Source organism: Rhodoblastus acidophilus (genome assembly GCF_009720655.1).
Taxonomy (GTDB): domain Bacteria; phylum Pseudomonadota; class Alphaproteobacteria; order Rhizobiales; family Beijerinckiaceae; genus Rhodoblastus; species Rhodoblastus acidophilus_A.
On sequence record NZ_WNKS01000005.1, the window covers coordinates 54580 to 111140 of the forward strand.

General features: G+C 65.4%; 53 protein-coding genes (2 of these 53 only partly in view). 36 read left to right on the plus strand and 17 right to left on the minus strand.

Going from position 1 to position 56561, the window contains the following annotated elements:
* The 3 genes from katG to alr all read left to right on the plus strand — a co-directional run.
* On the plus strand, window positions 1-412 hold the 3' portion of the coding sequence (gene katG / locus GJ654_RS07840; protein ID WP_155445596.1) for a catalase/peroxidase HPI. It extends 1766 nt beyond the left edge of the window; the window shows 412 of its 2178 coding nt (coding positions 1767-2178); the start codon falls outside the window, past its left edge; it ends in the stop codon at window positions 410-412.
* Window positions 413-859: 447 nt separating this feature from the next.
* The gene (locus GJ654_RS07845) at window positions 860-2356 is read left to right on the plus strand and encodes a replicative DNA helicase (RefSeq protein WP_155445597.1); all 1497 of its coding nucleotides are present in this window, start codon (window positions 860-862) and stop codon (window positions 2354-2356) included.
* A gap of 12 nt (window positions 2357-2368) precedes the next feature.
* Window positions 2369-3496 (plus strand): alanine racemase, encoded by a 1128-nt coding sequence (gene alr, locus GJ654_RS07850; protein ID WP_155445598.1) that lies wholly within the window; start codon window positions 2369-2371, stop codon window positions 3494-3496.
* Window positions 3497-3785: 289 nt separating this feature from the next.
* Here alr and GJ654_RS07855 read toward each other — a convergent pair whose 3' ends face one another.
* Entirely contained in the window at window positions 3786-4037 is a 252-nt protein-coding gene (locus GJ654_RS07855; RefSeq protein WP_155445599.1) for a hypothetical protein, read from the minus strand.
* Between the two features lie 209 nt (window positions 4038-4246).
* Between GJ654_RS07855 and radA the strand changes: the two genes are divergently transcribed.
* The 8 genes from radA to GJ654_RS07895 all read left to right on the plus strand — a co-directional run bounded on the left by radA (window position 4247) and on the right by GJ654_RS07895 (window position 14490).
* Window positions 4247-5653 (plus strand): DNA repair protein RadA, encoded by a 1407-nt coding sequence (gene radA, locus GJ654_RS07860; protein ID WP_155445600.1) that lies wholly within the window; start codon window positions 4247-4249, stop codon window positions 5651-5653.
* Between the two features lie 185 nt (window positions 5654-5838).
* On the plus strand, window positions 5839-7047 hold the full coding sequence (locus GJ654_RS07865; protein WP_155445601.1) for a TadE/TadG family type IV pilus assembly protein: 1209 nt from the start codon (window positions 5839-5841) through the stop codon (window positions 7045-7047).
* A 157-nt stretch (window positions 7048-7204) separates the two neighbouring features.
* Window positions 7205-7900, plus strand: a complete 696-nt coding sequence (locus GJ654_RS07870) for a CvpA family protein (RefSeq protein WP_155445602.1) — start codon at window positions 7205-7207, stop codon at window positions 7898-7900.
* 274 nt (window positions 7901-8174) lie between these two features.
* Window positions 8175-9716, plus strand: coding sequence for an amidophosphoribosyltransferase (gene purF, locus GJ654_RS07875; protein ID WP_155445603.1), 1542 nt, complete (start codon window positions 8175-8177; stop codon window positions 9714-9716).
* 20 nt (window positions 9717-9736) lie between these two features.
* The gene (locus GJ654_RS07880; protein ID WP_155445604.1) at window positions 9737-10486 is read left to right on the plus strand and encodes an SDR family NAD(P)-dependent oxidoreductase; all 750 of its coding nucleotides are present in this window, start codon (window positions 9737-9739) and stop codon (window positions 10484-10486) included.
* 418 nt (window positions 10487-10904) lie between these two features.
* On the plus strand, window positions 10905-13526 hold the full coding sequence (locus GJ654_RS07885; RefSeq protein ID WP_196305469.1) for a CHASE domain-containing protein: 2622 nt from the start codon (window positions 10905-10907) through the stop codon (window positions 13524-13526).
* A gap of 14 nt (window positions 13527-13540) precedes the next feature.
* On the plus strand, window positions 13541-13978 hold the full coding sequence (locus GJ654_RS07890) for a response regulator (protein ID WP_155445606.1): 438 nt from the start codon (window positions 13541-13543) through the stop codon (window positions 13976-13978).
* 167 nt (window positions 13979-14145) lie between these two features.
* Entirely contained in the window at window positions 14146-14490 is a 345-nt protein-coding gene (locus tag GJ654_RS07895) for a hypothetical protein (RefSeq protein ID WP_155445607.1), read from the plus strand.
* Window positions 14491-14518: 28 nt separating this feature from the next.
* Here the strand turns inward: GJ654_RS07895 and GJ654_RS07900 are convergent, their stop codons facing one another.
* Together GJ654_RS07900 and GJ654_RS07905 are read right to left on the minus strand one after the other, a co-directional pair.
* Window positions 14519-15814, minus strand: a complete 1296-nt coding sequence (locus GJ654_RS07900) for a homoserine dehydrogenase (protein WP_155445608.1) — start codon at window positions 15812-15814, stop codon at window positions 14519-14521.
* A gap of 63 nt (window positions 15815-15877) precedes the next feature.
* Complete coding sequence (locus GJ654_RS07905; protein WP_155445609.1) at window positions 15878-17083, minus strand: deoxyguanosinetriphosphate triphosphohydrolase; 1206 nt, start codon at window positions 17081-17083, stop codon at window positions 15878-15880.
* Window positions 17084-17371: 288 nt separating this feature from the next.
* Between GJ654_RS07905 and GJ654_RS07910 the strand changes: the two genes are divergently transcribed.
* The 4 genes from GJ654_RS07910 (at window position 17372) to GJ654_RS07925 (ending at window position 21229) form a co-directional block, all read left to right on the plus strand.
* On the plus strand, window positions 17372-17713 hold the full coding sequence (locus tag GJ654_RS07910) for a HesB/IscA family protein (protein ID WP_155445610.1): 342 nt from the start codon (window positions 17372-17374) through the stop codon (window positions 17711-17713).
* A gap of 90 nt (window positions 17714-17803) precedes the next feature.
* Window positions 17804-18919, plus strand: coding sequence for an OpgC family protein (locus GJ654_RS07915; protein ID WP_155445611.1), 1116 nt, complete (start codon window positions 17804-17806; stop codon window positions 18917-18919).
* Between the two features lie 62 nt (window positions 18920-18981).
* Complete coding sequence (locus tag GJ654_RS07920) at window positions 18982-19650, plus strand: GDSL-type esterase/lipase family protein (RefSeq protein WP_196305470.1); 669 nt, start codon at window positions 18982-18984, stop codon at window positions 19648-19650.
* A 19-nt stretch (window positions 19651-19669) separates the two neighbouring features.
* Window positions 19670-21229 (plus strand): AAA family ATPase, encoded by a 1560-nt coding sequence (locus GJ654_RS07925; protein ID WP_155445613.1) that lies wholly within the window; start codon window positions 19670-19672, stop codon window positions 21227-21229.
* A gap of 17 nt (window positions 21230-21246) precedes the next feature.
* Here GJ654_RS07925 and GJ654_RS07930 read toward each other — a convergent pair whose 3' ends face one another.
* The 3 genes from GJ654_RS07930 to GJ654_RS07940 form a co-directional block, all read right to left on the minus strand.
* Complete coding sequence (locus GJ654_RS07930) at window positions 21247-21462, minus strand: hypothetical protein (RefSeq protein WP_155445614.1); 216 nt, start codon at window positions 21460-21462, stop codon at window positions 21247-21249.
* Window positions 21463-21563: 101 nt separating this feature from the next.
* On the minus strand, window positions 21564-22181 hold the full coding sequence (locus tag GJ654_RS07935) for a helix-turn-helix domain-containing protein (protein ID WP_155445615.1): 618 nt from the start codon (window positions 22179-22181) through the stop codon (window positions 21564-21566).
* Window positions 22182-22201: 20 nt separating this feature from the next.
* On the minus strand, window positions 22202-23131 hold the full coding sequence (locus GJ654_RS07940; protein WP_155445616.1) for a DMT family transporter: 930 nt from the start codon (window positions 23129-23131) through the stop codon (window positions 22202-22204).
* Window positions 23132-23213: 82 nt separating this feature from the next.
* Between GJ654_RS07940 and GJ654_RS07945 the strand changes: the two genes are divergently transcribed.
* From GJ654_RS07945 to GJ654_RS08010, 14 genes are all read left to right on the plus strand, one after another.
* Complete coding sequence (locus GJ654_RS07945; RefSeq protein WP_155445617.1) at window positions 23214-24059, plus strand: UDP-2,3-diacylglucosamine diphosphatase; 846 nt, start codon at window positions 23214-23216, stop codon at window positions 24057-24059.
* 227 nt (window positions 24060-24286) lie between these two features.
* Window positions 24287-25012 carry a UMP kinase gene (gene pyrH, locus GJ654_RS07950; protein WP_196305471.1) on the plus strand — a complete coding sequence of 242 codons (726 nt, stop codon included), beginning with the start codon at window positions 24287-24289 and terminating at the stop codon, window positions 25010-25012.
* 62 nt (window positions 25013-25074) lie between these two features.
* The gene (gene frr, locus GJ654_RS07955) at window positions 25075-25635 is read left to right on the plus strand and encodes a ribosome recycling factor (RefSeq protein WP_155445619.1); all 561 of its coding nucleotides are present in this window, start codon (window positions 25075-25077) and stop codon (window positions 25633-25635) included.
* A gap of 79 nt (window positions 25636-25714) precedes the next feature.
* Complete coding sequence (locus GJ654_RS07960) at window positions 25715-26494, plus strand: isoprenyl transferase (protein ID WP_155445620.1); 780 nt, start codon at window positions 25715-25717, stop codon at window positions 26492-26494.
* Window positions 26491-27372, plus strand: a complete 882-nt coding sequence (locus GJ654_RS07965; protein WP_155445621.1) for a phosphatidate cytidylyltransferase — start codon at window positions 26491-26493, stop codon at window positions 27370-27372. The genes GJ654_RS07960 and GJ654_RS07965 overlap by 4 nt, the downstream gene beginning before the upstream one ends.
* 9 nt (window positions 27373-27381) lie before the next feature.
* Window positions 27382-28581 (plus strand): 1-deoxy-D-xylulose-5-phosphate reductoisomerase, encoded by a 1200-nt coding sequence (gene dxr / locus GJ654_RS07970; RefSeq protein WP_155445622.1) that lies wholly within the window; start codon window positions 27382-27384, stop codon window positions 28579-28581.
* An 80-nt stretch (window positions 28582-28661) separates the two neighbouring features.
* Complete coding sequence (locus tag GJ654_RS07975; protein ID WP_155445623.1) at window positions 28662-29810, plus strand: M50 family metallopeptidase; 1149 nt, start codon at window positions 28662-28664, stop codon at window positions 29808-29810.
* A 473-nt stretch (window positions 29811-30283) separates the two neighbouring features.
* Window positions 30284-32773 carry an outer membrane protein assembly factor BamA gene (gene bamA / locus GJ654_RS07980; protein WP_155445624.1) on the plus strand — a complete coding sequence of 830 codons (2490 nt, stop codon included), beginning with the start codon at window positions 30284-30286 and terminating at the stop codon, window positions 32771-32773.
* 63 nt (window positions 32774-32836) lie between these two features.
* On the plus strand, window positions 32837-33874 hold the full coding sequence (lpxD, locus tag GJ654_RS07985; RefSeq protein WP_155445625.1) for a UDP-3-O-(3-hydroxymyristoyl)glucosamine N-acyltransferase: 1038 nt from the start codon (window positions 32837-32839) through the stop codon (window positions 33872-33874).
* 62 nt (window positions 33875-33936) lie between these two features.
* Window positions 33937-34404, plus strand: coding sequence for a 3-hydroxyacyl-ACP dehydratase FabZ (gene fabZ / locus GJ654_RS07990; protein WP_155445626.1), 468 nt, complete (start codon window positions 33937-33939; stop codon window positions 34402-34404).
* Window position 34405: 1 nt separating this feature from the next.
* Window positions 34406-35206 (plus strand): acyl-ACP--UDP-N-acetylglucosamine O-acyltransferase, encoded by an 801-nt coding sequence (gene lpxA, locus GJ654_RS07995; RefSeq protein WP_155445627.1) that lies wholly within the window; start codon window positions 34406-34408, stop codon window positions 35204-35206.
* A 250-nt stretch (window positions 35207-35456) separates the two neighbouring features.
* Window positions 35457-36296: an LpxI family protein gene (locus tag GJ654_RS08000; RefSeq protein ID WP_155445628.1), complete on the plus strand. Its 840-nt coding sequence runs from the start codon at window positions 35457-35459 to the stop codon at window positions 36294-36296.
* Window positions 36293-37426, plus strand: coding sequence for a lipid-A-disaccharide synthase (gene lpxB / locus GJ654_RS08005; protein WP_155445629.1), 1134 nt, complete (start codon window positions 36293-36295; stop codon window positions 37424-37426). Before GJ654_RS08000 ends, lpxB begins: the two co-directional genes overlap by 4 nt.
* Window positions 37427-37620: 194 nt before the next feature.
* Entirely contained in the window at window positions 37621-39054 is a 1434-nt protein-coding gene (locus tag GJ654_RS08010; protein WP_155445630.1) for a DUF3488 domain-containing protein, read from the plus strand.
* Window positions 39055-39432: 378 nt separating this feature from the next.
* On the opposite strand, the gene GJ654_RS08015 is transcribed toward GJ654_RS08010, so the two are convergent.
* Window positions 39433-41439: an acetyl-CoA carboxylase biotin carboxylase subunit gene (locus tag GJ654_RS08015; RefSeq protein ID WP_155445631.1), complete on the minus strand. Its 2007-nt coding sequence runs from the start codon at window positions 41437-41439 to the stop codon at window positions 39433-39435.
* Between the two features lie 220 nt (window positions 41440-41659).
* On the opposite strand from GJ654_RS08015, the gene aqpZ reads away from it, so the two are divergent.
* Window positions 41660-42376 (plus strand): aquaporin Z, encoded by a 717-nt coding sequence (aqpZ, locus tag GJ654_RS08020; protein WP_155445632.1) that lies wholly within the window; start codon window positions 41660-41662, stop codon window positions 42374-42376.
* A gap of 27 nt (window positions 42377-42403) precedes the next feature.
* Here the strand turns inward: aqpZ and GJ654_RS08025 are convergent, their stop codons facing one another.
* From GJ654_RS08025 to GJ654_RS08050, 6 genes are all read right to left on the minus strand, one after another.
* The gene (locus GJ654_RS08025; RefSeq protein WP_155445633.1) at window positions 42404-42871 is read right to left on the minus strand and encodes a hypothetical protein; all 468 of its coding nucleotides are present in this window, start codon (window positions 42869-42871) and stop codon (window positions 42404-42406) included.
* Between the two features lie 127 nt (window positions 42872-42998).
* The gene (locus tag GJ654_RS08030) at window positions 42999-43340 is read right to left on the minus strand and encodes a hypothetical protein (RefSeq protein ID WP_155445634.1); all 342 of its coding nucleotides are present in this window, start codon (window positions 43338-43340) and stop codon (window positions 42999-43001) included.
* 113 nt (window positions 43341-43453) lie between these two features.
* Window positions 43454-43939 (minus strand): flavin reductase family protein, encoded by a 486-nt coding sequence (locus GJ654_RS08035; protein ID WP_196305472.1) that lies wholly within the window; start codon window positions 43937-43939, stop codon window positions 43454-43456.
* Window positions 43940-44115: 176 nt separating this feature from the next.
* Complete coding sequence (locus GJ654_RS08040) at window positions 44116-45612, minus strand: L,D-transpeptidase family protein (protein WP_264586144.1); 1497 nt, start codon at window positions 45610-45612, stop codon at window positions 44116-44118.
* 168 nt (window positions 45613-45780) lie between these two features.
* On the minus strand, window positions 45781-46407 hold the full coding sequence (gene queE / locus GJ654_RS08045; protein ID WP_155445636.1) for a 7-carboxy-7-deazaguanine synthase: 627 nt from the start codon (window positions 46405-46407) through the stop codon (window positions 45781-45783).
* Window positions 46407-47039: a nitroreductase family protein gene (locus tag GJ654_RS08050; protein WP_155445637.1), complete on the minus strand. Its 633-nt coding sequence runs from the start codon at window positions 47037-47039 to the stop codon at window positions 46407-46409. The genes queE and GJ654_RS08050 overlap by 1 nt, the downstream gene beginning before the upstream one ends.
* Before the next feature lie 170 nt (window positions 47040-47209).
* On the opposite strand from GJ654_RS08050, the gene GJ654_RS08055 reads away from it, so the two are divergent.
* The 3 genes from GJ654_RS08055 to GJ654_RS08065 all read left to right on the plus strand — a co-directional run bounded on the left by GJ654_RS08055 (window position 47210) and on the right by GJ654_RS08065 (window position 49467).
* Window positions 47210-48103: a PfkB family carbohydrate kinase gene (locus tag GJ654_RS08055; RefSeq protein ID WP_155445638.1), complete on the plus strand. Its 894-nt coding sequence runs from the start codon at window positions 47210-47212 to the stop codon at window positions 48101-48103.
* Window positions 48104-48182: 79 nt separating this feature from the next.
* Window positions 48183-49109, plus strand: coding sequence for a S1/P1 nuclease (locus tag GJ654_RS08060; protein WP_246664658.1), 927 nt, complete (start codon window positions 48183-48185; stop codon window positions 49107-49109).
* A gap of 55 nt (window positions 49110-49164) precedes the next feature.
* Window positions 49165-49467 carry a hypothetical protein gene (locus tag GJ654_RS08065; RefSeq protein ID WP_155445640.1) on the plus strand — a complete coding sequence of 101 codons (303 nt, stop codon included), beginning with the start codon at window positions 49165-49167 and terminating at the stop codon, window positions 49465-49467.
* A gap of 31 nt (window positions 49468-49498) precedes the next feature.
* On the opposite strand, the gene GJ654_RS08070 is transcribed toward GJ654_RS08065, so the two are convergent.
* Window positions 49499-50608, minus strand: coding sequence for an anhydro-N-acetylmuramic acid kinase (locus tag GJ654_RS08070; protein WP_155445641.1), 1110 nt, complete (start codon window positions 50606-50608; stop codon window positions 49499-49501).
* 100 nt (window positions 50609-50708) lie between these two features.
* Here GJ654_RS08070 and GJ654_RS08075 point away from each other — a divergent pair, with 100 nt between their 5' ends.
* Window positions 50709-51413 (plus strand): glutathione S-transferase N-terminal domain-containing protein, encoded by a 705-nt coding sequence (locus tag GJ654_RS08075; protein WP_155445642.1) that lies wholly within the window; start codon window positions 50709-50711, stop codon window positions 51411-51413.
* A 348-nt stretch (window positions 51414-51761) separates the two neighbouring features.
* Window positions 51762-51941 carry a hypothetical protein gene (locus GJ654_RS08080; RefSeq protein ID WP_155445643.1) on the plus strand — a complete coding sequence of 60 codons (180 nt, stop codon included), beginning with the start codon at window positions 51762-51764 and terminating at the stop codon, window positions 51939-51941.
* A gap of 798 nt (window positions 51942-52739) precedes the next feature.
* Here GJ654_RS08080 and GJ654_RS08085 read toward each other — a convergent pair.
* Both GJ654_RS08085 and GJ654_RS08090 read right to left on the minus strand, forming a co-directional pair.
* Window positions 52740-54125 carry a DegQ family serine endoprotease gene (locus tag GJ654_RS08085; RefSeq protein WP_155445644.1) on the minus strand — a complete coding sequence of 462 codons (1386 nt, stop codon included), beginning with the start codon at window positions 54123-54125 and terminating at the stop codon, window positions 52740-52742.
* 79 nt (window positions 54126-54204) lie between these two features.
* Window positions 54205-54615, minus strand: coding sequence for a hemerythrin family protein (locus GJ654_RS08090; RefSeq protein ID WP_155445645.1), 411 nt, complete (start codon window positions 54613-54615; stop codon window positions 54205-54207).
* A gap of 125 nt (window positions 54616-54740) precedes the next feature.
* Between GJ654_RS08090 and GJ654_RS08095 the strand changes: the two genes are divergently transcribed.
* The gene (locus tag GJ654_RS08095) at window positions 54741-55391 is read left to right on the plus strand and encodes a hypothetical protein (RefSeq protein WP_155445646.1); all 651 of its coding nucleotides are present in this window, start codon (window positions 54741-54743) and stop codon (window positions 55389-55391) included.
* 1 nt (window position 55392) lies between these two features.
* Here GJ654_RS08095 and GJ654_RS08100 read toward each other — a convergent pair whose 3' ends face one another.
* Window positions 55393-56561 carry the 3' portion of an FAD-binding and (Fe-S)-binding domain-containing protein gene (locus tag GJ654_RS08100; protein WP_155445647.1) on the minus strand. Its footprint extends 1633 nt past the window's final position, so the window shows 1169 of its 2802 coding nt (coding positions 1634-2802); the start codon falls outside the window, past its right edge — the gene reads right to left on this strand; it ends in the stop codon at window positions 55393-55395.

Below are 56561 nucleotides of genomic sequence, written 5' to 3' on the forward strand. Positions count from 1 at the left end.
GGCGCCGGAAGAAGCGCTCATCGACCGCGCGCAACTGCTGACCCTCACCGGCCCTGAGATGACGGTCCTGGTCGGCGGCCTGCGCGTCCTCGAAGCCGGCGTCTCCAACCACGGCGTCTTCACCGAGCGTCCGGGCAAACTGACCAACGATTTCTTCGTCAATCTTCTCGACATGGCGACGGAATGGGAGGCCACCGGCGAAAACACCTATGCCGGCCGCGACCGCAAGACCAAACAGCCGAAATGGACGGCGACGCGCGTCGACCTGATTTTTGGCTCGCATTCGGAGCTGCGGGCCTTGGCCGAAGTCTACGGCTGCGCCGACGCCCACGAAAAATTCGTGCAGGATTTCGTCGCCGCCTGGAACAAGGTCATGATGGCCGACCGCTACGATCTCGGCCGCCACGTCTGATACGGTTTCCGCAAGATCGCTTCGCGATCCGCGCAAACGAAATCGCGCGGAAATCCTTCAGGCGAAGGGCGGATTTCCGCGCGAGCGGAATACGATTTCCGAACTCATCCTTCGGAAATCGTCTGAGCGGCGCCGCTTCGCCGCCTCAGATGAACAATTCTGTAACCCTCACCCTGAGGAGGCCCCGCGAGGGGCCGTCGCGAAGGGCGAGGGCGGTCCACGGGTTAGCCGAGCGCGCTCGCAAGAACACGGTCAAGCGGATTCCCGACTCGATTTTGCGCGCCTGTGGATGACGGGGATGCGGGCGCTGGCGTAACGATTCATTTTCCAATTTCGCCGTGCTCGTGCGAAAAGACCCTCCCGCCGGACAGAGCCGGCGCTCACAGCATTATAATTGCGCGATTCGCACCGGGCGGCCTTCCGCTCGGGCAGAGGAGGTTTTTGCCGATGGCGGCGCTGGAAAAAGTCTACGATCGCGCTCTCGTGCCGGCCTCCGAGCAGAATTTCCGCACGCCGCCCGCCAATATCGAGGCCGAACAGGCCCTGCTCGGCGCCATCCTCGTCAACAACGACGCCTTCGACCGCGTCTCCGATTTTCTCAAACCCGAGCATTTTTCCGAAGACCTGCACCGTCGCATCTACGAAATCGCCGGCCAGCTGATCCGCGCGGGAAAACTCGCCACCCCGGTCACGCTCAAGACTTTCTTGGGGGATGTCGACCTCGGCGCCTCCATGACCGCGCCGCAATATCTCGCCCGCCTCGCGGCGGAAGCCACCACCATCATCAACGCCGTCGATTATGGCCACGCCATCCACGACCTCGCCGTGCGCCGCGAGCTGATTCGCATCGGCGAAGATGTGGTCAACACGGCTTACGAAGCCGATGTGGACGCCTCGCCGCGCATGCAGATCGAGGAGGCCGAACGAAAACTCTACGCCATCGCCGAGACCGGGCGCTACGAGGGCGGTTTTCACAAATTCGCCGAGGCGCTCACCGCCGCCGTGGACATGGCGGCCAAAGCCTGGGAGCGCGAGGGCGGACTGTCCGGCGTCTCCACCGGCATGCGCGATCTCGACCGGATGATGGGCGGCTTGCAGCCTTCGGACTTGATCATCGTCGCGGGCCGTCCCGGCATGGGCAAGACCGCGCTCGCCACCAACATCGCCTTCAACGTCGCCAAGGCCTATCGGGGACAAACCCATGACGACGGCCGGGTCGAGACGGTGAATGGCGGCATTTGCGGCTTCTTCTCGCTGGAAATGTCGTCGGAACAGCTGGCCACCCGTATCATCGCCGAGCAGGCGCAGGTGCCCGGCTACAAGATCCGGCGCGGCGACATTACGGAAGGCGAGTTCCACCGCATATCCGGCGCCGCCCGCGACATGCAAAGCATCCCCTTCTACATCGACCACACCGGCGGCATTTCCATCGCCCAGCTCACGGCGCGCGCCCGCCGCCTGAAGCGCCAGCGCGGCCTCGATCTTCTCGTCGTCGACTATCTGCAACTGCTGTCGGGCTCGAAATCGCGCAGCGACAATCGCGTGCAGGAGCTGACCGAGATCACCACGGGCATGAAGGCGCTGGCCAAGGAATTGAACGTGCCGATCATCGCCCTGTCGCAATTGTCGCGTCAGGTGGAATCGCGCGACGACAAGCGGCCGCAACTCTCCGACCTGCGCGAATCCGGTTCGATCGAGCAGGACGCCGACGTGGTCATTTTCGTCTATCGCGAGGAATATTATCTGAAGAACAAGCAGCCGCGCGAGGGCACGCCGGAATTCCAGCAATGGATGAGCGAAATGGAGCGCGCCCACGGCAAGGCGGAAGTGATCATCGGCAAACAGCGCCACGGACCCACCGGCACAGTGGAACTCGCGTTCGAAGGCGAATATACACGCTTCAGCGATCTGGCGACGGACGACCACCTGCCAGCGCATATGTGAGGTCTTTTTATCATGCCTGAACCCGCCCTTCCCGCCGATCCTCATGAGGACCGGGAAAAGAGTCAGGCGATTCTCACCATCGACCTCGACGCGCTCGCCGACAATTGGCGCCTGCTGAAGGGCCGCGCGCGGGGAGCGGAATGCGCGGCCGTGGTCAAGGCCGACGCCTATGGACTCGGCATAGCGCCAGCCGCCAAAAAGCTGTTTTCGACCGGCTGCAAGACGTTTTTCGTCGCCCATCTCGCCGAGGCCGAATGTCTCCGCGAGATCGTCCCGGAAGCGCGGATTTTCGCGCTCAACGGCCTGCCGCCCGGCGCCTCCGCCCTTTTTGCGCGCGCAAACTTGGTTCCCGTGCTCGGGTCGCTCCCGGAACTGGAGGAATGGGCGGCTTTTTGCCGCGCCGACGGTCACAAACATGGCGCCGCCCTGCACATCGACACGGGCATGAACCGCCTCGGCCTCACACCCCCGGATTTCCCGCGCGCGCTGGAATTGATCGAGCAGTTCGCGCCGGCGCTGATCATGACCCATTTCGTTTCCGCCGAAGACCATTCCGCGCCGCGCAACCGCGCGCAGATCGAGCGGTTCGAGCGGGCTTGCGGGCTGTTCCCGCCGATGCGCGCGAGCCTGTGCAATTCGTCCGGCATGTTCCTGGAAGAAGCCCCCGTCTTCGACCTCACCCGCCCCGGCTACGCCCTCTATGGCGGCAATCCCACGCCGGGCAGCGACAATCCCATGCGCAGCGTGGTGTCGCTCGACGCCGTCATCCTGCAAGTCCGCGACGTCCGCGCCGGCGAAACGGCGGGCTACGGCGCGCGCTGGACCGCGCATTCGCGCCGGCGCCTCGCCACCATCGGCCTCGGCTATGCCGACGGTTTTCCGCGCTCCGCCTCGTGCGGCGCGATCGGCGCGGAGGTGTTCGCCGGCGGGACCTATTGCCCGGTGGTCGGACGCATTTCGATGGACCTGAGCATCGTCGACATCACCGACGCCAAGCCCCTTAAGCGCGGCGACCGCGTGGAAGTTCTGGGCGACAATATTTCGGTGGACGACCTCGGCGCCTGGGCCGGAACCATCGGCTACGAGGTTTTGACGAACCTCGGGCGGCGGTATCGGCGAGTTTATCAGGGCGAGGCGTGAGCCCGCGAATTTGGCCCGTCAGCGCCGGCCAACCGGACCGCGACACAGCCCGGCGCGGTTTTTGTCAAAAGTGAAAATGCGAAACACACCATATTTTGTTCTTGTTATGTTCCACGTGAAACATTTTTGACCTCCCTCCCCCCGCAAACCCCGGAAAACCGGGGTTTTGCGAGCAAGACCCCAAAATCCGCGCCAAAACCGCGTCCCAACATCCTGTACGCAACCTTTTGGTTGCACGCATGAAAATCGACGTTTTTGAGCACAAATTCGCGCGAATTTCGCGGAATTTTCACAAAAAACGCAGGTTTTGGCGGAATGCGCCACAACCATAGATAGAATTTTGATCAAGCCCGCCGGGCGCCACCTCATACGGCTTCCGAAGGATCAGTTCGGAAATCGTATTCCGCTCGCGCGGAAATCCGCCCTTCGCCTGGAGGATTTCCGCGCGATTTCGTTTTCGCGGATCGCGAAGCGATCTTGCGAAAACCGTATAACAAGCTGCTGAAAAACCCGTGGACCAACCCTTCGAGGCGCCCGCCAAGGCGGGCTCCTCAGGGTGAGGGCTACGCGATGATTTTATATAGCGAAAATCCCTCATGGTTAGGAGGCCGCGAAGCAGCCTGCTGAGCCTGTCGAAGCATCGAACCATGGTTCTCGGAACGGGACTTTTTCAGCGGCCGCCTGACGCCGCTGGACATTTGCGCGCCCTCATGTTCTAGAAACGTTCCATCCAAGACCCCGGACCCTCCCTTGGCCAAATCCCGCACCTCCTTCATTTGCCAGGCCTGCGGCGCGGTGTTTCCGCGCTGGCAGGGCAAGTGCGAGGCCTGCGGTGAATGGAACACGCTGCACGAGGAAGCCCCCACCGCCGGAATCGGCGCGCTCGCGGCGCGCGGCGCGAAAAAGGGGCGAATTTTCGCGCTCGAAGGGCTGTCCGGCGAATCCAAGCCCGCGCCGCGCGTCCTGTCGGGCCTGGCGGAGCTGGACCGCGTCACCGGCGGCGGTTTTGTCCCCGGCTCCGTGCTCCTGATCGGCGGCGAGCCGGGCATAGGAAAGTCCACCCTGCTGATTCAAGCCTGCGCCGCCCTGGCGCGAAAAGGCGAACGGGTCGTCTATATTTCGGGCGAAGAGGCCGCCGCCCAGGTGCGGCTGCGGGCGGAACGGCTCGGCCTGAGCGACGCGGCGGTGGAACTGGCGGCCGAAACCTCGGTCGAGGACATCATCGCCACGCTCTCCGCTGGAAGGCGCCCCGCCCTCGTCGTGATCGACTCGATCCAGACCATGTGGACCGAGACGGCCGACGCCACCGCCGGCACGGTCACCCAGGTGCGCGGCGCGGCCCAGGCCCTCATCCGATTTGCAAAACTGTCCGGCGCCTGCGTCATCCTGGTCGGCCATGTCACCAAGGACGGCCAGATCGCCGGCCCCCGCGTGGTCGAGCACATGGTCGACGCGGTCGCCTCGTTCGAGGGCGACGGCTCCCACCATTTTCGCATCCTGCGCAATGTCAAAAACCGATTCGGCCCCACCGACGAAATCGGCGTGTTCGAAATGACCGGCGGCGGCCTCACCGAAGTCGCGAATCCTTCCGCCCTGTTTCTGGCGGGCCGCGACGGCTCGGCGGCGGGCGCGGCGGTGTTCGCCGGCATGGAGGGGACGCGGCCCGTCCTGGTGGAAATCCAGGCCCTGGTCGCGCCGAGCGCGCTCGGCACGCCGCGCCGGGCTGTCGTGGGCTGGGACCCAAGCCGCCTGTCCATGCTGGTGGCGGTCCTCGAAACGCATGGCCGCGTCAAACTCGGGCAGCACGACATCTATCTCAATGTCGCCGGCGGCATGAAGATTGCCGAACCCGCGGCCGATCTCGCGGCCGCCGCCGCGCTGGTGTCGTCGCTGGTCGGCGCCGTCCTGCCGCAGAACATGGTGTTTTTCGGCGAGGTCGGGCTGTCCGGCGCCGTGCGCCCGGTGCCGCACGCCGGCCTGAGACTGAAGGAAGCCTCGAAACTCGGCTTTTCCCGCGCCGTGGCGCCGCAAGGGGCCAGCGACAAGAGCGAAAAGCCCGCCGGCATGGGCCTGACCGCGATTCGCCACATTGGCGAGGCCATCGCCGACATCGCCGCCCTCGGACGCCGGTCGCCCCCGGAGCGCAAGCCAAGCTGAATTTTTTCAAGGCCAAACTCCTTTCGTTAACCAGGACCGGCGGGTGATCGCTCCAAAAATCAGCGTCCTGTCGCTGATGCCGCGCACAGACGGTTACCGCAACTGTTCAGACTCCGTAACTCTGCGTAATCATCTGGAGGATATTTCGGTCTATCCCAAAGGAAACCTAGGAAGGGATAGTCCAAATGTCTTTGACCATCGTACACAAATGGATCGTCCGTCTGGCCAGGGACCGCAAGGCGTCGGTGGCGATCACCTTTGCATTCGCCGTGGTTCCCATTCTCACGCTGATGAGCGCGGCGGTGGATTACGGGCGCGCCCTGAAGGCCAAGAGCGCGTTGCAGACGTCCCTCGACAGCGCCGCCATGATGGCGCTCCAGACCAACACCACAAAGGCGTCGGCGAATTTCCTCGCCAATGCGTCGTCGATTGGCCTCACCCTCGCCAGCGGCTCCCCGTCCTTCACCAGCAATGCCGACGGCAGCGTCACCGTGACGGCGCAAGCCTCGATGTCGACGGGCCTGTTGTCGCTGATCGGGGTTCCGTCCATCCCCCTGAGCCTGACCTCGTCGGCGAAGATGACGCATCCGCTGACGCCCCACACCATCACCTATCAGTTCCAGTACGCGAAGGGCTGGTATTACAAGGTGGTCACCCTTTACATTCAGCAGACCAGCGGCAGCGCGACGCTCCCGCTCGCCACCTGGACCTACAAGGCCTACAATGACGGCGGCGACGGCACGTCGGCCACGGGGAACAGTCATGCCGCCATTCCCAAAGTGATCGACAATGTGCCGTATTTCTGGAGCTCGACGGCCACCCAGCCCACGGACACCGGCATCGGCATCACCACCACGGCTTGGAACACGGCCAACCTGACCACGATCGGCGCGACGCTCGACGCCGCCAACAGCAAGATCACCTTCAACCAGACCTACTACAATCTTTACCTGACCATGCAGATCGTCAATTCGCGTTGCGCGCCCGGCCAGACCTACAGCGCGGCCAACGTCACGGCGTCTGATGACCACGAGCAGAAGTTCGAGGCCGTTTACAAAAAGACATGGACCAACACGAAGCTGAATGAAAACATCGCCTGCTCCGGCACGGCCAACACCAGCTGGTCGACGACGGTTTCCACCAACAGCAAGACCAATTCGAACTGGCTCTACATCAATGGCGAGCAGCAGCCCGCCAACACCATCCTCGGCTTGGCCAACGCCTTCCCCTGCCCCAGCGGCGTGTCGGACAACACGCCCGTGACCAACAATTACGAATGGGAAGACTCCAACACCAGCACGACCGGCACCCGCGACTTCTTCTTCAGCCTCACCACCACATGCACCACGAACCAGTGGAGCAATGCGCCAAACATCCCGAAGCTCATCCGCTGAACGGGCCGGATCACGGCGCGCGCGCGGACGCCGTTTGCGCCCGCGCGCCAAAATTCCGGCCTCGCGGTCCTCGAGTCGACGGCGCGTTGCGGTTTGGTTATAAGCGGCCCGCGCGCGTTGGCGCGCGGATTCGTGATTTTCCCAGCCTGAGGCGACAATGCCGTCCTATCTCGACCTGATCGTTCTGGCCGTCATCGTGGTATCGGCTTTTCTCGCCATGCTGCGCGGATTTACGCGAGAGGTGATGGCGATCCTGTCCTGGGGCGCGGCGGCGGCGGCGGCGATCTATTTCTATCCGCTGCTCATGCCGAAACTCGCGGATGCGGCCTCGCCGATCTTCGTCGCCAAGGAGGCGCTGCGGCCCTATATCGCGGGCGCCGCCATCTTCTTCATCACGCTGATCCTGGTGTCGATTGTCACCATCCGCATTTCCGACGCCATTCTCGATTCCAAGATCGGCGCGCTCGACCGCTCCCTCGGCTTCCTGTTCGGGCTGGCGCGCGGGCTGCTGTTGTGCGCCATCGCCTTCATCTTCCTCAACTGGCTCGCGCCCGACGCGGTGAACGGCACGGACAAGAGCGGGAAAAAGGACTGGCTCGCCAATTCGAAAAGCCTGCCGCTGCTCAAGACCGCCAGCGCCCAGTTGCTCGCCCTGCTGCCTGACGATCCCGACGGCCTGATCAGCAAGCTCAAGAAGTCCAAGCCCGGGGCGGACGAGGCGCCGCCCCAGGACGCCGAAAGCGAGCCGAAGGACGCGCCCGTCACGCCCTCGCCGGTCAAGCCCGAACCGCCCAAGGCCAAGCCCGACGCCGGCGACAAGACCAAGCTCGACCAGCTTATGCGCGGCCGTTGATCTTGGCCGCACGCCGTTGATCTTGGCCGCACGCCGTTGATCTTGGCCGCACGCCGTTGATCTTGGCCGCACGCCGATGTCTCGGCCGCACGCCGATGTCTCGGCCGCATTCAGGGCGACTGTTGGGGATGAATTTTTTGTGACCCCTTCCTATTTCGCCCTTGGCGGTTTATTGACCTCTCGAACTTAAACCCGGGCTCGTTTGAGGCGCGTCGCCGCGCTTCTGAACCCAATTCGCGCGCTGACACGACCGGCGCGCGTCGGGAGCGCCGTCATGAACTGTTCCGAGCTTGACGCAGACTTGGACGCCGAAACCTTGGACGCCGAAACCTTGGACGCCGAAACCCTGGACGCGATAAAAACCTTGGACGACCTGGATCTGAACGCCGACCGTCTGCGCGAGGAATGCGGGGTGTTCGGCATCTACGGCCATCCCGAGGCCGCCGCCGTCACCGCGCTCGGCCTGCACGCCCTCCAGCATCGCGGGCAGGAAGCCGCCGGCATCGTCTCCTACGACGGCCACCGCTTCAATTCCGAGCGCCGCATGGGCATGGTCGGCGACACCTTTTCGAAGGCGTCCACCATCCAGCGCCTGCCCGGCGACCGCGCCATCGGCCATGTCCGCTATTCGACCACCGGCGAAACCATTCTGCGCAACGTCCAGCCGCTGTTCGCCGAACTCGATTCGGGCGGTTTCGCCGTCGCCCACAACGGCAATCTCACCAACGCGCTGACCATCCGCCGCGACCTGATCCGCGCCGGCGCCATTTATCAGTCGACCTCCGACACCGAGGTGATCCTGCATCTGGTGGCGCGCAGCCGCAAACATCAGATCGTCGAACGCTTCATCGAGGCGCTGCGCCAGATCGAGGGCGCCTATGCCTTTGTCGCGCTGTCCAACAAGAAACTGATCGGCGCCCGCGACCCCCTCGGCATCCGTCCGCTGGTGCTCGGCCAGCTCGACGGCCATTACATTCTCGCCTCCGAAACCTGCGCGCTCGACATCATCGGCGCGACTTTTGTGCGCGACATCGCCAATGGCGAGATCGTGGTGATTTCGGACGAGGGCGTGCAGAGCATAAGGCCGTTTCCGCATCAGCCGGAGCGGCCCTGCATCTTCGAATACATCTACTTCGCCCGCCCGGATTCCGTGGTCCAGGGCCGCTCGGTCTACAACATCCGCAAGGCCATGGGCGCACAGCTCGCCCACGAAAACCCCATCGAGGCCGATGTGGTGGTGCCGGTGCCGGATTCCGGCGTGCCCGCCGCCATCGGCTATTCCCAGGCCTCCGGCATTCCCTTCGAGCTCGGCATCATCCGCAACCATTATGTCGGGCGCACCTTCATTCAACCGACCCAATCCATCCGGGAATTGGGCGTGCGGATGAAACATTCGGCCAACCGCGCCGTGGTCGAGGGCAAGCGCATCATCCTCCTGGATGATTCCATCGTGCGCGGCACGACGTCGGTGAAAATCGTGCAGATGATGCGCGACGCCGGCGCCCGCGAGGTGCATTTCCGCATTTCCTCGCCGCCGATCACCCATCCCGATTATTATGGCATCGACACGCCCGTCCGCGAAAAACTGCTGGCGGCCACCCATACGCTTGAGGAAATGCGCGAGCTGATCGGCGCGGATTCTCTGGCCTTCCTGTCCGTGGACGGCATCTACAAAGCGATGGGGGTGGGCGCGCGCAATCCTTTGCGCCCGCAATTCACCGACCATTGCTTTACCGGGGACTATCCGACCAGTCTCACGGACCTCAAGGGCGCGGACATCAAGACGCAACTGTCCCTTCTCGCCGAAACCGGCTGATATTTCCCATGGAGTTTGTCATGTCCGACGCAACCCCGCTCGACGGGCGGATCGCACTTGTCACCGGCGCCTCTCGCGGCATTGGCCGGGCGGTGGCGCTGGAGCTGGGCCGCCGGGGCGCCCATGTGGTGGCGCTGGCGCGCACCCAGGGCGCGCTGGAGGAGCTCGACGACGAGATTCGCAAACTGGGCGGCGAGGCGACGCTGGTTCCTTGCGATATCAAGGATTTCGACGCGCTCGACCGTCTCGGCGCGGCGCTGCACGAGCGCTGGGGACGGCTCGACATTTTCGTCGCCAACGCCGGCATTCTGGGATCGCTCACGCCGATCGCCCATTGCGACCCCGACAAGTGGGAACAGGTTTTTGCAATTAATGTCACCGCCAACCAGCGCCTGCTGCGTTCGCTCGACATGCTGTTGCGCGCCTCGGACGCCGGCCGCGTGGCGGCGCTGACCTCGGGCGTGGCGCAAAAGGTCCGCGCCTTCTGGGGCCCCTATGCCGCGTCGAAGGCCGCGCTGGAGGCGATGGTGCGCGCCTATGCCGCCGAAACCGAAAACGTCTCCGCCGTGAAGGCGATGCTGGTCAATCCCGGCCCGCTGCGCACGAAAATGCGCGCCGCCGCCATGCCGGGCGAGGATCCGGGAACCTTGAAATCGCCGGAAGATTTCGCCCCCAGGCTCGCGGACCTGTGCGCGCCGGGTTGGACGCAAACCGGAAAGCTCTATGACTTCCCCACGGACAAGGTGTTGAGTTTTCAAGCGCCGGCCTGAGATTTTCGCGCTCGTCACGCGGGACAATGATGTCGCCCTCGCCATGAGCCGCCCGCCGCCTTCATACGATTTCCGAACGATCAGTTCGGAAATCGTATTCCGCTCGCGCCAAAATCCGCCATTCGCCTGAAGGATTTCCGCGCGATTTCGTTTTCGCGGATCGCGAAGCGATCTTGCGGAAACCGTATCAAACGGCGGGCGGCCAGGGTCGGCAAGCTCGCGTTAACCGTAAGCCGCGCCACGACGGCGCGGAACGCCTGAGTCTGAAATCACGTCAAGACTGCATTAAGCCAGCAGGGCGCAACGTGGACGCGCCGGCATGAGACCGGCCCGGCGTCCGCGCGCCGGAACGACCGATCAACGGCCGTTGTCGTCATCAGGACGGCGTCCGCGGGCAGGCCCTCGGACCGCCGCCCCGATGCTGAACGACGCCGTCCTTCGCCCCGAACTCGACCAGAGCCGCCGGCCCCTGGCGATCTTCGTCGTCATTTTCCTCGGCATCGTCGCCGCCGTTTTCGCCTATGGCCTGGGCGAGAAGGCGGAAACCAGCCGCATCCAGGCCTCGTTCGAGCGCATCGCCGGCGAGCGCATCGCCGGGGTCGAGGCGGGCCTGCTCACCACCATCGGCTCGCTTCAGCCGCTCGCCGCCTTTTTCGTCTCCCTGAACGAGCCCACGGCGGAAGAATTCCGCCGCTTCGTCACCCCGCTGCTGGCCAGCCATCCCGAAGTGCAGGGATTCGGCTGGGCCCCGGTGGTCGAGCGCGCCGACCGCGAACGCTACGAGGCGGAGGTCGGGCGCGGCCGTCCCGGCTTCCGCATCTGGGACCGCGACGGAACCGGCGCGAGGCCCGCGGCCGAGCGCGACCGCTATTTCCCGGCCGAGATGATCGAGCCGCTGCGAGGCAATGAAAAGGCCATCGGCGTCGACATCGGCTCCGACCCGATCCGCCGCGCCGCCATCGAGGCGGCCATCGCGACCCGTTCGCCCCGCGCCACCGGCCGGATCGCCCTGGCGCAGGAAACCGGCAAGCAGCAGGGATTCCTCATCGCCTATCCCTCCTTCGACGCCGCGAACAAGCTGCGCGGCCTGGCGATGGGCATTTTCCGCTTCGGCGATCTGTTCGATCGCCTGGGGCGCCCGACCGCCGATCTCTCGCTCAGCATACGCGACCTCGGCGCCGACCGGGAGGGAGGGCAAATCTATCCGGCGACCCCGCCGCCGCCGCGCAAGCGCGGCGATTCCATCACCACCTCGCACACGCTGCACATCGCCGGGCGCCCCTGGCGGTTCGAGGCCATCGCCACGCCCGAATTCGTCGAGCACGAACGCGGCCATCTCGCCAAGACCCTGTTGATCGCCTGGCTGTTTCTCGCCGGCAATATCGTCTGGCTGGTGGATCGCCGTTTCGCCGTCGAAGCCGAGGTGCGCGCGCGCACGCAGGACATGCGCCATGCGCGCGACGAGGCCCGCGCCGCCGCGCGTGTGAAAAGCGATTTTCTCGCCGCCATGAGCCACGAAATCCGCACGCCGCTCAACGGCGTGGTGGCGCTGGCCGATCACCTGCTGGAGCAGGACCCCACGCCCCAGCAACGCGACTCCCTGGCGATCATCGCCCGCTCCGGCGAACACTTGCAAAGAATGATCAACGACATCCTCGACTTCTCCAAGCTCGACGCGAAGAAATTCACGCTGGAGCCGCGCCCCTTCTCCCCCGCGAACACGGCGCGCAACGCCGCCGCGCTGATGGAGCGGCAAGCGGTCGAAAAGGGCCTGTCGCTCGATGTGCGCATTGACGGCGATTTCCCCGAACGGGTCCAGGGCGATCCGGCGCGGCTGCGGCAGATCCTGCTCAACCTGATCTCCAACGCGATCAAATTCACGAAGACCGGCGGCGTCGCTATCCTGGTGTCCGCCGGGGCGCGCGCCGCCGATGGGCGCCGCCTGCTCACCTTCACCGTTCGCGACACGGGACCCGGGATGACCGAGGACATCCGCGAAAAACTGTTCACGGAATTCTGGCAGGCCGACACGTCCATCGCCCGGCGTTTCGGCGGCACGGGCCTGGGCCTGGCGATTTCCCGCCGGCTCGCCCGGCTGATGGACGGCGACATCACGGTGAAGAGCGCCCCCGGAGCGGGCAGCGCCTTCACCTTGAGAGCCCCCTTCCCCGAACTCCAGCCGCAAGCGGTCGAGGCGGAAGACATCGCGTCGCCGGAAAACCTGCCCGCCGCCGTCCGCTTCACCCTCCCGCCGCCCTCGCCCGAGAGCGACGCGCAGCACGATTTCTCCGGCCGCTCCATCCTGCTCGCCGAGGACAATCCGACCAACCGCGCCATCGCCCAGACCATCCTGGCGCGCACCGGGGCCCGCATCGTCGAAGCCTGCGACGGGTTGGAAGCCGTCGCCGCGGCGTCGCGCGAACGCTTTGACCTGATCCTGATGGACGTGCACATGCCCAACATGACCGGGCTGGAGGCGGCGCGGGCCATCCGCGAACTGCCCGCGCCGTTTGGCGACACGCCCATCGTGGCGCTGACCGCCAGCGCCTTCCAGGAGGATCGCGAGCAATGCCGCGAAGCCGGGATGAACGATTTTCTGGCGAAACCCTATCGCGGCGGCCCGCTGCGCGACATCGCGGCCCGCGCCATGGGCGCCGCGCCGACACGGCCCGCGCCCGCCGCGCAGCAAGAGCCGGAGCCGGCCTTCGCCTTCGACTCCTTCGCCCTGCTGGGCGCCGAGATTGGAGCCGAGGACGCCCGCGCCCTGCTCCGCGCGTTCATGACCGACGCCTCGGCGCGGCTGACAATCCTCGACGCCGAGTTGCGAAAAGGTGAATTGCGGGTCCCCCGCCAGCAGGCCCACGCGCTCAAAAGCTCCGCCGCGATGATGGGGCTCGCCCGCCTCGCCGCGATCGCGCGGGAGCTTGAAGAGGCGGCGCGCCGTGACGATGCGCCCCAAGCCCAAAACCTTGGCCGGGCCGCGCGCGCGGCCCTGGACGACGCCCGCCCCCAAGTCGACAAGATCCTCTCAGCCGCCTGAAAGCGCCTCATCTCATGACCGACCGCACCCCCGCCTGTCTCACCCGCCTGCTGGTGGTCGACGACGACCTCATCCAGCGCCGCCTCGTCGCAAAAATCGCGGCCCAGGTTAACCATCAGGTCACGGAGGCCGATTCCGTGGCGGCGGCGGAGGCTGTTCTCGCGCGCGCCGCCCAAACCGGAGCCCCGATCGATTGCGTTACCGTCGATCTTGGCCTGGGCGACGGTCTGGGCGCCGACGTGCTTCATCTCATCGCGGACCATTGTCCGCAGGCGCAGGTGCTGCTCGTCACAGGCGCGTCCGGCCGCCCGCTGCAAGACACATTGCAAGTCGCGCGCGAGACCCGGCTTGAGATCCACGATGTCTTCATCAAGCCGGTCGACCTCGTCGCCCTGCGCGCGTCCCTGTGGCGGGCGCGCGAAGTTTTATGGGCGAAGCGCGACGCGCCGTAATTCCCACTCCCTGCCTGCCCGCAGAGTGGGCGCCGCACCCTGCCGCCGCCCAAGCGCAGCCGTTGACGCGGATCAAACGGCCGCGGCCACGGCGATGCTATGAAACGCCTTTCCGGCAGGCGGCGGCGCGAATCGTCCATGCCGGCGGTTTTTCACGGAGTCATTTCATGCGAACGCCATTGATCCGGGCCATGATCCCCGTCCTTCTCCTGGCGACAGCGCCGGCCGCGACCGCCGGCCAATGGGTCAAGGTCAACGGCATCGGCGCCAAAGCCGACTGCGCCAATCTGGTGGAGTGGAAGGAGAAGGACAAACCGTCCTACGAAAAAGCCTTGCAATGGCAGCTCGGCTATCTCTCATCCGCCGCGTTGAATCTGCCGAAAATCGACCCGATGAAGAATCTGGACGAGGAGGAGGTCGTGCGCTGGCTCTCGAATTACTGCACCAATCACCTCGAGCTGAACCTCAGCGAGGTCGCCGACAAGTTTTTGAAAGATCATCGGCGAAACTGAACGCGCGGCCCGCAGGCCGCGCGACGCCTCACTCGCGCTCGATGCGGATGACCTGCGGCTTTTCCGCGATATGGCCGTCGGCGACGATCGCCGCCAGCGCCTCGCGGATGCTCACCTCCGTGGTCGCGTAGGTGACGAGCACCACGGGAACGACGCTGTCGTCCTCGCCGGGCCGGCGCTGCACGATGCTTTCCAGCGAAATCCCGCGATCCGCCATGCGCTGGGCGATGGCCGCCGCCGCGCCAATGTGGTTGCGCGCCGCCAGCCGGATGTAATAGCCGCCCTCGTGGCGCTGCATCGGCGACTTTTCGGCGCTCGCAAGATGGCCGACCGGCAGGCCGAACGGCGCGCTGCGAATTCCGCGCGCGATGTCGGCGATATCGGCGACGACAGCCGAGGCCGTGGCCATGCCGCCGGCGCCGGGGCCGACCAAGGTGAGTTCGTTGACCGCGTCGGCGTCGACCGTCACCGCATTGGTCACCCCCATCACCTGGGCGATGGGCGAGGACAGCGGCACCATGGTCGGATGCACCCGTTGCTCGACGCCATGAGGCGTGCGCTGCGCCACGCCCAACAGTTTGACGCGGAACCCAAGCTCCTCCGCCGCCTTAAGATCGGCGAGCGAAATGTCCTGGATGCCCTCGATGGAGATGTTTTCGGCGTCGAGTTTCACGCCAAAGGCCAGCGACGCCAAAATGGCGAGCTTGTGGGCGGTGTCAAAACCGCCGATATCAAACGTCGGGTCGGCCTCGGCATAGCCGAGCTTTTGCGCATCGGCGAGGCATTCGGCGAAGCTCAAGCCCTCCAGCTCCATGCGCGACAGGATGTAATTGCAGGTGCCGTTCAAAATGCCATAGACGCGGGCGATGCTGTTGCCGGCGAGGCCTTCGCGCAGCGTCTTGACGATGGGAATGCCGCCTGCCACGGACGCCTCGAAGGCCAGCGCCGCACGCGTGTTTTCCGCCAGCGCCGCCAGCTCCAGCCCGTGTTTGGCGAGCAAGGCCTTGTTGGCGGTGACCACCGATTTTCCCGCCGTGAGCGCCGCCGTGACGCTTTTGCGCGCCGCGCCCTCGTCGCCGCCGATCAGCTCGACAAAAAGATCGATGGAGTCGGATTGCGCCAGCGCCGCCGGGTCCGAGAAAAACGCCACGCCGGAGAGATCGACGCCGCGGTCGCGGTGGGGGTCGCGCGCGGAGACGCCGGTGACCTTTATGGCGCGGCCTGTGCGGGCGGCAAGGTCCTGCGCTTGGGCGTGCAGCAGGCGCGTCACCGACGCCCCCACCGTTCCCAGACCGGCAATGCCGACGCGTAAAACCTTGTCCATGTTCCAACCCCCAAGAATGCTCCCGGCTTGTGCCTCATTTTCGGGGGGCGATCAATGCGAACGTCAGTCCGGGCCCGCGCCGCCCTTGAGCAGCCGGCGCGCCTGCCCGACGGCGTAAACATCGGTCATGCCCGCGATGTAATCCGCGACAATCCGCGCCCTGCCCGCCTCATCGCGCGCGCGCGCCTGACTTGCCCAGGGCTCGGACATGTCCCCGGGTTCGGCGCGGAAATGCGCGAACAGGCCGCCGACCACCTTTTGCGCGTGCCGCCACACCGGCAGCACCGCGCTGTGGCGGTACATGCGCGTGAACAGGAATTCGCGCAAAATTTTCAAATCGGCCCACTTTTCCGCCGAGAAGGCGATCACCGGCGCGCCCGCCAGCGCGATGGCGCGCGGGCTCACGGGTTTCAGCGCGTCGAGCCGCGCCGCGCTCTCCGCGAAAACGTCCTCGACCAGCCGGGTGATCACCCGCCGCGTCAATTCGTGGATCAGCCGCTGCGGCTCCAGGCCGGGATGGCGCGCGTCGATCTCCTCCAGCAGCGCGCGGGTGAACGGAACGTCGCGCAGATCGTCCGGCGCGAACAGGTTGGCGCGCAAGCCGTCGTCGATGTCATGGGCGTTGTAGGCGATGTCGTCGGCGAGCGCCGCGCATTGCGCCTCCGCGCTGGCGTGCTCGGTCAGCCGCATGTCGAAGGCGCCGTTGAACTCGAGAAGATAGCGGCTGATCCCCGCCTTTTCGTAACGCGGCGCCGGCGCGCCGTCCGGGCGCAACAGCGGCCCGTTGTGCTTGACCAGCCCCTCCAGCGTCTCGGCGCAGAGATTGAGGCCGTCCCATTCGGCGTAGCGCCGCTCCAGCTTGGTGACGATCCGCAGGGTTTGCGCATTGTGGTCGAAGCCGCCGTAAGGCTTCATGCAGTCGTCCAGCACTTCCTCGCCGGCATGACCAAAACAGGCGTGGCCCAGGTCGTGGCCGAGCGCAGTGGCTTCGGCGAGGTCCTCGTCGAGCCTCAAGCCGCGCGCCAGGGCGCGGGCGATCTGCGCCACCTCCATCGTATGAGTGAGGCGGGTGCGAAAATGGTCGCCTTCCAGCGTGATGAACACCTGCGTCTTGTGGGCGAGGCGGCGGAAGGCGGTGGAATGGATGATGCGGTCGCGGTCGCGCTGAAAATTTCCGCGCGTCGGCGACGGCGGTTCGGCGAACAACCGCCCCCGGCTGGCGCGCCAGTCCTGGGCGAAGGGAGCGAGCGCGAAGGTGGGAATGGACAAGAGGGGGTTCCGATCAATCGTTGGCGTCACTCTAAGCAAACATTCGTTGGTCGCCCAACGAATGTTTGCTTAGGTTCCTCTGCTTTCGCAGGATTCTTATGCGAAAACCGGCGGCCACTTTTCGGCAATCCTGCTTGGCGACGCGGCCGGCGAATGCCATCGGCGCGGTTTTTCGCCCGCGCCTCTCCGGCCGTCTCCGGAAAGCCATGCAACGGCAATGGATCGACGCGACGCATTGATCCCGGCGGCGCGCGGGACTATCTCTCCTTCAGACACAGGAGAGCCTTCATGACCGATGCGCAACAGGGCGAGATCGTCGCCACCGAGGCGGCGAAAAAACGCGTCGCCGAAATCCTGCGCGACGAGCCCGAGGGCTCCTGGCTGCGCATCAGCGTCACCGGCGGCGGCTGTTCAGGCTTCCAGTACAATTTCGACATCGCGCAAGCCGCCGAGGCCGACGACCTGATCCTCGGCGAGGGCGAGGCCCGCATCGCCGTGGATCGGATCGCGCTCGACTTCATGCAGGGGGCGAAGATCGATTTCGTCGACGACCTCATGGGCTCGTCGTTTCGCGTGGAGAACCCCAACGCGACCGCCTCGTGCGGCTGCGGAACAAGTTTTGCGGTCTGACGCCAAAACCTCTACAGCGAACATTCCGATCCGAATCGCGGCGCCCCCGGCCAAGACAAGCCGGGGTCGCCGAACAACGGCAGGCATGGCATGCGGGCGCCGAATTCCATAGATTTCTGGCGCGGCTACGCCCTTATCACCATCTTCATCACGCACGTTCCCGGCATCATTTTCGAGCGCTACACGCTGCGCGAATATTCGCTGTCGGATTCCGCCGAACTTTTCGTGTTCCTCGCCGGGTTCTCGCTGCGCTTCGTCGTCGACTCGCTTGCAAAGCAGCCGCTGGCGGCGGCGGTCTATCGCCTCGCCGGGCGCGCGATCACCATTTATTACGCCCAGCTGATCATTTCCTTCCTCGCGCTCGCCATACTCGCGGGCGCGGCGATCACGCTGGAGCAGCCCTACATCCTGCAATGGCACAATGCCGCCGCCGCCTTCGACAATCCGGTCGAGGCCCATATCGGCCTGGTCCTGCTGCGCTACCAGCTCGGCTATTTCAACATCCTGCCGCTCTATGTGGTGCTGATGGCCTGCGGGCCGACCATTGTCGTGATCCATCGGCTCACGCCCTGGGCGCTGTTGCCGATTTCGCTGGGGCTCTATCTCTACACGGTCGCCACCGGCTTCAACCTGCCGACCTGGCCGGTGGAGGGCAACTGGTTCTTCTCGCCCTCGGCCTGGCAGTTCATCTTCATCCTCGGCTTCCTGCTCGCCGGTCCCAACGGTTTTTACGCGAAACTGTCGCCCCGGACGAAAAGAGTGCTTTTCGTGCTTGCGGGAATTGAGACCCTGATCGGCGCTTCCATCGCGCTCGGCGATTTCACGCCCGATCCGACGCTCGTGCCCGACCCCAAGCTGTTCTTCGTCTTCGACAAGACCTATCTGTCGCCGGCGCGCGCAATCCACTGCCTGGCCCTGGCCTGCTTCTTTGGCGGCGCCTTCAGCTATATCGAGCGCTACGCGGCGCCGCTGGCGTCCTATTTCTCGATGCTCGGCCGCAATTCGCTCAATGTGTTCTGCGTGGCGTCGCTGCTCAGCCTGTGCGGACAGGTGGCGCGTTACGCCTTCAACGGGCGTTGGGAAATCGACTGGCTCGTGCTAGGTGTGGGAACCGCTGGATTGGGCTTTACGGCATGGGTGACGGAATGGCGGCAAAGGCACGGCGGACGCGCCAAGGCGCACATTCCATCGCCGGCCGAGCACTGACGCTGCTGGCCTGTCTCGTCTGCGCGCCGGTCGGCGCGCAGGATGCGAGCCGCTGCGAACCGGTGAGCGAATCTCTGGCCGCGCCCGCGCCCCTGCCCCAGGTGACGGCGGCGCTGGCGCGGGCCGACAAAAAATTGCGGCTGCTGATCATCGGCGGCCCGGCGGGCGGTTCGCGCAGCGCGCGCCGCTCCTATCCCGCGACACTCGAAAGCCTGCTGGAAAAGGCGCTCGCCGGAATCGACGTGATCGTCGTCAACCGGCCGATGTCCGGGGAGACCGCCGCCAACGCGCTGGAGCGCATCCGCACCGAAATGGCGCTGCAACGCCCGGACCTCTTGATCTGGCAGGTCGGAGGCGGCGACATTTTGGCTCATGTCGCGCCGTGGGATTACGAACAGAACCTCGCCGACGGCGTGCGCTGGGTGAAGGAGGCGGGAGCCGACGTGCTGCTGGTCGGCTTCGAGGCCAACCCTTACCTGCACGACGACGCCGAAGAGGCCGCGATCCAGGAGGCGACGCGCAAAGTCGCGGCCAAGGAAGGCGTGTTCTACATCCGCCGCGCCGAGGCGGTCCAGGTCGCCGCGCGCGCCAAAAGCCGCGCCGACCAGGGCGACAATCCTCTGCCGTTGGAGACCGGCGGCGAATGCGTCGCGGCGCAGGTGGCGCAAGCGCTTGCCGCCAATCTGGTGTTGCGCCGCACCCGCCCGACCGCGCCGATCATCGAGCCGTAACGCGACAGCAAGGACTGGCATGGCGCAGGAAGACACGATCGCGTTCTTGAAGCGAAAGCTCGCCGGGGAGGCCGGGGTTGATCCGTCGCTGATCGAAGTGAAGGAGACCCATGTCTCCATCGTCCTGCTCGCCGGCGGCCTGGTGTTCAAGCTCAAGCGCGCCGTGCTGTTTCCCTATCTGGATTTTTCGACCCCGGAGAAACGCGAGGCGGCCTGCCGCGCCGAGGTCGCCCTCAACGCCCGCGCCGCGCCCGACCTCTATCTCGGCGTTCGCGCCGTCACCCGCGACGGCGACGCGCTCGCTTTCGACGGGCCGGGCGAACGCGTCGATTGCATCGTCACCATGCGCCGCTTCGACGAGGCCGACCTGTTCGACGTGATGGCGCGGGAGAACCGCCTCAAGCGCATCCACATCGACGCGCTGGCCGAGACCATTTCGCGCTTCCACGCCAAGGCCGAGCGTTTCCCCGATGCCGAGGGCGCCGCCGCCATGGCGCATTTGCTCGACCTCAACGACAAGAGTTTCGAGGGCTGCCACCTGTTCGCGCCGGCCGACGTGGCGCGCCTGGAGAAAAAATTCCGCGACGAGCTGGCGCGGATCGCCGACCTGCTCGACGCGCGCGCGCAAACCGGCTTTGTCCGCCTGTGCCACGGCGATCTCTATCTTCGCAACATCTGCCTGTTCCAGGGCAAGCCCACCCTGTTCGACTGCATCGAGTTCGACGAGGCGCTCGCCCGGATCGACGTGCTCTACGACGTCGCCTTCACGCTGATGGACCTGTGGCTGTGCGGCCGGCGCGACCTCGCCAACCTGCTCTACAACCGCTACGCCAGCGCCTTCTTCCGCACCCTGCCCGACCTGCCGGCGAAGGTGCGCGACGGCTACGCCACCCTGCCGTTCTTCATGGCGCTGCGCGCCGCCATCCGCGCCCATATCGCCAGCGGCCAGGCGCGCACCGGCCACGGCGGCTGCGTGAAGGAGCACGAGGACGAGGCGCGCGCCTATTTTAAGCTCGCGGAGGGGCTGCTGGAGCCGCATGGCAAAATGCTGATCGTGATCGGCGGGCTGAGCGGCACGGGCAAATCGACGCTGGCGGGAAAAATCGCCGCCGAAATCGGCCCGCCGCCCGGCGCCCGCAGCCTGAACTCGGACCGCACGCGAAAGGCGATGCACAAGCTGTTGCCAACCGACCGGCTGCCGCCCGAGGCCTATGCGATGAACATCACCGCCGCCGTCTATCTGCGACTGCTGTCGCGGGCGCTGGACGCGCTGAACCAGGGGCGCGCGGTGGTGATCGACGCCGTGTACAGCGCGCCGGATGAGCGCCAGGCCGTGGAGAAACTCGCCCGCGACGCCGGGGTCCCGTTTTTGGGATTATGGCTGGAAGGACCGCCCGACGTCCTTCGACAGCGGGTGCGCGACCGGCGAAAAGGGTCTTCGGACGCCGACGAGGCGGTTTTGGAGGCGCAATTGCAGCGTCCGGTCGGCGACATCACCTGGGTGCGGCTGGATTGCACCCTGCCGGACCTTGAGCAAAGAGTTCTGGCCTTCGCCCGCAAGGCGATGGGCGAAGCCTAAACGACAGACGTGCGGTCCTACCGCCGATTGACGCTCGAGAGCCGGATGGATGTGACCTCCCGGTCGAAATCGAAGCGCGGCGCGACTTTCGCAAGGTGTTCGATGGCCGAAACCAGCTTGTCCCGGACGTCGGACAGCTGGCGGGTCTGCAATCCGTGACATTCCAGATCTTCGAGCGCGAACAGCAATTTTGTCAGCGCCTGCTCCGCCACCGCCTCGATGGACTCACCCATGACAACCCCGCACATGACTCTTGTGCGTCGCAGATTTGCAACAGTTCAGCACGATCCAGGAGAATTCTGTCTGAATTGAGGCGTTTAGCGGAAAACCGGCCTCACTCCATCGCAGCCGCGCGCAAGATGCAGATCATATGGGCGCGCGCCAGGATTTTTCCGGTGTTGCGGATCACATGCGGACGGTCGGCGCGATAACGAAGCGTGTCCCCCGCCACGGCCGTTTCGGTTTCGTCGCCGGATTCCACCTGCAATTCGCCTTCAAGCACGGTGAGCGATTCCATCGCGCCGCGCTGGTGGGCGTCGGATTCCAGCACCCCGCCCGGCTCGGCGGAAAAATCGTACCATTGCAGCCAGTCGATGGTCTTGCTCCAGCCGGTGATGCCCAGCCGGCACTTGCCGTCGTCGGACACCAGCAGCGGCGTGTCGTTGCGCGAAATTTTCTCCAGGAACGCCGAATCCTCGTCCTCGCGCAAAACCTGCTCGATGGAGACGTCGAGCGCCTGCGCCAATCGCCACAGGGTCACGAGCGTCGGATTGGTCTCGTTGCGCTCGATCTGGCTGATGATGGATTTAGCCACCCCCGACTGCTCGGACAGTTCCGACAGCGACAGGTTGGAGGCTTTTCGCAAGCGATTCACGGTCTTGCCGAGCTGCCCGGCCAGCGCGTGGGCGCCGGCCTCCAAGACCTTCTGTTTGTCCCTGCCTTCGACGCCCATGGACGGGTCCGTTCGGAATTCTAAACGATTTCGTTTGATATAACGAATTTTTGTGACCGTTGGAAGCGCCTTTCGCTCAGCGCCAACAAGCCGGCGCTCGAAATGGCGGCGACGCCGACCAGCACCGGGACGGACGGGAATTCGCCGTCGAAGGCGAAGCTGGCGAGCAGCGCCCAGACCATGGCGAGATAATCGAAGGCCGCCAGCAGCGAGGCGTCGGCGTGGCGATAGGACGAGGTCGCGAGAATTTGCGCGACGCCGCCCGCCGCCCCCGCCACGACCACGCCCATCCAGGCGCTTTGGTCCGGCGTGACCCAGGCCTGCGCGCCGAGCGCGGGAACGAAGGGCGCCAGCGCCAGCACACTCCCGCCGAACAGTGTGCAGAGACAGGTGAAGTAGAACACGATGGCGCCGGTGGTTTCGACTTGCGCGAGGCGGCGCGTCTGCACGATCGACAGCGCCGCGCAGAGCGCGCCGAACAGCGCGACTCCCGCCCCGAACCGAGCGTCCGAACCGCCAACGGCGCCCAAATGTTCCGACAGCATGACCAGCACGCCGCCGAAGCCGAGCAAGACCGCGAGCCAGCGCGACACATGCAGGCGCTCGCGCAGGAAAACCCCGGCGATCACGGTGACGAAGATCGGATAAGCGTAGAAATAGGCGGTGGCGTCGGCAAGCGGCAGCAGCGCGAGCGCGGAAAAATTCGAAAACATGCCGGCGACGCCGGACAGCCCGCGGCCCAGATGGCCGAGCGGCCGCTTCGTCGCCAGCGCGCCGGACAGGGCGCGGCTCGCCGCCAGCCAGACGAACAGGATGAGCAGCGCGATCAGCGAACGGAAGAAGACGATTTCCGCCACCGGCACATTGTTCTGCGCGGCGGCGCGCACCCCCAGCGCCATGGCGGTGAAGGCCAGGGTCGACAGGGTTTTCAGCAGAATTCCCGTGAACATGCCGGTGGAGTGCCAGCTTTGTCATCGGGACGCAACAATAGACTGGCAGCAAAAAGGGAGTTCATCAGCGGAAGACCAGATCATGAGCGCCATTGTGAACCGCAACGACGACGAGGTCGCGCCCCGGCGCTATCGCACGCTGTTCCTTTCGGACATTCACCTGGGCACCCGCGGCTGCCAGGCCGAACTTCTGCTGGATTTCTTCAAGCACAACGAGTCGGAAGAACTCTTTCTCGTCGGCGACATTGTCGACGGCTGGCGGCTGAAGAGCGGCTGGTACTGGCCGCAGGCCCACAATGACGTGGTGCAGAAATTTTTGCGCAAAGTGCGCAAAGGGACGCGCGTCGTGTTCGTGCCGGGCAACCACGACGAATTCGCCCGCGATTTTGTCGGCATGGAATTCGGCGGCGTCGAGGTCGAGGACCATGTGCTGCACAAGACCGCCGACGGCAAAACCTTGCTCATCTTGCACGGCGACCAGTTCGACGTGGTGGTGCGCCACGCCCGCTGGCTCGCCCATCTCGGCGACTGGGCCTACGATTTCGCCATCTGGGTCAATTGCTGGTTCAACCGGGCGCGCCGCCAGTTCGGCCTGCCCTATTGGTCGTTCTCGCAATGGGCCAAGCTCAAGGTGAAGAACGCCGTCAATTTCATCGGCGATTTCGAGAAAACCCTGGCGGCGGAAGCGCGCCGGCGCGGCGTCGACGGCATCGTCTGCGGCCACATCCATCACGCCGCGATCCGCGAAATCGACGGCGTCACCTATGTGAACACGGGCGATTTCGTCGAATCCTGCACCGCCATCGCCGAACATTTCGATGGGACGCTGGAGCTGATCCACTGGAAGCTCCTGGAAAGCGAGCGGGCGCAGGTCGAAGCCAACACCGAGCCGCAGTTCCTGCCCGGCGCGCGCGTGGCGGCGGAATAGGCGCGCCGGGAAGCGCGCCCACCCCTGCGTGATAGAGTCGCGTCTGGCGGCCGATCGCTTTTCGCGCGCCGGCGCGCGCGCCGGCGATCCGGATTTCCCATGATTGCAGAGCCTCCGCTTCCCCGGACACCACGGCTGGAGGGCTCGCCTTGCGCCGGAAAGCGCGGAAGCCTATGAAAGCGGCGCCTGGAGACTCATCCGGGCGCCGCAGGTTTTTGAGGATTTCGATGGCTTCGCAGTCGCCGCAATGGAAACGGGTGGTCGTCAAACTGTCCGGAGAGGCGTTGCAGGGCGGCCAGACCCACGGGCTCGACGGGGCGACCGTCGACCGCATCGCCGCCGATCTGGTTTCCGCCGCCGAACTCGGCGCGGAGATCGCCGTCGTTGTTGGCGGCGGCAATTTCTTTCGCGGCATCCAGGGCGCCGACAAGGGCATCGAGCGGGCGCGCGCCGATTCCATCGGCATGCTGGCCACCGTGATGAACGCGCTCGCCATGGAGCATGCGGTCGAAAAACTCGGCCGCCACGCCCGCGCGCTGTCCGCCGTCGCCATGCCCTCGCTCTGTCAGCCCTATTCGCGCAACGCCGCGCTGCACCATCTCGCCAAGGGGCGGATCGTGATGCTGGCCGGCGGCACCGGCAATCCCTTCTTCACCACCGACACCGGCGCGGCGCTGCGCGGCGCCGAACTGTCCTGCGACGCCATCATGAAGGCGACGCAGGTGGACGGAATCTACTCCGCCGACCCGAAAAAGGACCCGTCGGCGACGCGTTACGACCGCCTGACCCATGACGAGGCCATTTCGAAAAATCTGGCGGTGATGGACACGGCGGCTTTTGCCCTTGCGAGGGAGAACAGGATTCCGATAATCGTGTTTTCCATTGCGGAACCCGGCGCCATCCGCGCCGCGCTGGAGGGAAAAGGCAGGGCGACCTACGTCCTGCCGGAGTGAGTTCAGCCCAAGTTCGACGCGAGGGACACAGGTCCCCGTCTGCTTGGCGAGAGGGGAAAGAAATGGCTGCCGAATTTGACCTTGACGACATCAAGCGCCGCATGCAGGGCGCCATCGCCGCGCTGAAGCACGAGCTCGGCGGCTTGCGCACCGGACGCGCCTCGGCGGCCCTGCTGGAGCCGGTGATGGTCGTCGCCTATGGCCAGGCCATGCCGATCAACCAGGTCGCCACCGTCTCGGTGTCGGAAGCCCGCGCGCTCGCGGTGCAGGTGTGGGACAAGAACATGGTCGGCGCCGTCGACCGCGCGATTCGCGACGCGAATCTGGGCCTGTCGCCCACCACCGAGGGACAGATCCTGCGCATCCGCATCCCCGAACTGAACGAGCAGCGCCGCAAGGAGCTGGCCAAGATCGCGCACAAATATGCGGAAGAATCGCGCGTCGCCGTGCGCCATGTGCGCCGCGACGGCATGGAAGTCCTCAAAAAACTGGTCAAGGACAAGGCCATGAGCGAGGACGACGAGAAGCGCCACGAGGCGGAGGTGCAGAAGGCCACCGACGCCGCCATCGGTGACATCGACCACGCGCTGGCGACCAAGGAAAAGGAAATCATGCAGGTTTAGCGCCTTGCCGGGTCGCGGCCTTGGCCGCTATGCTGACCACGCGGCGGGCGGCGGAACGCTGGGCTTCGGACGGAACGGGATGAAGGACAAGCAGGCATCTTTCGCCGAAGGCGCATCCCGCGATCTTCGCGCGCCGCTGCACGTGGGCGTCATCATGGACGGCAACGGCCGCTGGGCGGCGCAGCGCGGCCTGCCGCGATTCGAGGGCCACCGGCGCGGCGTCGAGGCCTTGCGCCGCACCGTCCGCGCCGCCGCCGACTTCGGCGTGCGCTATCTCACCGTCTACAGTTTCTCCTCGGAAAACTGGTCCCGCCCGCCGGCGGAGATCACCGAGCTGATGGGCCTGCTGAAATTCTTCATCCGCTCCGACCTGCGCACGCTGGAGCAGGAGGGGGTCCGCGTGCGGGTGATCGGCGACCGCGACAATCTCAAGGCGGACATCGTCGCCCTGCTCGACGAGGCGGAGGCGCGCACGCGCCACAATTCCAAGCTGGACCTGATCGTCGCCTTCAACTACGGCTCGCGCCAGGAAATCGTCGCCGCCGCCCGCGACCTCGCCCGCGAGGTCGCGGCGGGAAAGATTTCGCCCGACGACATCGACGAAACCCTGTTCGCCAGCCGGCTCGGCACGCGCTTCGCCCCCGACCCCGACCTGATCATCCGGACATCAGGCGAAATGCGCCTGTCGAATTTCCTGATGTGGCAGTCGGCCTATAGCGAACTGGTCTTCCTGCCGATCTACTGGCCCGACTTCGACCGCCAGGCGTTCCAGGCGGCGCTCGAAACGTTTCGCGCCCGCGAGCGGCGCTTCGGCGGGGTCCTGGAGTCCGAAAAACCCAAAGTGATGACCGCGTCATGACCGCTCCGCCCGCGCCCATTCTGTCGCGCCTCGGCCTCAAGTCGGCCGGCGGCTTCGCCGACCTCGCCCTGCGCGCCGTCTCCGCCCTGGTTCTGGCCGTCGCCGCGGTCGCCGCGCTCTGGTATGGCGGCTGGGCGTTCGGCCTGTTCTGGCTGCTCGCCGCGCTCGCCGCCCACTGGGAATGGACCGATCTGATCGGCGGCCCGCTGCCATGGAGTCGTCGCATCGTCGGCGCGCTCGGGCTGATCGCGGCGCTGGTCCTGCAAAGCCTGCGGCAATACGAATTCGCGCTGTTCGCCCTCGCCCTCGCCGCGGCCTTCAACACCTGGGCGGCTGGCGTCGGCTATCGGTTCCTCGCCGCCGCCGGGATGTTCTATTCAGGCGGCCTGCTCTTGGCGGTCACCGCCCTGCGCCAGCCGGCCTTTTTCGGCATGTGCGCCATCGGCTGGCTGTTCGCGGTGGTCTGGGGCACCGACGTGTTCGCCTATTTCGGCGGCCGGCTGATCGGCGGCAAAAAACTCGCGCCGAGCATTTCGCCGGGAAAAACCTGGTCCGGCTTTCTGGTCGGCGTCGGCTGCGGCGCGATTCTTGGCGCCGCGACCGCCGCGCTCTGGCCCAATGTCCGCGCGCCCTTCTTCCCCGTGCTGGCGCTGGGTCTCGCCGCCGGCGCGGTGGCGCAGGTCGGCGACCTTTTCGAATCCTGGCTGAAACGCCGCGCCGGCGTCAAGGATTCCAGCCGGCTCATTCCCGGCCACGGCGGGGTGATGGACCGGCTCGACGGTTTTATCTTCGCGGCCATTTTCGCCGCTCTGTTCGGACTGTTCCGCGTGGCGCTCCAGGGTTGGCCCAGCTCCGCCGCCGGCCTCTTCTTCTGGTAAAGGTATAAAATGTCTCTCGCGCTCGCTCCCGCCGCCGAACCAAAAAAACTCAACATTCTCGGGGCCACCGGCTCCATCGGCCGCTCCGCCGAGGCGGTGATCCTCGGGGCGCCGGGAAGGTTCGAGGTCGGGACGGTGGCGAGCGGCCGCGACGCGAAAAACCTTGCGCGCGTCGCCAAGTCTTTGGGCGCGCGCTTTGCCGCCGTCGCCGATCCCGCCTCCTATTCCGAACTCAAGGCGGAATTGTCCGGCTCGGGCATTGAATGCGGCGCGGGACCGGAGGCCATGGTCCAGGCGGCCGTGCGCCCGGCCGATCTCGTCGTCGGCGCCATCGCCGGCGCGGCCGGCGTCAAGCCGACCTATGCCGCGGTCGAGGCCGGGCTCGACGTGGCGCTGGCCAACAAGGAATGCCTCGTCTGCGCCGGCGACGCTTTTATGCGCGCCGCGCGGCGCAAAGGCGTGAGGGTGCTGCCGATGGATTCGGAGCACAACGCCATTTTCCAGGCGCTCGGCGGCGAGCCCATCGAAAATGTCGAGACCATGTGGCTCACGGCCTCGGGCGGCCCGTTCCGCACCTGGAGCGCTGAAGCCATCGCCGCTGCTGCGCCCGAACAGGCGCTCGCCCATCCCAACTGGGCCATGGGGCCGAAAGTCACCATCGATTCCGCCAGCCTGATGAACAAGGGCCTCGAACTGATCGAGGCGCTGCACATTTTCGCCATCCCGGCGGAAAAACTCGACGTGCTCGTGCATCCGCAGAGCATTGTCCACGGCATGGTGTCCTTCGCCGATGGCGCGGTGACCGCCGGCATGGCCAATCCCGACATGAAGGCCCCGATCGCCCATTGCCTCGCCTGGCCGGAGCGCGTGGCGACCAGCGTGCGCCGGCTCGACCTTGGCGCCATCGGAACACTCACATTTGAAAAGCCCGATCTCGACCGTTTCCCGGCGCTGCGCGTCGCCATGGCCGCGCTGCGCGCCGGCGGGGCCATGCCGACCATTCTGAATGCGGCGAATGAGATCATGGTCGCCGCCTTCCTGAACAAGAAGATTGGATTCAACGATATAGCCCGGGAAGTTGAAGCGGTGTGCGACGATTTCGCCCGCCGCAACGCCACCGGCGCGCCGGCCGATGTCGAGGAGGCGCTCGCCGTTGACCATATTGTGCGAGAAAAATCCCTGACGCGGGTGAAGGGGGTTGGCGGTTAACGCCGGATCAGGCACTGTTAAGCAGTTGGTAACCATGCGCCGCACTCCCTATGTAAGGGCGGCGCGGGGGAGTAAACTGCATGCCGCTGATTGATTCCGTCTGGACGCTCGTGGGGACCTATCTCGTGCCCTTCATTTTCGTGCTCAGTCTCGTGGTGTTCTTCCACGAACTCGGCCATTTCCTGGTCGGGCGCGCGTGCGGGATCAAGGTCGACGTGTTCTCCCTCGGCTTCGGCCCGGAGATCGCCGGCTTCAACGACCGCTACGGCACGCGCTGGCGGCTCGCCCTCCTGCCGCTCGGCGGCTACGTCAAATTCCACGGCGACGCCAACGGGGCCAGCGCCACCGACAACGAGGCGATCGACGCCATGCCGGAGGCGGAGCGCGCTGTCACCTTCGCCGCGCAGAACGTCTGGAAGCGCGCGGCGACCGTCGCCGCCGGCCCCATCGCCAATTTCATCCTGGCGCTGGCGATTTTCACCGTGATGTTCTTCGTCCAGGGGCGCGACGTGCTGACCCCGCGCGTGGACAAGCTGGTCGAGGGCGGCCGCGCCGCGATCTCCGGGTTCAAGACGGGCGACGTGGTCACCTCCATCGACGGCAAGAAGATCGAGTCCTTCGGCGAGATGCAGCGCATCGTCACCGCCAGCGGCGACGTGACGCTCAAATTCACCATTTTGCGCGACGGGCGCGAGCTGGAGCTGACCGCCACGCCGGAGCGCCGCGAGATCAAAACCGCCTTCGGTCCGGAGCGCATCGGCCTCCTCGGCATTTCCTCCTCGGGAGCCCCGGAGTCCTGGACCAAGAAATATTTCACCGTGCCCGGCGCCATGCGGGAGGCGGGCAAGGAAACCTGGTACGTGATCTCGCGCACCGGCGCCTATCTCGGCGGCCTCGTGGTCGGCCGCGAGTCCCCGCAGCAACTTTCCGGCCCGCTGCGCATCGCCGAAGTCTCCGGCGAGGTGGCCAAGTCCGGTCTTTGGGCGCTGCTCAATCTTGCGGCGATCCTGTCGATCTCGGTCGGCCTGCTCAACCTCCTGCCGGTTCCTCTGCTCGATGGCGGCCATCTGCTCTATTTCGTCGCCGAGGCGCTGCGCGGCCGCGCCCTGCCGGAGCGCGCGCAGGAGCTGGGGTTCAGGTTCGGCATGGCCTTTGTCGCCGGCCTGATGATCGTCGCCACCTACAACGACATTGCGCGGCTGACCAAGCAGTGGCTCAATCTGGGGTGAGCGCCGCGTCGCGCCCTCCGCGTCCTGGCCGGGCTTGTCCCGGCCATCCACGCCGGACTGGAGGATCGGTTCTCAAGGCGCCACACGAAGCCGGGCTCCGCGAGGATGCCCGGAACAAGTCCGGGCATGACCAAGGTGGGTTGACGGCTTGACGCGAGGCTCCAGCGGCGCCGCCAAATCTTTACTTCCCGTTTACCATATTTAACGCTCCGTGGTGTTTCACCTTGGGGCATTTTTGTGGCTTTGCCGTTGAAATGCCCGAAAAACGTGGCCCTTCGGCCACGCCGGGGGTAAAAAAACAGGACGCGACCCGTTTCAGATTTGCAGGAAACCTTAAACCTTGTAGAAGCAGAGTCGCATGGTTTCGATGGGTCTATCCTGTTCCATCGAACAGAAATTTTCGCCGGTTGGCCGGCGGCCGAAGCCAAGGGGGCGACCCCGCGGCGACGGTGACTTTCAAGGGCCGGGTTTTCATGAAGTTTCGCCAAGCTCTCCTCGGTCGGTCCGCCGCCACGGCCATTCTGGTCGCTGGACTCGCGTCCTCTTCGGCCGCGCTGGCTGAATCGGTCGTCGTTCAGGGCAACCACCGCGTCGATTCGGAGACCATCAGCTCCTATTTCGTCAGCAACGACCCCAACGAAGCCGTGAAAAAGCTGTACGAAACCGGCTATTTCTCTGACGTGAAGCTCAGCCGCTCCGGCGGCAGGCTTGTCGTCCACGTCGTCGAGAACAGCCAGCAGATCAACCACGTGGTGTTCGTCGGCAACAGCAAGGTCAAGGCCGAGGATCTCACCAAGGAAATTCGCCTGCAATCGGGCGGCGCCTTCAGCGAATCCGCCGCGCAGGCCGACGTGCAGCGCATCAGCGACGTCTATCGCCGCGCCGGCCGCAGCGGCGCCCAGGTCAGCTTCCACACCGTTCCCGTGCCCAACGGCACGGTCGACGTGGTCTATGACATCCAGGAAGGCGACAAGACCGGCGTCAAGGAAATCCGCTTCATCGGCAACCAGGCGTATTCGACGTCAAAACTGGTCGGCATGATGGAAACCACGGAGATGAACTATCTCTCCTGGTTCAAGTCGTCGGACGTCTATGATCCCGACCGCATCGCCAAGGACGCGGAAATCATCCGCCGCTACTACCTGAAGAACGGCTACGCCGATTTCCACGTCACCGGCGTCGATGCGACCTACGACCCGTCGCAAGGCGGCTATGTCATCACCATTTCGGTGGAAGAAGGCCTGCCCTACACGGTCAGCTCGTCCGTGGTGGAATCGCATCTGCGCGGCGTCGACGCCGCCTCGCTCGAAGGCGACCTGCGCATCCACGCCGGCGACATTTATAACGGCGACCTCGTCGACAAGACGGTCGAGGCCATGACCCGCGACGTGGGGCGGCACGGCTACGCCTTCACCAGCATCCGCCCGCGCGGCGACAAGAACCAGGCGACCCATACGATCGACCTGGCCTTCGTCGCCGAAGACGGCCCGCGCGTCTACATCGAGCGCATCAACATCCACGGCAACACCGCCACCCGCGATTACGTCATTCGCCGCGAATTCGACATCGGCGAGGGCGACGCCTACAACAAGGTGCTGATCGACAAGGCGGAGAAACGCCTGAACGCGCTCGGCTTCTTCAAGAAGGTGAGGGTCGCCAACGCGCAGGGTTCGTCGTCCGACCGCGTCATCATCGACGTCGATGTCGAGGAGCAGAGCACCGGCTCGTTCTCGGTGTCGGGCGGCTATTCGACCACCGAGGGTTTCCTGGCGGAAGTCTCGGTGTCGCAATCGAACTTCATGGGTCGCGGCGAATATGTGCGCACGGCCGTGTCCATCGGCCAGTACGCCAAGGGCATCGAACTCAACTATACCGAGCCCTTCTTCCTCGACCAGCGCCTCGCCGCGGGCTTCGACGTCTATTCCAAGGTGTCGCAGGCCACCACCTGGCAGTATTACAACAACTGGGTCACGGGCGGCACCTTGCGCCTGGGCGTTCCGGTGACGGACGAGATCACTTTCGCGCCGCGCTACACCGGCTATTTCTCGCGGATGACGATTCCGAACACGTCGAGCCAGCCTTACAACGACTGCGGCTCGTCGATTTATCCGACGAGCGGCCCGAGAGAGGGCATCGCCGGCGTCTATCCGAACGAGTACACGTGCTTGAGCAATGGCGAAGCCTCGCTGGCGCTGAAGCAGGCCCAAGGCAACTGGGTCACCTCCATGGTCGGCTATACGCTCGCCTATACGGACCTCGACAACCTGCGCGATCCGCATCAGGGCATCACCGCCAACCTCAAACAGGATTTCGCCGGTCTCGGCGGCGATTCCCAGTTTATCCGCACCACCGGCGACCTGCGCTACTACCACGAGCTCTATTTCGACAACGTCGTCGGCATGGCGCGCCTCCAGGGCGGCAACATCACCGCCTGGGGCAATCAACAGTTGCGCATCGTCGACAACTTCAATCTCGGCAGTTCGCTGGTGCGCGGCTTCGCGCCGGGCGGCATCGGCCCGCGCGACATCACCAACGCCGGCTATGTCTCCACGTCGGGCAATGCGCTCGGCGGCACGAGCTATTACGGCGGCTCGCTGGAAGTTCAGTCGCCGATCTGGGGCATTCCCAAGGACATCGGCCTGAAGCTGGCGGTGTTCGCGGACGCCGGCACGCTGTTCGGCTACAAGGGCGCGACCAATTTCAACAGCTACCTGGGCTATACAGGATCCGCCTGCGTGCCGTCCGCGATCCGGACAGTCAATGGCTATCCGAACCAGCCCACGACGCAGGCGTCCTGCATCACCGTTGGCGGCGACACCACGGCGTTGCGCTCCTCGGTCGGCGTCGGCCTGATCTGGGCCTCGCCCATGGGGCCGATCCGCTTCAACTACGCCTTCGCCACGTCGAAGAACCAGTGGGACGTGCTGCAGCAGTTCAGCTTCTCGGGCGGAACCAGCTTCTGATCCGCGGTCGAATTCCCGAAAAGGCGCGGCTGGTCCGCGCCTTTTTTGTTCAGGAACGGTAAAATGGATGCGCTGAAATTCTTCCGCCGCGCGGTGGAGCCGTCGCTCGCCGACATCGTCGCCTGGACCGGCGCGAAGGCGCCGGAGGGGGCCGACCTCACCGCAAGAGTCCTTGACGTCGCGCCGCTCGACAAGGCGCGCCCGGGCGACCTCGTGTTCCTCGACAATCCCAAATATGCGGCGCAGTTGGAAAAAACCCGCGCCACCGCCGTCCTGATCGGCGAGAAACATGCGCACAGGACCCCCGAGGGCTGCGTGCCGCTGGTGGTGGCCGAGCCCTATCGCGCCTGCGCCGTCGTCAGCGCCAAAATCTATCCCGAGGCGGCGCGGCCGAATTCCCTGTTCGACGGCGCCGGGATTGAGCCGGGCGGACGCGTGCACCAGACCGCGCGGCTCGAAGCCGGCGTCACCGTCGATCCCGGCGCGGTCATCGGCCCTCGCGCGGAAATCGGCGCGGGCACGGTGATCCATCCCAATGCGGTGATCGGCCCGGACGTGCGCATCGGCCGCAATTGCGTGATCGGCGCCAACGCCACCGTGCTCAACGCGCTGGTCGGCGACGAGGTCATCATCCATCCCGGCGTGCGGATCGGCCAGGATGGGTTCGGTTTCGCCATGGGGCCGCGCGGTCATTTGAAAGTGCCGCAGATCGGCCGCGTCATCATCCAGGACAAGGTGGAGATCGGCGCCAACACCACGATCGATCGCGGCGCCAACCGCGACACGCTGATCGGCGAGGGCACGAAAATCGACAATCTGGTGCAGATCGCCCACAATGTCGCGATCGGCCGCCATTGCGTCATCGTCAGCCAGGTCGGCATCTCCGGCTCGACGGAAGTGGCCGACTTCGTCGTCATCGCGGGCCAGGCGGGGATCACCGGCCATTTGAAGATCGGCATGGGCGCGCAGATCGGCGCGCAGGCCGGCGTGATGGCCGATGTGCCCGCCGGCGCCAAAATGGGCGGCTCGCCCGCCCGCAACGCCCGCGACTGGCTGAAATCCGTCGCCTGGGTCGACAGGATGATGAAGAAGGGCCATTAGCTCTGGCCACGTCATCAAACTGTCGCTAAAGCAAGCCTTTCTGAATGGCAACGGAACCGGAAATGACGACCGCTACGCTCGAAATCATCGATATTCAACGTCTGATGCAATTGCTGCCCCACCGTTATCCGTTCCTGCTGGTCGATCGCATCATCGAGGCGCGCGGCGACGAGTTCGGCATCGGCATCAAGAACGTCACGGCCAACGAGCCGCAGTTCACGGGGCATTTCCCGGAGAAACCGGTGTTTCCCGGCGTGTTGCTGATCGAGGCCATGGCGCAGACGGCGGGCGCGCTGTGCGTGCATGGCAAGCTCGGCGGCGAAAAGCCGCCGCTGGTCTATTTCATGACCATCGACAAGGCCAAGTTCCGCAAGCCGGTCACGCCTGGCGACCGTGTCGAACTGCACATGACCAAGATCAACCAGCGGCGCAACATCTGGTGGTACAAGGGCGAGGCCAAGGTGGACGGCGCCTTGGTCGCCGAAGCCGAGATTTCGGCCATGATCATCACCGAACCGACCAAGGCTTAAAATGGCGATACATCCGACCGCCGTCGTCGAGGACGGGGCCAAGCTCGGCGCCGATGTTGAAATCGGCCCGTTCTGCCACATCGGACCCCAGGTCGAACTGGGCGACGGCGCAAGGCTGAAGTCGCATGTCGTGCTGGCCGGACGCACGAAAGTCGGCGCCCGGACCCGCATTTTCCCCTTCGCCTCCATCGGCCACGAGCCGCAGGACCTGAAGTACCGTGGCGAGGAGTCGACGCTTCGCATCGGCGCGGACTGCCTGATCCGCGAAGGGGTGACCATGAACCCCGGCACGGCCGGCGGGCGCATGGAGACGGTGGTGGGCGACCGCTGCGCCTTCCTGGCGAACTCCCACATCGGCCACGATTGCATCGTCGGCGACGACTGCATTTTTTCCAACAACGCCATGATCGCCGGCCACGTCACCATCGGCGATTTCGTCATCTGCGGCGGCGGTTCGGCCATCGTCCAGTTCGCCCGGATCGGCTCCCACGCCTTTGTCTCGGGGATGACCGGCATTCCCGCCGATCTCATCCCCTATGGCCACGCGTTCGGCAATCGCGGCGCTCTCACCGGCCTGAACCTGATCGGCTTGAAACGCCGCAATTTTTCGCGCGAGCAAATCCATGAGTTGCGCCGCGCCTATCGCGCCCTGTTCGCGCCGGAAGGCACGCTGAAGGAGCGGGTGGAGGACGTGGCGGAAGAATTCGCCGGCAACCGCGAGGTCGAAGAAATTTTGGCGTTCATTCGCGAGGGCGGCGATAAGCAGATTTGCGTTCCGCAAACGCAGGCGGACAAGGAATGAGGCGCGGGGGGGGCGCTTCGATCAGGGCCTCGCTTCTCCCCTTGCGCGCAACTGTCCGAGGAAATTCACCGTTCCACACATGCGCGAGCAAACCGGAGGCGACGTCCATTCGTGTCGTCATGGCCGGGCTTGTCCCGGCCATCCACGCGGCGCCGCAATGCGAACCGCCAGAAAATCTTCTCCTGCGGATAGGCGTGGATGCCCGGGACAAGCCCGGGCATGACGCGCAGTGAGCGCGGGAGTTCTTGGGATGCCCGCCAAGGTCGCGCTGATCTGTGGGGGCGGCGCGTTTCCCGTGGTTGCCGCCAACGCCGCCCAAGCGCGCGGCGAGGCGGTTTTTTTGCTGGGATTGCGGGGCATCGCCGGCGCCGAAATCGAAGCCTTTCCTCATGCCTGGCTGGGCATAGGCCAACTCGGCCGCGCCTTCGAGGAAATCGGCGCGCGAGGGATCAAAACGGTCTGCTTTATCGGCGGGCTCAAGCGGCCCGAGTTCACCGAACTGCGCCTCGATTGGGGCGGGATCAAGCGCATCCCCGAAATCGTCAAGTTTTTGCACGGCGGCGACGACCACGCGCTCAAGGGGGTCATCAAACTGTTTGAAAACCAGGGCTTGCAGGTGATCGGCGTGGATGCGCTGGCCCCCGAACTGCTTGCGGGCCAGGGCGACATGGCGGGCAAGCTGCCGGAAACCCTCGCCGCCGACCTCGCTTTCGCCCGCCATTTCCTGACCGATCTTTCCGCTTACGATTGCGGGCAGGCGGCCGTCGTCGCCAATCGCCGCGTCATCGCCGTGGAGGCGGTGGAGGGCACCGATTCCATGCTGGCGCGCGTCGCCGAGTTGCGCGAAAAAGGCCGCTGGCGTCCCAAGGGTCGCGCCGGCCTGCTGGTGAAGGCCCCCAAGCGCGGCCAGGACTTGCGCGTCGACCTGCCGGCCATCGGCCCGGACACGCTTCGCGGCGCCGAGAAGGCGGGATTGCGCGGCATCGCGGTGGCGGCTGGCGGCGTGTTGATGCTCGACCGCGCCGCGCTGGCGGCGCAAGCGGAGCGGGCCGGGCTGTTCCTCCACGGATTTGTCGGCGAGGCCCCATGAAATTTTTTGTCATCACCGGCGAGCCCTCCGGCGATGCGCTCGGCGCCAAGCTCTTGAGCGCCCTGCGCGCCCGCGACCCCCAGGCCGAATTTTTGGGGGTCGGCGGCGAGGCCATGGCGCGCCAAGGTTTTGAAAGCCTGTTTCCGCTGTCCGACATTTCGGTGATGGGCATTCTGCCGGTGCTGGCGCGCCTGCCCACCTTGCTGCGCCGCATCAACGAAACCGCGCGCGCCGTGATCGCGGCGCAGCCCGACGTGCTCGTGCTGATCGACAGTCCGGATTTTACCCATCGCGTGGCGCGAAGGGCGCGCAAGGCGCTGCCGGACCTCAAGGTCGTGGATTACGTCAGCCCCACCGTCTGGGCGTGGCGCCCCGGCCGGGCGAAAACAATGCGGACATGCATCGACCTCGTGCTGGCCCTGCTGCCGTTCGAGCCCGACGCGCACAAGCGGCTGGGCGGTCCCGACTGCCTGTATGTCGGCCATCCCCTGATCGAGCGTCTGGCTGAGTTGCACGGCGACGAGGCCGGGCGGGAACACGGGCCGGTGTTGGTGCTGCCGGGGTCTCGCCGCTCGGTGCTGGCGCGCATGGGGCCGGTGTTTTCAGACGCGCTGGCGCGGCTGCACGCGCTGCGTCCCGGGCTGGAGTTCGTTTTGCCGGTCGCCGGCCCCATCGAGGCGCTGGTGCGCGCCGAAGTGGACCAATGGCCGGTCAAGCCGCGCATCCTTTCCGGCGAGGCGGAGAAATACGCCGCCTTCCGCACGGCGCGCGCGGCGCTGGCGGCGTCGGGCACGGTGACGCTCGAACTGGCGCTCTCCGGGACGCCCACGGTCGTCGCCTACAAGGTGCCGAAGCTGGAAGAGGTCATCGGGCGGCGGCTGATCCAGGTTCCGACCATCGTGCTGCCCAACCTGATCCTGGGCGAAAACGCCTTTCCGGAATTCTTGCAGGACGAGGCCAACGGCGAGACGCTGGCGCAAGCCGTCGCCGCCTTGCTCGACGACGGCCCGGAACGGCGTCGGCAGCTGGAGGCGCTGGCAAAAATTTCGGAAAAGATGCTGCTGCCGGGCGGCAAAACCCCGAGCGGCGCGGCGGCGGACGCCGTTTTGACGACGGCCGCGAGGGGCTGATACGATTTCCGAAGGATCAGTTCGGAAATCGTATTCCGCTCGCGCGGAAATCCGCCCTTCGCCTGAAGGATTTCCGCGCGATTTCGTTTTCGCGGATCGCGAAGCGATCTTGCGGAAACCGTATGACAGGCCCCGGCCGACTTGCGCGCCCCCAAATCGGCAAATCTTAATGCCTTTGCGGCATGCTCTGGGGCATGACCCTCTCCACCCCCCTCCCCGCCTCCAAATCCGAAAACCTTCCCGGCGCCGTCTACGCGCTGATCGCGCCGCTGATGGCGCTGGCGCTGGCCTTGGCCTCGCCGGCCGTGTTCAACGACGCCGACAGTTTTTGGCATCTCGCGGCGGGCCAATGGATTGTGTCGCATGGCGCCGTCCCGACGACGGACGTGTTCTCGTTTTCGGCGCCAGACGCGGTCTGGCACGCCCACGAATGGCTGACGGAAATCCTGTTCGCCGGCGCGTATAAACTGTTCGGCTGGAGCGGCCTTGCGGCGCTCTCGGGCCTCGCCATAGCCGGGGCGCTGACGCTCGTCGCCCGCCGGGCGCTGCGCGACGGGCTCACCGGCCTGCCGCTGCTGGCGGTGATGCTGCTGTCGCTGAGCCTGATCACGCCCAGCCTGCTGGTCCGCCCGCATCTGTTCGGCCTGTTGCTGCTGGCGTTCTGGGTCGATCGTCTCCTGGCCGCGCGCGATGCGAACAAGGCGCCGCCGCTCTGGCTGGCAGCGGTCATGCTGCTCTGGGTCAACATGCACGCCAGCTTTTTGCTGGGGCTGGCGCTGGTGGGGCCGTTCGCTCTCGAGGCCTTGATCGAGGCGCCAGCTGACAAGCGACTGAAGATTTTCCGCGACTGGACCGTGTTCGGCGCGCTCGCCGCTCTCCTGGCGCTGGTCAATCCGCAGGGGTTTCACGCCTTCGTCTATCCCGTCTACGTCATGAACATGAAGATGCTCGCCAGCATCATCGAATGGCGCCCGACCGACTTTTCCCATCTCGGCCCGATGGAGATCGCGCTGCTGGCGCTGATCGGCCTGCCCCTGCTCAAGCCCGTTCGCGTCAAACCGATGCGCGTGCTCATCTTGCTCGGGCTGGTTCACATGGCGCTGCACCAGGGCCGGCAGCAGATGGTGTTCGCCATCGTCGCGCCGCTGCTGCTCGCGGCTCCGCTGGCCAAGGTTTTCGTCTCCCGCGAGGACGCGACGCCGGCGCGTGATCGAAAGATTTGGGCTGGCGCGCTGGCGCTGGTCGCGCTGATGGTCGGGGCGCGGCTGAGCCTGCCGATCCAGCGCGTCGACGGCCCCACGGCGCCGCTCTCGGCCCTGGCGGCGGTCCCGCCGGAGCTGCGCGCAAAACCGGTCCTCAACGAACTGGGCTTTGGCGGGCTGTTGATCTCCTCGGGCGTCAAACCGTTCATCGACGGGCGCACCGACATGTATGGCGACCCCTTCTGGTTCCGCTACGAGCAGATGCTGGGGGGCGACGAAAAGGCGTTTGACGCGGGACTGACGCAATATCGTTTTGAATGGACGCTGCTGCCCCCCGCCGCGCCGCTCAACAAGGTTTTGGCCGCGCGGCCCGAGTGGAAGAAGGTGTATGGCGACGCCTACGCGGTCGTCTACGCCCGGGAATAGGACGAGAACGACGTTCTGGCGCTTTCGTCTGTCATTGCGTCGTCATTGCGAGCGAAGCGAAGCCATCCAGACCCTCCCGCGTGACGAGCGCCAGTCATACGGTTTCCGCAAGATCGCTTCGCGATCCGCGAAAACGAAATCGCGCGGAAATCCTCCAGGCGAAGGGCGGATTGCCGCGCGAGCGGAATACGATTTCCGAACTGATCGTTCGGAAATCGTATCACGCCAGCGTCATCACCTAGCGTTCTTCAGGTCGAAAGGCCTGGATGGCTTCGCTTCGCTCGCAATGACGCCATCAATTGAAATTCCTCGCGCCACGCAAAAGGGGCGCCCGTTTCCGGACGCCCCAAACCGCCAATCCCTTAGAGGACGATGCGCTCAGATGAATTCCATGATCACCGCGTCGACGGCGAGGGAATCGCCTTCCTTGCACTTCAGCGCCTTGACGGTGACATCGCGTTCCGCGCGCAAAACGTTTTCCATCTTCATGGCCTCGACCATGCAGAGGTTGTCGCCGACTTTCAGCTCCTGGCCGACCTCGACATAGATCGCCTTGACCAGGCCCGGCATCGGGCACAACAGGGTTTTGGAGGTGTCCGCGAGCTTTTTCTCCGGCATGAGATTGTAGATCTCAGCCTCGCGCCGCGTAAAAGTGCGGGCCTCGACGGTCACGCCGGCATGGGAGATGAGGAAGCCGTTGAGGATGTCGCGGATCTGGACCGAATGGCCCTCGCCGTCGATCAGGCCGTTCCACACGGGCTCGCCGGGGATCCAGGAGGATTCGAGGCGATGCGCCTGGCCGCCCTCGACAAAGCGCACCAGCAGCGCGCCCTCGCTCTCGTCGAGTTCGATCTGGTACTGGACCCGGCCCAGCGCCACCGTGCGCACGTCGTGGAACTTGACCGGCTTCTGCTGCTTCATCTGGTTGGAGATGCGGCGCTTGCGCTGGTTGTAGACATTGTCCACGTAAGCCGCGACCGCCGCCATGCGCAGCGCCACCGCGCCTTCCGCCACCAGCGGCGAAAAGCCTTCGGGATATTCCTCGGCGATGAAGCCGGTGGAAATATTGCCCGAACGCCAGCGCGGATGCTGCATCAGCGACGACAGGAACGGGATGTTGTGGCGGATGCCGTCGATAACGAAGGCGTCGAGCGCGCGGGCCTGGGCGTCGATGGCGACGAGGCGGTCGCCGGCATGGGTGACCAGCTTGGCGATCATCGGATCGTAATAGATCGAGATTTCGCCGCCCTCATAGACGCCGGTGTCGTTGCGCACCGTGATCGAGTCCCAGCGTCCCTCCGCCGGCGGGCGATATTTCACCAGACGGCCGGTGGACGGCAGGAAATTGCGCGTCGGGTCTTCGGCATAGATGCGCGATTCGATCGCCCAGCCGTTGAGCTTGACGTCCTCCTGCTTGATCGCGAGCGGCTCGCCGGCGGCGACGCGGATCATCTGTTCCACGAGGTCGATGCCGGTGATGAGTTCGGTGACCGGATGCTCGACTTGCAGGCGGGTGTTCATTTCAAGGAAATAGAACGACTTGTCCTGCCCGGCGACGAATTCCACGGTACCGGCGGAATCGTAGTTCACCGCCTTCGCCAGCGCCACGGCCTGCTCGCCCATCTTTTTGCGGGTGGCCTCGTCGAGCAGCGGCGACGGGGCCTCCTCGATCACCTTCTGGTTGCGGCGCTGGATCGAGCATTCGCGCTCGCCGAGATAGATGACATTGCCGTGCTTGTCGCCCAGCACCTGGATTTCGATGTGGCGCGGGTTGACAATGAATTTTTCGACGAACACGCGGTCGTCGCCGAACGAGCTCTTGGCTTCCGATTTCGCGCGGGCAAAACCTTCGGCGACCTCTTCCCTGCTATGCGCAATACGCATACCTTTGCCGCCACCGCCGGCCGAGGCCTTGAGAATGACGGGGTAGCCGATGCCGTCGGCGATCTTCACCGCCTCTTCCGGGGTCTCGATCACGCCGAGGAAGCCCGGAACGGTGTTCACTTTCGCGGCGTTGGCGAACTTTTTCGACTCGATCTTGTCGCCCATCGCCTCGATGGCGGTGACGTTCGGACCGATGAAGGTGATGCCATTGGCCTTCAGCGCTTCGGCGAAGGCGGCGCGTTCGGAGAGAAAGCCGTAGCCCGGATGGACGGCCTCGGCGCCGGTCTTCTTGCAGGCGTCGATGATTTTATCGATGATCAGATAGGATTCGGCGGCCGGCGGCGCGCCGATGTGCACGGCCTCGTCGGCCATTTCCACATGGAGGGCGTCCTTGTCCGCGTCGGAAAAAACGGCGACCGTTTTGATGCCCATCTTGCGGGCGGTCTTGATAACGCGGCAGGCGATTTCGCCACGGTTGGCGATCAGGATTTTCTTGAACATTTGTGCCCCGGTGCGGACGACGGGTTGCGTAAGGATTGGGCCTTTTAGGAGAACCGGGGCCGCGCGTCCAGCGCCTTGCCCAGCTTTGGGCGCATAGCAAATAGGGTTAGGCCCGGGCCGGGGGCCATGGACGGCCCGGCGAAGACCTGCAACGATGGGCATGGCGTTCCGTAAGCTTGGTCGCCCGCATTCGTTTCACGCCTCATATCTTGGAGGACATATGTTACGCAAACTCGCCGCCGAATTTTTCGGCACGTTCTGGCTTGTCTTCGGAGGATGCGGCAGCGCCATCCTCGCCGCCGGCTTTCCTCAGCTCGGCATCGGCTTCGCCGGCGTCGCCCTGGCTTTCGGCCTTACCGTGCTGACCATGGCCTATGCCGTTGGCGGCATTTCAGGCGGTCATTTCAATCCCGCGGTGTCGCTTGGCCTTGCGCTCGCCGGCCGCTTTCGCTGGCTGGAGTTGATCCCCTACTGGGTCGTGCAGGTGATCGGCGGCGTCGCCGCGGCCAGCGTCCTCTATGTCATCGCCTCGGGCGCCCCGGGTTTCGCCGCCGGCGGCTTCGCCTCCAACGGCTATGGCGAGCTGTCGCCCGGCCATTACGGGCTGGTCTCGTGTCTGGTCGCGGAAGTGGTGCTCACGGCGGGCTTTTTGATCGTCATCCTGGGATCGACGTCGAAAGCCGCGCCCGCCGGGTTCGCGCCGCTGGCCATCGGCCTGGCGCTGACGCTGATCCATCTGGTGTCGATCCCCGTGACCAACACCTCGGTCAATCCGGCGCGCTCGACCGCCGCGGCCCTGTTCGCCCAGACCGGCGCGCTGAGCCAGCTCTGGCTGTTCTGGCTGGCGCCTCTGGTCGGCGCCGCGCTCGGCGCCCTGATCTGGAGGTTCCTGCTTACGCCTGGCGAATCGCCCGGCCTGATCGGACAGGTGGAATGACGCGCGGCTTTCGGCCACGCCGATAACTCACGCGCAGGCGAGCGCGGCCCGCACCGGGTCCGCCTCGCCCTTTTCACGCACAGCCTCGACGAACCACGACGGAACGCTCTCGGCTTCCGCGAGCGCATGGGCGAGCAAGGCATAGACCGCGGGCGAGAGCTCGCGGTCGGCCTCGGCGATCAGCCAGCGCGCGGCGTCGTGATCGAGGATCTTGGCCGGCTGCGCGCGCCACACCAGATGATCCGTGAGAATTTCGACGAAAAACCGGGTCCAGACGCGCCCCGCCCGGCCTTTCTGCGCGCGCTCCAGCGCGAACAAGGCTTCGGCCTCGGGCCGGGTCAACACCTCATCCTCGTAGAGGGCGCGGCGCAACTGCCGCACCTTTTCCGGCGTCATGATTTCGGCGCTGGCGGCGAGAGAGGCGATCAGGCCGCGCCGGTCGCTCGCCGGCGCGAAGCCATAGAGCGTATGTTTGGGCATTTCGGCAGGCGCCATCGAACGCGAACTCCAAGGTCGCATGTAGTTAAGCGCTTGGTTCTTGCTCGACTTTGAAGAAATCTGGTGAATGATTGGAAAGGTTAACGGGGTCTGCCGGCGGCGAAGACCGCCCCGCTTCGCTGAGTCATAACGAATGGCAGAAGGCGGAAAAATGATCGCGCACACGGGTTTGCAGCGCTTCGTCCGCCCCGCTGCGCCGCAACGCGTCGAACACGGTCTCGACCGCCACCCGCTCCACGCAGCGCTCCCAAAAGAAATCCGCCGCCTCGCGCGCCGCCTTCAGGCCGGCCCTCGGCTTGGCCCAGGCGGACCGCGCCGCCTGTTCCGCCTGCGCCGCCTCGCTCAGGCTGGCGGCGAGCCGCGCGCGCTCCACAAGGGCTTCGGCGGTCGGCGGCGCGTCGAAGGCGAGAAGTCGCTCCGCCGTCCAGGCGTTCGCGCGCGGAAAAGGAATGACCTGAGCGTTCATCTGGGCGGCTCCGGCTTTGCTGCATCGCAAGACGACTGGCAAGTTTCACGCCAAAAGCTTGAAATCGCTGTTTACACCGCCCAGCCTGTCCCGACCTTGCGGGACCGCAAGCTTTACTGTCCCGCCTGCCCATAGGCGCGGCGATGGTAGATCAGGCTCGGCCCAAGGGCCGGGCGGGCTACCGCCAAGACTTCGCCGAAAAAGATGTGGTGGGTGCCGATATCCTTGACCTCGGTCAGCTTGCACTCAAAACAGGCGAGCGCGCTCATCAGCGCCGGCTGGCCGTGCAATCCCGGCTTCCACAGGCCGTGGGTGAATTTCCGCTCGAAATGCTCGTCGGTGCGTCCGGCGAAAATGTCGGAGAGGTCGCGATCCGCCGCCGCGAGGCTGTTGACCGAGAAATGGCCGTTCTCGATGAAGCGCGGCCCCGAGGGCGTGCCCCGGTTGACGCAGACCAGCAGGGTGGCGGGCGAATCGGTGATGGAGGCGAGCGCGGTGACCGTCAGGCCCGCCATGCCGGCCTTGCCGTCGGTGGCGAGCAGATGCACCGGCGAGGCGATCGCGCTCATGGCGTCGCGGTAGTCCTTGGGGTCGATCATGCGGTCTCCATGAGAGCGTTTTTTTTGCGCTGAGCAAGGCGGGGCCGCGTCAGCGAAGGACATTGACGCCCAGTCCTTTCAGGCGAACGCAGGTTCGCCCGAAAAGCTCCAGTCGTCACGCTCATGTAACATTGCCGGGGCTCGGCGGCAAAGGAGAAGGATCGTCTTGAAAAAGCTCAGCGTCCGGCGATTCGCGCGCAGGACGCGGCCGAAGCCGAGAATTCGTAGCGGTCGCCGCAAGCATAGGCGGTCGGCGGCACGCGCGAACTCTCGAACAGGTCGTAGCCTTCCTTCAGATTGCGCCAGAAGGCCGACCAGTCCTGCTTGGGACCGCCGCTGTCGAGGAAGGCCATGATCGACGAGCCGGAACCGGAGCCGCTTTCGCGCGCGATCGCAGCCTCCGTCATGCGGAACGGGAAGATATGCACCGGCACTTCGGTCTGTCCGTTGGCCAGCGCCAAGGCGACGAATCCATAGATCTCGTCGATTCCCGCATTGGTCATGGCGAAGCAGCCGACCGACTTGCAGTCGCCGTGCACCATGATGTTGGCGCCGGTATAGCCGTGGCGGCGGTCATAGGCGTTGGGATAGCCGACATCGAAGGAGAGGTGATAGGCGGAATGCGGATTGAGCTGCTTGGCCGACACCGCATAGAAACCTTCGGGAGACTGATAGTCGCCCTTCACCTGTTTCGGGCCGAGGCGGCCAGACGACTTGCAGACCGGATAGGTCTTGTAGAGCGCGAATCGGTCGCCCTTTTTCATCCACAGCTCCAGCGCGCCCTCGCGCTTGAAGATGCGGACATAGACCTGCGCGCCCTTCTTGAAGCCGCCGACCGGTTCGGGGACAGGAACGGCGTCGGGCGCGGGCGACAGCGTCGAATTTTCACCGCTGACGGACGCGGTCACGGCGGCGAGCGCATTGGCGATATTGGGGAACGAGGAGTCAGACGGCGCGGAGGCGACGGCTGGCGTTGAAACCGGCGCCGGCTTGGGCGCCACGGCCGTCTTCGCAGCGGCCTTCGGCGCGACCGTCTGCGGCGCTTCCGGAATCACTGCGGCCTGCGGCTGCGGCGTGGCGATCGGGGGCGAAGTCGGCAGCGCGATGGGCTCGAGCGAGGCGATCTGCATGGGCGCGGGCTGTTTCGCCAGCGCGGCGAGTCCGACGGGGCGGCGCGGCGGAACCGGCACGCCATCGACCGGAACCGGCCTTTCGTTTTGCAGCGAAGCGTCCGAAATCGGGCGGAGGTCCTGAATTCCAAGCGGCCTGTCTTCAATTCCAAGTGGCCTGTTTTCCGCCGAGGCCTGCGCATTGGCCGGCGGCTGCAGCGGGGGAACGTCGGGAACGGGAGCGGCGGCGCGCAGGTCGAGCGCGAGAGCGGCCTGATCGGGCTCGGCGAACAGCGAGCGGGTGTCTTCCGACAGGCTGGCGCGCATCATGTCATCGGCGGGGGCTTGCGGCTCGGGGAGCGTCGCGCCGGTCGCCGCGGCGGCCACATGGGCGCGGCCCAGATCGATCCGCTCGGGCGCCGGCGGCGCGACTTGCGCGGCGCGCTCACCCGCGGGCGCCTCCATATGAATGGCGGCTTCGTAAGAGAGCCAGGCTCCAAGGAACAGCGTCGCGACCGAAGCCGACGCGAGCGTCAAGAAGCGGGTCCATTTCCTCTGGGTCACGGCCAAGGCCTTTCGTGAGCGACTTACGCAGATAACCGAAAACGCCACAGAGCGGAAGCATCGGATCACAAAAATGTTAACGGCAAATAGACCATTTCGGCCTTGCGCCGGGCTTTTCAAGGCCGGCGTCCGCGCATTTTTTCGCCGCGCGTTGCGGACACGCCACAATCACGGAATGCCGATCAGCTTGTGGGTCTGCAAGCTGAGGCGCCAGCGCGGATGGGCGAGACAATAGGCGACGGCGCGGCGGATGTTTTGCAGCCGGTCCGGCCCGTCCATCGGCTGAAGAAAGAAATGTTCGAAGGCGAGGCTTTCATATAGGGCCGGTTCCGCGCCCTCCTGCGGAAACACCAGTTTCAGCTCCTGCCCCTTCGAAACCCGCAGCGGCGCGCCGGCCTTGGGGCTGACGCACAGCCAGTCGATCCCCGGCGGCGGGTCTATCGTCCCGTTGCTTTCGACGGCGATCTCGAAACCGCGCGCCTTCACCGCCGCGATCAAAACCTCGTCCAGTTGCAGCAACGGCTCGCCGCCGGTGAACACGACGAAGCGTTTCCCGGCTCCGCGCCAAAAACCGGCGATTCGCGCCGCCAGACCTTCCGCGTTGAACCGCCCGCCATTCTCGCCATCGATTCCGACAAAATCCGTGTCGCAGAAGCGGCAGACCGCCTCCTCCCGATCCGCCTCGCGCCCGGTCCACAGGTTGCAGCCGGCAAAGCGGCAGAACACGGACGCGCGCCCGGCCTGCCCGCCTTCGCCTTGCAGGGTCAGAAACATTTCCTTGACGGCGTAGACCATCAGACCTCGTCGGGAAACGCGCCCGAAAACGCCGTGAGCGCCAGGGGACGGCGCGCGTTGGGTTTCTCAAGCGCCTGCTTTTCCGGTGGAAGTTCAGCCGCATCGCCCCGCCGGCCCACGGCGATGACCACCTCCAGTTTGAGGTTTTCCGGCGCCTTCACGGCGGCGCGCGCCTTGCCGGCGTCGAAACCGGCCATGGCGTGGGTGGTCCAGCCCAGCATCGCCGCCTGGAGGGCGAGACTCGCCCAGGCCGCGCCCGTGTCGAACGAAGCCGACCCCAGCGTGACCGGTTTTTGGCCGGCCGGCGTGAACTCCGCCTTGCTGGCGACGAGAATCAGCGCGGAGGCCTTGCGCGCCCACACCCGGTTGCTGTCGGTGAGCGCGCCGAGCAGCGCGTCGAAGGCGGCTTCCCCGTTTCGGGCGTAGACGAAGCGCCAGGGTTGGGCGTTATAGGCCGAGGGCGCGAAGCGCGCGGCTTCCAGCAGGCAGAGCAGCGCCTTTTCCGGAATCGACTCGCCGGTCATGGCCCTTGCCGACCAGCGGCGCAGAAACAGCGCCGAAACCGGCGTTTCCGTTGCGCGGTCGCCGTCCCGAGACACCAATTGAACGATCGAGGGATCGATTTCGGTCATTTCGACTGTTCCTGCGGAAAACGTTTGGCCGCCGATTATGCCCTTTTCGACGGCGATCAAGCAAAAAACGAACATCTTGGCTTTAGGGGCTCCAAATCGCTTCGCTTTCGTCTATCGTCCGCGACAAGTCGCCGCGACCCGCGGCTTGGTCTCGCCCCCGGAGTCTAACCTTGAACGCGCTCTTCGTCGGCCACTCCTACATCGACATGACCATGTTGACCGATATCATGCCTTCGGGCGACGACAAGGAGGTGGCGAAGGACTTCGCCGTCTCATTCGGCGGCAACGCCGTCACCGCCGCCTTCGCCTGCGCCAAGCTCGGCATCCCCAGCGACCTGCTCACCACCATTTCCGACGACTGGCTCGGCCAGATGTTCATGATGATGGCGCAGCGCTACAATGTCTCGGTCTATCCGCGAAAGGTGGCGCGCTGCTCGCTGTCCTTCGTGCTGCCCAAGGCCGGCAAGCGCGCCATCCTGCGCGCCCGCGACAATCATTATCTGCGTCCCTTCATGAAGCTCGACGTGTCCTGCTACAGCGCCGTGCATCTCGACGGCCACCAGCACGACGCCGCGCTCTATTACGCCAAGGCGGCGCGCGAGGCCGGCGTGCTGGTGTCGCTCGACGGCGGCGGCGTGCGCGCCAACACCGAGGAGGTCCTGCACAGCACCGACGTCGCCGTGGTCGCCGAGGCCTTCTGCAAGGAAATCAAGCTCTCGGCCAAGGAAACGCTCTCCTATCTGCACGAACGCGGCGTCAAGGTCGCCGCCGTGACCGAGGGCGAACGCGGCATGATCTGGAGCGAGGAGGACCGCCACATCCAGCACCTCGCCGCGCTCCACGTCCCCGATTCCAAGGTCATCGACACCTCGGGCGCGGGCGACGTGTTCCACGGGGCGTATCTGGCGTCCTACCTGCGCTCGCCCTCCTCGCCCTGGGCCGTCCACTTCGACTACGCGCGCGCCGCCTCCGCTCACAAGGTCCAGCACCTCGGCAACGAGGCGGGCCTGCCCAGCGAGGACGACATTGTGATCGCGCGCCGGGAGTTCGGCGGAGCGCGATGAGTCCCAGACTCATGGAGTAGCCCTCATGCTGAGGAGCCGCCGCAGGCGGCGTCTCGAAGCGCGAGGGCGGTCCGCGTGTTTGCCTGCGGTCGGGAGGCGGCTTGCCGCCGCCTTCCTGCTTTTCCTCGCCCAACCGGCGCACGCCTGGTTTGACGCGGGCCACCAGGCGATCGCGGCGGCGGCGTTTTTTCAGCTCGACCCGGAAGCGCGGGACAAGGTCGCGCGCCTCCTCGCCCTCCACCCCGACTATCCCTCCTGGACGGCGGGCGTGGCCGAGGGCGAACGCGCAAAGATCGCCTTCATCCGCGCCTCCACCTGGGCCGACGACATCAAGCGCCGCCCGGACTTTTGGAAGAACTCGCTTTCGGACGATGGCGCGCATGCGACCGACAACATCGGCTATGGCGACCGGCGCTCGCACCCCTACTGGCATTACATGGACCTGTCGTTCTCGCGGGACGATTCGCCGACAACCGCCGCGCCCGAGCCGAATGCGCTGACGCAGATTCGCGTCTTTTCGAAAACCCTGGGCTCGGATGCGTCCGACGAGGTCAAATCCTACGATCTCGTCTGGCTGGAGCATCTGGTCGCCGACGTCCACCAGCCGCTTCACGCGACCTCCCGGTTTTCGAAGCGCCTGCCGAAGGGGGATAGCGGCGGCAACCTGGAGCTGATCTGCCTGTCCTTCATCTGCGGCCTGAAACTGCACGCGTTCTGGGACAGTCTTTTGGGCCAATCCAGCGAACCCGCCGACGCGCTTGAGCTGGCGGGGCAATTGCCGGGGCCGGACCCGGATCGCGCCGGGGAACTGGAGCCGCGCGTCTGGTTCGAGGAAAGCGCGGCTTTGGCGCAGGCTGTGGTCTATACCAAGGCGATCGGCGACGGCGAGGGGCCGTTCGAGCTGGATCAGGCCTATCAGGCGGAAGCGCGGGAGATCGCTCGGGTTCAGGCGGCGGTGGCGGCGGCGCGGCTTGCGGGCGTGATCAATGAGGCGCTGGCGAAGTAGCGCGAGCCCTTGATTCAGCCGGCCGCGGCGCCATTATGGCGCTTTGGAGGTCGTCATGATCAAACTCTTTTCCGCCGCCGGCTTGGCCTTGATCTTCTGCGTCGGCGTCGCCCAGGCGGACACCTGCGCGCAGAAAATCGCTCAGCTGGAAAAACGCATCAAGCGGTCGCCGGAGCCGGGCGGCGCGCCCCTGCCCGAAACCACCTTCGCCACCATGCACCGTCAGCCGACGCAGGAAAGCGTGGAGAAAGCGATGCGCCAGAGCGACGCCGACGCGCTCGACGACGCCCGCCTGCTCAACGCCGAGGGCAAGGAAAAGGAGTGTCTGGCGAAGATCAAACCGCTGGAGCAAAACTGAGTCGTCGCGCGCCGCGCCCGGATGCCGCGCCCTACCCCGCCCATGCCAGCTTGCCGCCCGTCGCCGGCTCGCGCACGCCCGTCGTGCCCGGGAAGGTGAGCGGCAGGCCCTTGGCCGAGCGCACCGCCAGATAGGCGAAAGCCTGCGCCTCGATCGCCTGCGAATCCCAGCCAAAATCCTCCGCCCGCCGCACCGGACAGGAGGCGCGCTCGCCGAGATCGTCCACGAGCGCCGGATTGTGCGCGCCGCCGCCGCACAGCACGATCATCTCCGGCTGTCGCGGGACGAAGGAGAGGGCGGACAGAATCCCCTCCGTGGTGAAGGCGACCAGCGTCGCCGCCGCGTCCTCCAGCGACAGCCGCGCCACGGGCGAGGGATCAAATGCGTTGCGGTCCAGCGATTTCGGCGGTTTTTTCATAAAGAACGGGTTGGCCAGCAAGGCCGTCAGCGCCCCTTCGTCGACCCGGCCCGCGCGCGCCGCCGCGCCGTCCTCGTCCATGGCCTTGCCGGTCCGCGCCAGCATCAGGTCGTCGAGCAGCGCATTGCCCGGCCCGACGTCGCACGCGAGCGGCGATTCGCCCGGCGCGCAAAAAGTCATGTTGGCGACGCCGCCGATGTTCACGAACAGCATGGGCGCGCCGACGCCTGAATTTTCGGCGAGCGCCGCGTGAAAAACCGGCACGAGCGGCGCCCCCTGCCCGCCCCGCTCCAGATCGGCGGCGCGCAGGTCATAGACCACGTCGATCCCCACCTGGCGCGCCAGCCCGGCGCCGTCGCCAAGTTGCACCGTCAGGGCTTGTTCCGGCCGGTGCAGCACGGTCTGGCCATGAAAACCGATCAGGTCGATCGCGGCGGGCGAAATTTTTTCCGCCGCCAGGAAGCTTTCCACGGCTTCCAGATGGCGGCGCGTGATCAGCGCCTCGGCTTCCGCCAGCGGACCGGGCCGCTCGTCGCGCCGGCTCAAGCTCTTCGCGGCCGCGATGGCCGCGCGCAAAATGGCGCGATCCTCCTGCGAAAAGGCGAAACTCGCGGTCGCGCCAAAAGTCAGCGCGGCGCGCCCGTCGGTTTCGACCAAAGCGAGGTCGATTCCATCCATGGACGTGCCCGACATGGCGCCGAGCGCCCGAAAGATTTTCGTCATGGTCTTCCCCCCACAGCGTTCGGCGCCTAACTTTAAGTCCGGTTCCGCCGAAACCAGATTGGTGCAAATTGTTGTCAAAAAACCCGGCGAAGGAAGCCCAATGATCGAACTTTTCTACTGGCCGACGCCCAATGGCCACAAGATCACGATTTTCCTCGAGGAAGCCGGACTGGACTACGAAATCAAGCCAGTGAACATCGGCGCGGGCGACCAGTTCAAGCCCGACTTCTTAAAGATCGCGCCGAACAACCGCATGCCCGCCATCATCGACCACGACCCGCTCGACCACCAGGGGCCGCTGCCCCTGTTCGAATCCGGCGCCATCCTCGAATATCTGGCGGAAAAAACCGGCGAATTCTTGCCGGCCGAGCGGCGGCGGAAGTTCGAGGTGCTGCAATGGGTCTATTGGCAGATGGGCGGCCTCGGCCCGATGGCCGGCCAGAACCACCATTTTTCCCAGTACGCGCCGGAGAAAATTCCCTATGCCATCGAGCGTTATGTGAAGGAGACGAACCGTCTCTACGGCGTGCTCGACCGGCAGCTGGCGACGACCGGGGCCTATATCGCCGGCGACTATTCCATCGCCGACATGGCCAGCTACCCCTGGATCGTCCCCTGGACGAAGCAGGGCCAAAATCTCGACGATTTCCCGCACCTTCGACGCTGGTTCGACACGATGCGCGCCCGCCCGGCCGTCCAGCGCGCCTATGAAATCGGTCCGCGCTACCGCCCCGAGGACGCCACGATGAGCGAGGAGGACAAGAAGATCCTGTTCGGCCAGACGGCGGCCCACACGGCGCGCTGACCAAGACTTTCCGATCGCTGGCAGGGGGCCGCATTGTCACCGACGTCCCGGCCCGCCTCGAACGGCTGAGATGGAACGGTTTTTATTGTTCCAGGCGGGACGACTGACCGCGACGACGCAAACCAAGGGCGGAATGACGGTGTTCGTTTCGCCTCGCCGGAAGCGCCGCCGCTGTCGGCGGAACAATGATCTGGCGTTCCTGCAAACAGCGCAAGCGCGCTGTTTGCTGCGACAATAAGAAACACGTGCAAGTTGCTCGGTTTTGATTTATATCATTGTTCTGGAGGCCAAGTGATTTCTACGCGAGACGCCCCAATGAGTGGACCTTTCCTTCGCCTTGCCATTCTGATGGCTATTTTCTTCGGCTGCCTGGGCGCGATCCAGGTGGCGATCTATCTGGCGATCGCCGTGATCAAGATCCCGGCGCTGGCCCTTGTCCCGGTCGCCGCCGTGCTGGCGTTCCTGGTGTTCGTCGGTCGCCGCAACGTGCTGGCCACCCATCGGCGCTTCCTGGACAGCGCGGAATAAAAGCCTTCCCCGACTGGAGAAGGCGGCCCGCGCGGTGCGGGCGAGCAGATGAGGCCAACCTAATCCCCGTCCGAGAGCCTCCCATCCGGTGCCGCCTTCTCCCCAAGAGAAAGGCGGCACTATTTTTAATATTGAACTTTCAGAGGCATCTTTCTGCATGCGCAAATAGGCTTGAAAGTGGAATTCAATGGCACTTTAATTCGCGCGGCCCGACTGTTTCACCAGAATCAATTTTGGGAGCATGACAATGACAATAGACGAGAACGGCAACCTCGTCGAATATAAGAATTGTGACAGTTGTACTCTATGCTGCAAAATTCTGAAAATAGACAGTCTCCAGAAACCTCCTTACGAATGGTGCAAACATTGCACTCCGGGCACGGGCTGCAACAATTACCAAGATCGCCCAGACGACTGCAAGAATTTCGCCTGTTTTTGGCTATATCGTCGTGAGCTTGACACCGAATGGAAGCCGGCGCGATCAAAGGTAGTTCTATACTGGCACCGCGACGGATTTCTTATTGCCGACTTTGATCCTGCGCATAAGCATCTGATTCGCCAACCGACCTACGAGCGGCTGTTCAAAAATCTGTGCGGAATGCTAGAGCCTGAATGCCGCTGCATAACCATTCATTGCGGCAAGGCAATGTACGTCTATGCATCTTCAAAGTTCTTTGAACTTGGAAACACGCGTTATTCTCATCAAGTGGAATTCAATTTCAGCCCTTTCTTGCGTGATATAGTTGACGTAAGATTAGTGCCAATCTCGCCGTCAAGCCCGTGAAAAATCGATAGGACTCACCCTCCGATCACGCTTGTGATCACCTGCCCGCCCCGGTTGATGGTCAACCGCCAAACATAGGGTCTTTGGCTCGCGGCCCGGTCGAGGTCGCGCGTCCCGGCGATCTTGGCGCCGTTCACGGTGAGAACAATGTCCCCCTTCTGGAAGCCGACGGTTGCGGCCGGCGTGTTGTCTTCGACATTGACGACCGCCACCCCCTCCTTGGCGTTGGCGATCGAAAATTCCTCTGACGTCGCCGGCGAAATGTTCACCACGGTCGCCCCGGCGAACGGGGATTCGCCCTTGATCCTGATCTCGTCCCGCGCCGGCCGTTCAGGCGCGGGCGCCAGCGCCAGCGGCACAAGCAAACTCTTGCCGTCGCGGCGCACCGACAGCGACGCCGTCCCGCCGATGGCCTTGGCCCCGAGCCGGTAGCCGACGCCGCCCGCATCGACCGCCTCCTGGCCATCGACCGCGACGATGACATCGCCCTGCTTCAGCCCGCCCTGGGCGGCGGGGCTATGGGGATCGACCTCGGTCACCAGCGCCCCGGAGGGCCGGTCCAACCCGAGGCTTTCCGCCAGATCCCGCGTCAAATTTTGCAGGCTGGCGCCGAGCCAAGGCCGCCGCACCTCCTTGCCGCCGTTCTTGGCCGCCGCCACCACGCTTTTCACCATATTGACGGGGATGGCGAAGCCGATGCCGACGGAACTGCCGGTCTGCGAGAAAATCGCGGAATTGACGCCAACCAGCCGCCCGTTCAAATCCACCAGCGCGCCGCCGGAATTGCCGGGATTGATGGCGGCGTCGGTCTGGATGAAGAACCCGTAGTCGCTGATGCCGACCTGGGTGCGCGCCAGCGCCGACACGATCCCCTGCGTCACCGTTTGTCCCACGCCAAAGGGATCGCCGATGGCGAGCGCGAGGTCGCCCACTTCGATGGCGTCGCTGTCGCCCATTTCGAGCACCGGAAAGTTTTTCTCGTCGCTCTTGATGCGCAGGATGGCGAGGTCCGAGCGCGGATCGCGCAGCACGATTTCGGCGGCGAATTCGCGGCGGTCGGCCAGCGCCACCTTGACGCTGGTCATGCCCTCGATGACGTGATGGTTGGTGACGACGAGGCCTGAAGCGTCGACGATCACGCCGGACCCCAGGGATTGCGAGGTCTTGGCGCCGGGACGCTGGCCGCCGAAGAACCGCTGGAAGATGGGATCGTCGAAGATCGGGTTGCGCGGCTGGCGCTCGACGCGCTGCGCATAGACATTGACCACCGCCGGCGCGGCCTTCTTCACCACCGGCGACAGGCTCAGGCTGATTTCGGCCCGGCTCAGCGGAATTTTTTGCGCCTGCGCGGCAAGCGGCGCGGCCAGGACAAGAAAAGCGGCGAACAGCGTACGGATCATGCGAATCCCTTTCGTCACCGACGAATATAGGATTCGCAAAGCCCGTGAAAAAGGGCGCGCGACCTCTGGCCGCGCCGCCCTAGCCGCAGCGGCCCGCCGGAGCCCCGGACTCTTCCGCCTTGTCGAAGAAAAACCGCGACGAAATCGCGTCCACGCTGGCGACATGATCGGACACCAGCCGCGCCAGACGAAACCAGATGGCGTGGCGGCGCGCCGGAGCGTCGACGCGGGCGAATTCGTTTCGAAGCCGCCCCGCCTCTTCGAGCAGCGCGGCGTGCTGGCCGCGATGGCAATGCAGGATCGGCACGCCCGCCGCCTCCATCGCCGCCTCCTCGCGGACGAAATGGGCGGCGATTTCCGCGAGGATGGCGTCGAGATGCGCGGGCAGGTCGTCGTCGGCGATCTGCGGCGTGCGGGCGAACATGTGCTCCAGCGCGTAATGGTCGCGGTCCATCACGTCGACGCCGAGCGGGATTTTTGGCAGGTTCATCGGACTCTCCTCACGCTCGTCTCTAAGCGGCGACAGCGCCGAAAACGTTGCGCCAGCGCAACCCCCTTGCCATGACCGGCGCGCCCGGCGATCATCCGCGGACTTTCGCGCGTGGAAAAATTTCGATGATTGCTCGCCTGATCCTGGGGCTTGGCCTCGCCTGCGCTGCGCCCGCCCTCGCCGCCGACGTGGTGAAGCCGCTAAAAATCCCTGCGGGAAAAACTTTTGCGACGGTGCGTGGGACCATCAAGGGCGATGCGGGCGTCGATTACCGCATCGCCGCCGCGCAGGGACAGACCCTGCACCTGCTGTTCAAGCCGTCGAACCGCTCCTGTTATTTCAATGTCTACGCCCCCGGCGCCGATGCGGCGGCGCACATCGGCTCGAGCGCCGGCAACGAGTTCGGCCAAAACCCCACGCAGGCAGGGGTCTATCGCGCGCAAGTCTATCTGATGCGCAACGCCGCCCGCCGCCACGAGACCTGCCGCTACAGCCTGTCGGTCGAACTTTCGGGCGGCGACGACCAGGCGGCGCAAGAGGCCTGCCGGTCCAACGCCGCAACCATGTATGGCGTCAAGCCCAAGGCGATCACGCTTGGCGGCCTCGTCCGGACGGCGGAGGGCGCCTCGATCGACGCCAAGGCCGACAAGGGGGCGGAGGGGGTCAAGGACCTGCGCTGCCTGTTCAAGCCGGACGGCGGCTTCGACCACATCATGGCGATGACCTCGGACGAGAAACCCCGGCAGCCCTGGAGCCGTCCGGGGCCCCGGCGTTGAGTCATCGCGACGCCTCGTCGACCAGATGCAGGATCGAGCGGTAGCGCCGCCCGGAATGCGAGGACAGCCCGATCTCGCAGGTGCGGTTGGTGGAATAGCCCTCGGCGCAGTCGTCCGGCAGCGCCTCGGACAGATGGCGCAGGGCGTGGTCGTTGAGCTCGGGCGTATAAAAACCCTTGTCGCCGGCGAAACCGCAGCAGGTCACACCGGGCGGGGCGATCACCGCCTCCGCGCACATCCCGGCCAGCTCCATCAGCGCCGGGGCGAGCCCCGCTTTTCGCAAGGTGCAGGTGGCGTGCACGGCGATGGGGTCTTTGGCCTTGCTCAGGGTCAGGCGCGGCGCCACTTTTTCACGCAGGAACTGCAAAAGGTCCATCGCCTGGAAGCGCGGCCCCGAAAACGCTTTTATGCGCGACGCACAGGGCGATGCGTCGAAGATCACGGGGATCGGGTCCGCCGAGCCCAAACGTTCGACCAGTTCGCGCGCCTTGAGATCGGCGGCGTCGGGAAACCCCTTGGTGTCGAACAGCTGGCCGCAGCACAAATCCTCGATCCCCTCGGGCGTGACCAACCGGAATCCGGCGCGACCAAACACGCGCGCCGCCACGACCGCCAGCGGCTCGCTGTTGTCTTCGCTCGCCGGCCCCATCATCCGGCTGGAGCAGCTTTCGAAGAAAATCACGGGCGCCCCATCGGCCGGCGTCGGCGCGGGCGCGGGCGTGGCGAGCGCCGGGCGCGGCATGGCCCGCGACCATCGGGGCGTCCCCAAAACCTTGTTGGCGACGCTTGAAACCGTCGCCATCACGGTCGTCCCGACGACGCCTTCCGCCGCCACGCCCAGCGCCAGGCCGGCGCGCCCCGCCTTGGTCACCGCGCCGAAATTGCGCGCCACCGTGTAGGCCGCCAATTTTGCCACGGACCCGCGCCGTTGCGCGCGCAGGCTGCGGGTGTAGCGGCCGACGTCGATCTCCAGCGGGCAGACCGTCGAGCACAGCGAACAGGCCGCGCAGGTGGTGTCGCCGAAATAGAGATAGTCTTTCTCCATCGCCGCCAGTTCCGGCGCGCCAGGCGCGTCGCAGCGCAGCCGCCGGATTTCGCGCGAGGAGGCGATGCGCTGGCGCGGCGATAGGGTCAGGCCCTTGGAGGGGCATTGCGGTTCACAAAAACCGC

What these genes read in the sequence shown, in the direction of transcription:
- lpxA (WP_155445627.1), top strand. Translation starts at nt 34,406, where the DNA reads ATGGCGATACATCCGACCGCCGTCGTCGAGGACGGGGCCAAGCTCGGC.
- GJ654_RS07960 (WP_155445620.1), top strand. Translation starts at nt 25,715, where the DNA reads ATGAAGGACAAGCAGGCATCTTTCGCCGAAGGCGCATCCCGCGATCTT.
- fabZ (WP_155445626.1), top strand. Translation starts at nt 33,937, where the DNA reads ATGACGACCGCTACGCTCGAAATCATCGATATTCAACGTCTGATGCAA.
- alr (WP_155445598.1), top strand. Translation starts at nt 2,369, where the DNA reads ATGCCTGAACCCGCCCTTCCCGCCGATCCTCATGAGGACCGGGAAAAG.
- GJ654_RS08085 (WP_155445644.1), bottom strand. Translation starts at nt 54,125, where the DNA reads ATGATCCGTACGCTGTTCGCCGCTTTTCTTGTCCTGGCCGCGCCGCTT.
- queE (WP_155445636.1), bottom strand. Translation starts at nt 46,407, where the DNA reads ATGGTCTACGCCGTCAAGGAAATGTTTCTGACCCTGCAAGGCGAAGGC.
- GJ654_RS08025 (WP_155445633.1), bottom strand. Translation starts at nt 42,871, where the DNA reads ATGGCGCCTGCCGAAATGCCCAAACATACGCTCTATGGCTTCGCGCCG.
- GJ654_RS08015 (WP_155445631.1), bottom strand. Translation starts at nt 41,439, where the DNA reads ATGTTCAAGAAAATCCTGATCGCCAACCGTGGCGAAATCGCCTGCCGC.
- GJ654_RS07865 (WP_155445601.1), top strand. Translation starts at nt 5,839, where the DNA reads ATGTCTTTGACCATCGTACACAAATGGATCGTCCGTCTGGCCAGGGAC.
- GJ654_RS07945 (WP_155445617.1), top strand. Translation starts at nt 23,214, where the DNA reads ATGAGCGCCATTGTGAACCGCAACGACGACGAGGTCGCGCCCCGGCGC.
- GJ654_RS07900 (WP_155445608.1), bottom strand. Translation starts at nt 15,814, where the DNA reads ATGGACAAGGTTTTACGCGTCGGCATTGCCGGTCTGGGAACGGTGGGG.
- bamA (WP_155445624.1), top strand. Translation starts at nt 30,284, where the DNA reads ATGAAGTTTCGCCAAGCTCTCCTCGGTCGGTCCGCCGCCACGGCCATT.
- GJ654_RS08030 (WP_155445634.1), bottom strand. Translation starts at nt 43,340, where the DNA reads ATGAACGCTCAGGTCATTCCTTTTCCGCGCGCGAACGCCTGGACGGCG.
- GJ654_RS07870 (WP_155445602.1), top strand. Translation starts at nt 7,205, where the DNA reads ATGCCGTCCTATCTCGACCTGATCGTTCTGGCCGTCATCGTGGTATCG.
- GJ654_RS07940 (WP_155445616.1), bottom strand. Translation starts at nt 23,131, where the DNA reads ATGTTCACGGGAATTCTGCTGAAAACCCTGTCGACCCTGGCCTTCACC.
- purF (WP_155445603.1), top strand. Translation starts at nt 8,175, where the DNA reads ATGAACTGTTCCGAGCTTGACGCAGACTTGGACGCCGAAACCTTGGAC.
- GJ654_RS07930 (WP_155445614.1), bottom strand. Translation starts at nt 21,462, where the DNA reads ATGGGTGAGTCCATCGAGGCGGTGGCGGAGCAGGCGCTGACAAAATTG.
- GJ654_RS07925 (WP_155445613.1), top strand. Translation starts at nt 19,670, where the DNA reads ATGGCGCAGGAAGACACGATCGCGTTCTTGAAGCGAAAGCTCGCCGGG.
- GJ654_RS07885 (WP_196305469.1), top strand. Translation starts at nt 10,905, where the DNA reads ATGCTGAACGACGCCGTCCTTCGCCCCGAACTCGACCAGAGCCGCCGG.
- GJ654_RS07910 (WP_155445610.1), top strand. Translation starts at nt 17,372, where the DNA reads ATGACCGATGCGCAACAGGGCGAGATCGTCGCCACCGAGGCGGCGAAA.
- aqpZ (WP_155445632.1), top strand. Translation starts at nt 41,660, where the DNA reads ATGTTACGCAAACTCGCCGCCGAATTTTTCGGCACGTTCTGGCTTGTC.
- GJ654_RS07915 (WP_155445611.1), top strand. Translation starts at nt 17,804, where the DNA reads ATGCGGGCGCCGAATTCCATAGATTTCTGGCGCGGCTACGCCCTTATC.
- GJ654_RS07880 (WP_155445604.1), top strand. Translation starts at nt 9,737, where the DNA reads ATGTCCGACGCAACCCCGCTCGACGGGCGGATCGCACTTGTCACCGGC.
- GJ654_RS08010 (WP_155445630.1), top strand. Translation starts at nt 37,621, where the DNA reads ATGACCCTCTCCACCCCCCTCCCCGCCTCCAAATCCGAAAACCTTCCC.
- lpxD (WP_155445625.1), top strand. Translation starts at nt 32,837, where the DNA reads ATGGATGCGCTGAAATTCTTCCGCCGCGCGGTGGAGCCGTCGCTCGCC.
- frr (WP_155445619.1), top strand. Translation starts at nt 25,075, where the DNA reads ATGGCTGCCGAATTTGACCTTGACGACATCAAGCGCCGCATGCAGGGC.
- GJ654_RS08095 (WP_155445646.1), top strand. Translation starts at nt 54,741, where the DNA reads ATGATTGCTCGCCTGATCCTGGGGCTTGGCCTCGCCTGCGCTGCGCCC.
- dxr (WP_155445622.1), top strand. Translation starts at nt 27,382, where the DNA reads ATGTCTCTCGCGCTCGCTCCCGCCGCCGAACCAAAAAAACTCAACATT.
- GJ654_RS08080 (WP_155445643.1), top strand. Translation starts at nt 51,762, where the DNA reads ATGGCTATTTTCTTCGGCTGCCTGGGCGCGATCCAGGTGGCGATCTAT.
- GJ654_RS08035 (WP_196305472.1), bottom strand. Translation starts at nt 43,939, where the DNA reads ATGATCGACCCCAAGGACTACCGCGACGCCATGAGCGCGATCGCCTCG.
- GJ654_RS08070 (WP_155445641.1), bottom strand. Translation starts at nt 50,608, where the DNA reads ATGACGAAAATCTTTCGGGCGCTCGGCGCCATGTCGGGCACGTCCATG.
- GJ654_RS07965 (WP_155445621.1), top strand. Translation starts at nt 26,491, where the DNA reads ATGACCGCTCCGCCCGCGCCCATTCTGTCGCGCCTCGGCCTCAAGTCG.
- GJ654_RS07935 (WP_155445615.1), bottom strand. Translation starts at nt 22,181, where the DNA reads ATGGGCGTCGAAGGCAGGGACAAACAGAAGGTCTTGGAGGCCGGCGCC.
- GJ654_RS07975 (WP_155445623.1), top strand. Translation starts at nt 28,662, where the DNA reads ATGCCGCTGATTGATTCCGTCTGGACGCTCGTGGGGACCTATCTCGTG.
- pyrH (WP_196305471.1), top strand. Translation starts at nt 24,287, where the DNA reads ATGGCTTCGCAGTCGCCGCAATGGAAACGGGTGGTCGTCAAACTGTCC.
- lpxB (WP_155445629.1), top strand. Translation starts at nt 36,293, where the DNA reads ATGAAATTTTTTGTCATCACCGGCGAGCCCTCCGGCGATGCGCTCGGC.
- GJ654_RS07845 (WP_155445597.1), top strand. Translation starts at nt 860, where the DNA reads ATGGCGGCGCTGGAAAAAGTCTACGATCGCGCTCTCGTGCCGGCCTCC.
- GJ654_RS08075 (WP_155445642.1), top strand. Translation starts at nt 50,709, where the DNA reads ATGATCGAACTTTTCTACTGGCCGACGCCCAATGGCCACAAGATCACG.
- GJ654_RS08065 (WP_155445640.1), top strand. Translation starts at nt 49,165, where the DNA reads ATGATCAAACTCTTTTCCGCCGCCGGCTTGGCCTTGATCTTCTGCGTC.
- GJ654_RS08000 (WP_155445628.1), top strand. Translation starts at nt 35,457, where the DNA reads ATGCCCGCCAAGGTCGCGCTGATCTGTGGGGGCGGCGCGTTTCCCGTG.
- GJ654_RS08050 (WP_155445637.1), bottom strand. Translation starts at nt 47,039, where the DNA reads ATGACCGAAATCGATCCCTCGATCGTTCAATTGGTGTCTCGGGACGGC.
- GJ654_RS07895 (WP_155445607.1), top strand. Translation starts at nt 14,146, where the DNA reads ATGCGAACGCCATTGATCCGGGCCATGATCCCCGTCCTTCTCCTGGCG.
- GJ654_RS07890 (WP_155445606.1), top strand. Translation starts at nt 13,541, where the DNA reads ATGACCGACCGCACCCCCGCCTGTCTCACCCGCCTGCTGGTGGTCGAC.
- GJ654_RS08090 (WP_155445645.1), bottom strand. Translation starts at nt 54,615, where the DNA reads ATGAACCTGCCAAAAATCCCGCTCGGCGTCGACGTGATGGACCGCGAC.